General features: G+C 45.6%; 57 protein-coding genes (1 of these 57 cut by a window edge). 16 read left to right on the top strand and 41 right to left on the bottom strand.

Annotated features, from left to right (window positions below; genetic code table 11):
- Window positions 1-200: 200 nt before the first annotated feature.
- Window positions 201-506 (top strand): DUF6482 family protein, encoded by a 306-nt coding sequence (locus FKN08_RS19865; RefSeq protein WP_005397804.1) that lies wholly within the window; start codon window positions 201-203, stop codon window positions 504-506.
- Window positions 507-576: 70 nt separating this feature from the next.
- Here FKN08_RS19865 and FKN08_RS19860 read toward each other — a convergent pair whose 3' ends face one another.
- Complete coding sequence (locus tag FKN08_RS19860) at window positions 577-1,557, bottom strand: rhodanese-related sulfurtransferase (RefSeq protein WP_170892762.1); 981 nt, start codon at window positions 1,555-1,557, stop codon at window positions 577-579.
- A gap of 451 nt (window positions 1,558-2,008) precedes the next feature.
- Window positions 2,009-3,304, bottom strand: coding sequence for an alpha/beta fold hydrolase (locus FKN08_RS19855; protein WP_170892761.1), 1,296 nt, complete (start codon window positions 3,302-3,304; stop codon window positions 2,009-2,011).
- 210 nt (window positions 3,305-3,514) lie between these two features.
- Between FKN08_RS19855 and FKN08_RS19850 the strand changes: the two genes are divergently transcribed.
- Window positions 3,515-4,672, top strand: coding sequence for a D-alanyl-D-alanine carboxypeptidase family protein (locus tag FKN08_RS19850; RefSeq protein ID WP_170892760.1), 1,158 nt, complete (start codon window positions 3,515-3,517; stop codon window positions 4,670-4,672).
- Window positions 4,673-4,757: 85 nt separating this feature from the next.
- Here the strand turns inward: FKN08_RS19850 and FKN08_RS19845 are convergent, their stop codons facing one another.
- Complete coding sequence (locus tag FKN08_RS19845; protein WP_170892759.1) at window positions 4,758-7,415, bottom strand: alpha-amylase family glycosyl hydrolase; 2,658 nt, start codon at window positions 7,413-7,415, stop codon at window positions 4,758-4,760.
- A gap of 129 nt (window positions 7,416-7,544) precedes the next feature.
- Window positions 7,545-9,008, bottom strand: coding sequence for an AraC family transcriptional regulator (locus FKN08_RS19840; RefSeq protein ID WP_170892758.1), 1,464 nt, complete (start codon window positions 9,006-9,008; stop codon window positions 7,545-7,547).
- A gap of 167 nt (window positions 9,009-9,175) precedes the next feature.
- Between FKN08_RS19840 and nfsB the strand changes: the two genes are divergently transcribed.
- Complete coding sequence (gene nfsB / locus FKN08_RS19835) at window positions 9,176-9,829, top strand: oxygen-insensitive NAD(P)H nitroreductase (protein WP_170892757.1); 654 nt, start codon at window positions 9,176-9,178, stop codon at window positions 9,827-9,829.
- A gap of 69 nt (window positions 9,830-9,898) precedes the next feature.
- Window positions 9,899-10,189, top strand: a complete 291-nt coding sequence (locus FKN08_RS19830; RefSeq protein WP_005480132.1) for a putative quinol monooxygenase — start codon at window positions 9,899-9,901, stop codon at window positions 10,187-10,189.
- Here FKN08_RS19830 and FKN08_RS19825 read toward each other — a convergent pair.
- The gene (locus FKN08_RS19825; protein ID WP_020838235.1) at window positions 10,186-11,109 is read right to left on the bottom strand and encodes a LysR family transcriptional regulator; all 924 of its coding nucleotides are present in this window, start codon (window positions 11,107-11,109) and stop codon (window positions 10,186-10,188) included. The two genes, FKN08_RS19830 and FKN08_RS19825, sit on opposite strands and share 4 nt — an antisense overlap.
- A gap of 132 nt (window positions 11,110-11,241) precedes the next feature.
- Between FKN08_RS19825 and FKN08_RS19820 the strand changes: the two genes are divergently transcribed.
- Window positions 11,242-11,460 carry a VF530 family protein gene (locus FKN08_RS19820; protein ID WP_005374929.1) on the top strand — a complete coding sequence of 73 codons (219 nt, stop codon included), beginning with the start codon at window positions 11,242-11,244 and terminating at the stop codon, window positions 11,458-11,460.
- A gap of 490 nt (window positions 11,461-11,950) precedes the next feature.
- Here the strand turns inward: FKN08_RS19820 and FKN08_RS19815 are convergent, their stop codons facing one another.
- Window positions 11,951-12,403, bottom strand: coding sequence for a thioesterase family protein (locus FKN08_RS19815; RefSeq protein ID WP_005374933.1), 453 nt, complete (start codon window positions 12,401-12,403; stop codon window positions 11,951-11,953).
- A 210-nt stretch (window positions 12,404-12,613) separates the two neighbouring features.
- On the opposite strand from FKN08_RS19815, the gene FKN08_RS19810 reads away from it, so the two are divergent.
- Entirely contained in the window at window positions 12,614-13,378 is a 765-nt protein-coding gene (locus FKN08_RS19810) for a ferredoxin--NADP reductase (protein WP_006740782.1), read from the top strand.
- Between the two features lie 134 nt (window positions 13,379-13,512).
- On the opposite strand, the gene FKN08_RS19805 is transcribed toward FKN08_RS19810, so the two are convergent.
- From FKN08_RS19805 to FKN08_RS19760, 10 genes are all read right to left on the bottom strand, one after another.
- Window positions 13,513-14,184 (bottom strand): DUF2057 domain-containing protein, encoded by a 672-nt coding sequence (locus FKN08_RS19805; protein ID WP_048625417.1) that lies wholly within the window; start codon window positions 14,182-14,184, stop codon window positions 13,513-13,515.
- Window positions 14,185-14,400: 216 nt separating this feature from the next.
- Window positions 14,401-15,549, bottom strand: a complete 1,149-nt coding sequence (locus FKN08_RS19800) for an AI-2E family transporter (protein WP_005396613.1) — start codon at window positions 15,547-15,549, stop codon at window positions 14,401-14,403.
- Window positions 15,542-16,228 (bottom strand): potassium channel family protein, encoded by a 687-nt coding sequence (locus FKN08_RS19795; protein WP_005396612.1) that lies wholly within the window; start codon window positions 16,226-16,228, stop codon window positions 15,542-15,544. The genes FKN08_RS19800 and FKN08_RS19795 overlap by 8 nt, the downstream gene beginning before the upstream one ends.
- A gap of 16 nt (window positions 16,229-16,244) precedes the next feature.
- Window positions 16,245-17,135, bottom strand: a complete 891-nt coding sequence (locus FKN08_RS19790) for an HlyD family secretion protein (protein ID WP_006740779.1) — start codon at window positions 17,133-17,135, stop codon at window positions 16,245-16,247.
- 12 nt (window positions 17,136-17,147) lie between these two features.
- Window positions 17,148-17,351, bottom strand: coding sequence for a DUF1656 domain-containing protein (locus FKN08_RS19785; protein WP_005462724.1), 204 nt, complete (start codon window positions 17,349-17,351; stop codon window positions 17,148-17,150).
- Complete coding sequence (locus tag FKN08_RS19780; protein ID WP_170892756.1) at window positions 17,351-18,994, bottom strand: TolC family protein; 1,644 nt, start codon at window positions 18,992-18,994, stop codon at window positions 17,351-17,353. Before FKN08_RS19780 ends, FKN08_RS19785 begins: the two co-directional genes overlap by 1 nt.
- Window positions 18,995-19,004: 10 nt before the next feature.
- Window positions 19,005-21,179, bottom strand: coding sequence for an FUSC family protein (locus tag FKN08_RS19775; protein WP_170892755.1), 2,175 nt, complete (start codon window positions 21,177-21,179; stop codon window positions 19,005-19,007).
- A 388-nt stretch (window positions 21,180-21,567) separates the two neighbouring features.
- Window positions 21,568-22,437, bottom strand: coding sequence for a DMT family transporter (locus tag FKN08_RS19770; RefSeq protein ID WP_170892754.1), 870 nt, complete (start codon window positions 22,435-22,437; stop codon window positions 21,568-21,570).
- Between the two features lie 144 nt (window positions 22,438-22,581).
- A complete protein-coding gene (gene yidZ, locus FKN08_RS19765) occupies window positions 22,582-23,547 on the bottom strand; it encodes an HTH-type transcriptional regulator YidZ (protein WP_025523988.1) in 966 nt (321 codons plus the stop codon).
- Complete coding sequence (locus FKN08_RS19760; protein WP_170892753.1) at window positions 23,522-24,712, bottom strand: MFS transporter; 1,191 nt, start codon at window positions 24,710-24,712, stop codon at window positions 23,522-23,524. Before FKN08_RS19760 ends, yidZ begins: the two co-directional genes overlap by 26 nt.
- A 132-nt stretch (window positions 24,713-24,844) precedes the next feature.
- Between FKN08_RS19760 and FKN08_RS19755 the strand changes: the two genes are divergently transcribed.
- Together FKN08_RS19755 and FKN08_RS19750 are read left to right on the top strand one after the other, a co-directional pair.
- Complete coding sequence (locus tag FKN08_RS19755; RefSeq protein ID WP_029801980.1) at window positions 24,845-25,315, top strand: GNAT family N-acetyltransferase; 471 nt, start codon at window positions 24,845-24,847, stop codon at window positions 25,313-25,315.
- 25 nt (window positions 25,316-25,340) lie between these two features.
- On the top strand, window positions 25,341-25,796 hold the full coding sequence (locus tag FKN08_RS19750) for a GNAT family N-acetyltransferase (protein ID WP_029801981.1): 456 nt from the start codon (window positions 25,341-25,343) through the stop codon (window positions 25,794-25,796).
- 10 nt (window positions 25,797-25,806) lie between these two features.
- Here the strand turns inward: FKN08_RS19750 and FKN08_RS19745 are convergent, their stop codons facing one another.
- On the bottom strand, window positions 25,807-26,319 hold the full coding sequence (locus FKN08_RS19745) for a DUF2799 domain-containing protein (protein ID WP_053808269.1): 513 nt from the start codon (window positions 26,317-26,319) through the stop codon (window positions 25,807-25,809).
- A gap of 343 nt (window positions 26,320-26,662) precedes the next feature.
- Window positions 26,663-27,337: a fructose-6-phosphate aldolase gene (locus tag FKN08_RS19740; RefSeq protein ID WP_006741998.1), complete on the bottom strand. Its 675-nt coding sequence runs from the start codon at window positions 27,335-27,337 to the stop codon at window positions 26,663-26,665.
- A gap of 214 nt (window positions 27,338-27,551) precedes the next feature.
- Between FKN08_RS19740 and FKN08_RS19735 the strand changes: the two genes are divergently transcribed.
- Both FKN08_RS19735 and FKN08_RS19730 read left to right on the top strand, forming a co-directional pair.
- Complete coding sequence (locus FKN08_RS19735; protein WP_170892752.1) at window positions 27,552-28,481, top strand: glycyl-radical enzyme activating protein; 930 nt, start codon at window positions 27,552-27,554, stop codon at window positions 28,479-28,481.
- Window positions 28,482-28,483: 2 nt separating this feature from the next.
- Window positions 28,484-30,907, top strand: coding sequence for a formate C-acetyltransferase/glycerol dehydratase family glycyl radical enzyme (locus FKN08_RS19730; protein WP_170892751.1), 2,424 nt, complete (start codon window positions 28,484-28,486; stop codon window positions 30,905-30,907).
- A gap of 49 nt (window positions 30,908-30,956) precedes the next feature.
- Here the strand turns inward: FKN08_RS19730 and FKN08_RS19725 are convergent, their stop codons facing one another.
- From FKN08_RS19725 to FKN08_RS19710, 4 genes are all read right to left on the bottom strand, one after another.
- On the bottom strand, window positions 30,957-32,039 hold the full coding sequence (locus FKN08_RS19725) for a saccharopine dehydrogenase NADP-binding domain-containing protein (protein WP_170892750.1): 1,083 nt from the start codon (window positions 32,037-32,039) through the stop codon (window positions 30,957-30,959).
- A 24-nt stretch (window positions 32,040-32,063) separates the two neighbouring features.
- On the bottom strand, window positions 32,064-33,008 hold the full coding sequence (locus FKN08_RS19720) for an SDR family oxidoreductase (RefSeq protein ID WP_170892749.1): 945 nt from the start codon (window positions 33,006-33,008) through the stop codon (window positions 32,064-32,066).
- Window positions 33,009-33,259: 251 nt separating this feature from the next.
- Window positions 33,260-33,697, bottom strand: a complete 438-nt coding sequence (locus FKN08_RS19715) for a MerR family DNA-binding transcriptional regulator (RefSeq protein ID WP_170892748.1) — start codon at window positions 33,695-33,697, stop codon at window positions 33,260-33,262.
- A 98-nt stretch (window positions 33,698-33,795) separates the two neighbouring features.
- Window positions 33,796-34,341, bottom strand: coding sequence for a TetR/AcrR family transcriptional regulator (locus tag FKN08_RS19710; RefSeq protein WP_047009615.1), 546 nt, complete (start codon window positions 34,339-34,341; stop codon window positions 33,796-33,798).
- A gap of 98 nt (window positions 34,342-34,439) precedes the next feature.
- Here FKN08_RS19710 and FKN08_RS19705 point away from each other — a divergent pair, with 98 nt between their 5' ends.
- From FKN08_RS19705 to FKN08_RS19690, 4 genes are all read left to right on the top strand, one after another.
- Complete coding sequence (locus tag FKN08_RS19705; RefSeq protein WP_005462762.1) at window positions 34,440-34,913, top strand: HPP family protein; 474 nt, start codon at window positions 34,440-34,442, stop codon at window positions 34,911-34,913.
- Window positions 34,914-35,052: 139 nt separating this feature from the next.
- Window positions 35,053-35,268 carry a TIGR02450 family Trp-rich protein gene (locus FKN08_RS19700; protein ID WP_046875742.1) on the top strand — a complete coding sequence of 72 codons (216 nt, stop codon included), beginning with the start codon at window positions 35,053-35,055 and terminating at the stop codon, window positions 35,266-35,268.
- A gap of 118 nt (window positions 35,269-35,386) precedes the next feature.
- A complete protein-coding gene (locus FKN08_RS19695) occupies window positions 35,387-35,764 on the top strand; it encodes a PH domain-containing protein (protein WP_005396583.1) in 378 nt (125 codons plus the stop codon).
- Between the two features lie 10 nt (window positions 35,765-35,774).
- Window positions 35,775-35,993, top strand: coding sequence for a DUF6500 family protein (locus FKN08_RS19690; RefSeq protein ID WP_170892747.1), 219 nt, complete (start codon window positions 35,775-35,777; stop codon window positions 35,991-35,993).
- Here FKN08_RS19690 and FKN08_RS23855 read toward each other — a convergent pair.
- The 9 genes from FKN08_RS23855 to fliD all read right to left on the bottom strand — a co-directional run bounded on the left by FKN08_RS23855 (window position 35,990) and on the right by fliD (window position 42,598).
- Window positions 35,990-36,277, bottom strand: a complete 288-nt coding sequence (locus tag FKN08_RS23855) for a hypothetical protein (protein ID WP_031780567.1) — start codon at window positions 36,275-36,277, stop codon at window positions 35,990-35,992. The two genes, FKN08_RS19690 and FKN08_RS23855, sit on opposite strands and share 4 nt — an antisense overlap.
- 78 nt (window positions 36,278-36,355) lie before the next feature.
- Entirely contained in the window at window positions 36,356-37,348 is a 993-nt protein-coding gene (locus FKN08_RS19685; RefSeq protein ID WP_005396581.1) for a flagellar motor protein MotB, read from the bottom strand.
- On the bottom strand, window positions 37,348-38,205 hold the full coding sequence (motA, locus tag FKN08_RS19680) for a flagellar motor stator protein MotA (protein ID WP_005396580.1): 858 nt from the start codon (window positions 38,203-38,205) through the stop codon (window positions 37,348-37,350). The genes FKN08_RS19685 and motA overlap by 1 nt, the downstream gene beginning before the upstream one ends.
- 10 nt (window positions 38,206-38,215) lie before the next feature.
- Window positions 38,216-38,944: a FliA/WhiG family RNA polymerase sigma factor gene (locus FKN08_RS19675; RefSeq protein WP_005396579.1), complete on the bottom strand. Its 729-nt coding sequence runs from the start codon at window positions 38,942-38,944 to the stop codon at window positions 38,216-38,218.
- A gap of 12 nt (window positions 38,945-38,956) precedes the next feature.
- Entirely contained in the window at window positions 38,957-39,457 is a 501-nt protein-coding gene (locus FKN08_RS19670) for a flagellar basal body-associated FliL family protein (protein WP_170892746.1), read from the bottom strand.
- Between the two features lie 22 nt (window positions 39,458-39,479).
- Window positions 39,480-40,553: a flagellar hook-length control protein FliK gene (locus tag FKN08_RS19665; RefSeq protein ID WP_170892745.1), complete on the bottom strand. Its 1,074-nt coding sequence runs from the start codon at window positions 40,551-40,553 to the stop codon at window positions 39,480-39,482.
- Window positions 40,550-40,870, bottom strand: a complete 321-nt coding sequence (locus FKN08_RS19660; RefSeq protein WP_005398525.1) for a hypothetical protein — start codon at window positions 40,868-40,870, stop codon at window positions 40,550-40,552. Before FKN08_RS19660 ends, FKN08_RS19665 begins: the two co-directional genes overlap by 4 nt.
- Window positions 40,854-41,240: a flagellar export chaperone FliS gene (fliS, locus tag FKN08_RS19655; protein ID WP_005398523.1), complete on the bottom strand. Its 387-nt coding sequence runs from the start codon at window positions 41,238-41,240 to the stop codon at window positions 40,854-40,856. The genes FKN08_RS19660 and fliS overlap by 17 nt, the downstream gene beginning before the upstream one ends.
- 20 nt (window positions 41,241-41,260) lie before the next feature.
- On the bottom strand, window positions 41,261-42,598 hold the full coding sequence (gene fliD / locus FKN08_RS19650) for a flagellar filament capping protein FliD (RefSeq protein WP_006741986.1): 1,338 nt from the start codon (window positions 42,596-42,598) through the stop codon (window positions 41,261-41,263).
- A gap of 388 nt (window positions 42,599-42,986) precedes the next feature.
- Between fliD and FKN08_RS19645 the strand changes: the two genes are divergently transcribed.
- Window positions 42,987-43,274, top strand: a complete 288-nt coding sequence (locus FKN08_RS19645) for a hypothetical protein (RefSeq protein ID WP_134646112.1) — start codon at window positions 42,987-42,989, stop codon at window positions 43,272-43,274.
- A 282-nt stretch (window positions 43,275-43,556) separates the two neighbouring features.
- Here the strand turns inward: FKN08_RS19645 and FKN08_RS19640 are convergent, their stop codons facing one another.
- The 10 genes from FKN08_RS19640 to FKN08_RS19595 form a co-directional block, all read right to left on the bottom strand.
- On the bottom strand, window positions 43,557-44,879 hold the full coding sequence (locus tag FKN08_RS19640; RefSeq protein WP_170892744.1) for a 6-hydroxymethylpterin diphosphokinase MptE-like protein: 1,323 nt from the start codon (window positions 44,877-44,879) through the stop codon (window positions 43,557-43,559).
- A gap of 55 nt (window positions 44,880-44,934) precedes the next feature.
- On the bottom strand, window positions 44,935-45,780 hold the full coding sequence (gene lafA / locus FKN08_RS19635) for a lateral flagellin LafA (protein WP_047009609.1): 846 nt from the start codon (window positions 45,778-45,780) through the stop codon (window positions 44,935-44,937).
- A gap of 304 nt (window positions 45,781-46,084) precedes the next feature.
- Entirely contained in the window at window positions 46,085-46,855 is a 771-nt protein-coding gene (locus tag FKN08_RS19630) for an EAL domain-containing protein (RefSeq protein WP_046875750.1), read from the bottom strand.
- Window positions 46,856-46,874: 19 nt separating this feature from the next.
- Window positions 46,875-48,965, bottom strand: a complete 2,091-nt coding sequence (gene flhA, locus FKN08_RS19625; protein ID WP_006741984.1) for a flagellar biosynthesis protein FlhA — start codon at window positions 48,963-48,965, stop codon at window positions 46,875-46,877.
- Between the two features lie 31 nt (window positions 48,966-48,996).
- Window positions 48,997-50,124 (bottom strand): flagellar biosynthesis protein FlhB, encoded by a 1,128-nt coding sequence (flhB, locus tag FKN08_RS19620; protein WP_006741983.1) that lies wholly within the window; start codon window positions 50,122-50,124, stop codon window positions 48,997-48,999.
- Window positions 50,121-50,897, bottom strand: a complete 777-nt coding sequence (fliR, locus tag FKN08_RS19615) for a flagellar biosynthetic protein FliR (protein ID WP_006741982.1) — start codon at window positions 50,895-50,897, stop codon at window positions 50,121-50,123. Before fliR ends, flhB begins: the two co-directional genes overlap by 4 nt.
- Window positions 50,897-51,166 (bottom strand): flagellar biosynthesis protein FliQ, encoded by a 270-nt coding sequence (gene fliQ, locus FKN08_RS19610; protein ID WP_005375036.1) that lies wholly within the window; start codon window positions 51,164-51,166, stop codon window positions 50,897-50,899. The genes fliR and fliQ overlap by 1 nt, the downstream gene beginning before the upstream one ends.
- A gap of 13 nt (window positions 51,167-51,179) precedes the next feature.
- Entirely contained in the window at window positions 51,180-51,938 is a 759-nt protein-coding gene (gene fliP, locus FKN08_RS19605) for a flagellar type III secretion system pore protein FliP (protein ID WP_005398045.1), read from the bottom strand.
- Window positions 51,939-51,956: 18 nt separating this feature from the next.
- Window positions 51,957-52,328, bottom strand: coding sequence for a flagellar motor switch protein FliN (fliN, locus tag FKN08_RS19600; protein WP_170892743.1), 372 nt, complete (start codon window positions 52,326-52,328; stop codon window positions 51,957-51,959).
- Window positions 52,325-53,143 (bottom strand): flagellar motor switch protein FliM, encoded by an 819-nt coding sequence (locus tag FKN08_RS19595; RefSeq protein WP_005398043.1) that lies wholly within the window; start codon window positions 53,141-53,143, stop codon window positions 52,325-52,327. Before FKN08_RS19595 ends, fliN begins: the two co-directional genes overlap by 4 nt.
- 384 nt (window positions 53,144-53,527) lie before the next feature.
- On the opposite strand from FKN08_RS19595, the gene FKN08_RS19590 reads away from it, so the two are divergent.
- Window positions 53,528-54,264, top strand: the 5' portion of a protein-coding gene (locus FKN08_RS19590) for an OmpA family protein (RefSeq protein ID WP_170892742.1). It continues 283 nt past the right edge of the window; 737 of the gene's 1,020 nt are visible here — the first part of the coding sequence; the start codon lies at window positions 53,528-53,530; its stop codon lies beyond the right edge, outside the window.

Below are 54,264 nucleotides of genomic sequence, written 5' to 3'. Positions count from 1 at the left end.
GGAAAATGCCAAAGACGGAATAGTCCGCCCCTACAGAATACCGCTCAGAATGACAGATACCGCCTTAGTTGGCGGTATCTGCGTAGATATTAGAAAGTCAATGAGTCGGTTCGTAGACGCTTACAATGATCCGAAGAGATCTCACCTAATGATCGGTTTTGTTCATTAAAACGTAGAGGTTGCTCACAAGGAGGTGAGACATGTCGATACCACTGAGTAAGTTAGAAAAGTTCTTCTACGTAGATAAATTGATCATTCACTCGCTTGATCTCGCATTGTATCAAGCATCTGTCGTAGTTGATGGGAAAGCGCAATTCATCACTGATGACAACGGTATCTTTTTGAGGGCTCATTCCCTTATCGAGATGCAAAAGAAGTGCAAGAATATCAAAGCAAATAAGCAGGTTTTAGTACATAAAAGTGCTTATGATGAGATGGTGGGGCTACCCGAAGGCAAAAGAGACAATCAACTAGAGGTTTTGGTGAGGGATACAAAATTGTATTGAAAGAGTGTTGGTGCATAGTAAAAGCGAGCCACCTTACGGCAGCTCGCTTAAAATAGAATTAGAGTCGAGCTTAGTCTTGTTTACGCTGAGCTTCTTTTTGTGCGTACTTAGCGGCACGTCGAGCTTCTCTTTGCTTGGCACTTTCGCCACCAACATGCTGCTCGCCTCGCTGTTCTGAAAGAACAATTTGTTTTTCACGTTCGCGGAATCGAGCAATTTGCTCTTCTGAGTGCGTGCCGTGACATTTCGGGCAGCTCACGCCTTGCTCGAACAATTCTGACTGTTTGTCTTCTTCAGTGATCGGTAGACGACAAGCGTTACATAAATCGTAATCTGCTTTTTCTAGCTGGTGGTTTACTGCAACACGGCCATCGAAAACGTAGCAGTCACCTTCCCACATGCTCTCTTCTTGAGGAACTTCTTCAAGATATTTAAGAATGCCGCCTTCTAAGTGGTAGACCTCATCAAAGCCCTGTTCTTTCATGTAAGCAGTTGATTTCTCACAGCGGATACCACCGGTACAGAACATCGCCACTTTCTTATGCTTTTCCGGGTCCATGTTTTCTTTTACATAGTCTGGGAATTCACGAAAGGTTTCAGTATTTGGGTTTACAGCGCCTTTGAATGTGCCGATCTCGATTTCGTAATCATTACGTGTATCGACAACAAACACTTCAGGATCAGCAATAAGATCGTTCCACTCTTGAGGTTTCACGTAAGTACCCACTACGTGGCGAGGGTCTATGCCTTCAACACCTAATGTTACGATCTCTTTTTTCAATTTCACTTTGGTGCGATTGAATGGCTGGGTCTCAGAGTACGACTCTTTGTATACGGTGCCTGTCAAACGAGGCTCGTTGTTTAGCCACTCCAGTAGCGTATCAATACCTGCACGATCAGAGGCAACAGTGCCGTTGATGCCCTCACTTGCCAGCAGTAATGTTCCGCGAATATGGTGTTTTTCCATCAACGCAAGTAATGGCTCGCGTAGTTCTTGATAGTTATTCAGCTCAACAAACTTGTACAGCGCACAAACTACATACTGACTCATGAGGTTTCCTTTAAAAATACAGGTGGTCAACGACCTTAAAATTTTAGCGGCACGAAGTATACCTGACTAAATTAGTCGGAAATACGGACAAATTATGCGGATATTATGGCTAGGCGGGATGTAGCGGTGTTTTGATGCGGCAAAGCGTCACGCGGGTAAAATCGCTATGTGTTCAAATTATAAGCATAAATTGTAGAGAACAAGGTAAGTTGAACTCGACACTTTTGGTTTAAATTTGTACTGTGATTCCTTCTTCGGCTCTTCATTAAAGTTGTGCGCAAGAGCTACAAAATAATAATCGGATCAGTTGGCAAGGAAAGGACATGTCGCAGTTTTAGACATAAAGTGGTGAGGGACAAAGAGTGAAAGACTGATCGCCATTGTTCATAAACCGCTATAAAACGCCTTTTCACCAAATACTGAAAAGGCGCATTTCTAACGTCTGCCGTGCTTACTTCAACGTAGCTGCGGTCTGTTTACCCATGGCAATGAGTCTGTCGAGAATGCGCTCACCGTCGGCACGTAAACCGTTGTGCTCGTACTCGTTAGTGATCCACGCTTTTGAGTTTGGGATTAACGCGAGCGTTTCTCGGCTGATATCCATTTCCACAAACATATCATCAGCGTAAACGGCGCAACTGACAGGCACTTTGTTTTGAGCCAGTTGTGTTTGATCGTACAGCGCAGTCCAATCTTCTTTCGCGGCCAATATTTCAGCGGCATCTTTTAGTGGCTTGAGGTTGACGTATTGATCGAACATCCATGGGAAGACCATTTCCCCCGTAAAGTAAAATGGCTTGCCAGGTTCATAATTAAACTCTGGTCGGGTTTGGCGAACACGGTGTGCACTCCAATTTGACGCAAAACCTTGGCAATAAATCGATTCATGCAAAATGGCGTAAATCGGGTTGGTTTGGAAGTTTTGTTGCGCCAACATATCGTTCAAGAACTCATAGCGAAGTTGTTGTTTGCCGTTCACTTCAATCAACGCGCTTTCTAACCAATAGTAAGTTGGTAAGAAAGTATCACTCACACCAAAGTTGATGCCGATTTGTTGAAATTGTTCCACCGTGAAGCGTTGACCATTTGGTAGGTACTCTTCATTTTCCAGCAAGTGATTCGCAATGTTTTGGCAAAGTTGTTGCGCACTTGGAAATTGTTGGAAGAACGCTTGGTTTTTCTCCATGGTGCGTTTGAAGGTGGCTTCATAAACATCGTCGGCATGACGCGAGACTGATGGCACGCCACCCGTGATGTAGCTTTGCAGCAAGCTGTCTGGAAACAAAGACAAATAGGTGAGGGAGCAAAAACCACCAAAGCTTTGACCTAAGATCGCCCATTTTTCTACGCCAAATTGCTCACGAATGTATTCCGCGTCGCGCACGATGTTATCCGCTCGGAAGTGGCTCAAGTAGTCTGCTTGTTGCTCTGGCGTGAGGTGAGCAAGCGTCTGGTGATTAATTACGCTGCTGTTGCCCGTACCGCGCTGGTCGAGAAGCAACACTCGGTACTCTTGGAGCGCGCGTTTTACCCAGCCGTTATTGCCGTTTTGACGCGGAGAGGGAAAGCCTGGTCCGCCCTGAAAGTAAACCAACCAAGGTTTGGTCGATTCTTCATCGCCAACTAGGCAAACCGCACGAGCGAAGACTTCAATGGTGCCTTTACTCACGTCTTGGTAATCCAGAGGAACGGTAAAGCTGTGGGGAGTGTAATGCAATCCTGCGTCGATAAATGATTGAGCGTTCATTGTTATCTTTATTTCCTTATTGAGGGGTAGCGCTACTTTACTGCGAATGGCGTGAAGAACCAATGCTATTTCCAAATCGCTTCGTCAGTTCTATACCTTGGTCAAATCAATGTAAGTTCAAGAAAATGAAACGATTAGCGACTGGTGCAACTGGTTGAGTGAGCTATGCTCAATAGAGTTGCGACAAAGTAAGAGCATGGAGGAAGTCGGATGAAAGTGTCACTGGCTCGATGGACAATTGTGACTTGTTTAATAAGCGTACCTACTTTTGCCGTTGTTACGCCCAACCCACCTCAGTTACAGGCAAAAGGCTACGTATTAATGGACTTTCAATCCGGAGCCATTATTGCCGAGCATAACGGGCGAGCAGGCCTTGCTCCGGCGAGTTTAACCAAGTTGATGACCGCTTATGTAGTTGGACAAGAAATCAAAGCGGGGCGTTTGAAATGGGATGATGTTGTCACCGTGAGTGAAAACGCGTGGTCGGCCAAGTTTCCCGGTTCTTCTAAAATGTTCATCAAACCGAAAGATGAAATTAGCGTTGCGAACTTAATGCGCGGCGTGATCATCCAATCAGGAAATGACGCGTGCGTTGCACTGGCTGAGCATGTTGCAGGCAGTGAACGCGGCTTTGTCGCCTTGATGAATGGCTGGGCGGAGAAGTTAGGGCTGCAAGACACTTATTTTGTAAACTCCCATGGTCTCGATAGTGAAGGCATCCAAACCTCACCCACCGATATGGCAAAACTCATGCAGTCGATCATCAACGATGTTCCCGCTGTGTATGCGCTATATAGTGAGAAAGTCTTCAAGTGGAACGACATTACGCAGTACAACCGCAATAAATTACTGTGGGACAATTCCATTGATGTCGACGGGGGCAAAACCGGTTACACCAGCAATGCGGGATACAGTTTGGTGAGCTCCGCCAAAGAAGGGAAAATGCGATTGATTTCGGTAGTGATGGGCACGCCAAGTAAGCAGGCTCGAACGAGCCAATCCAAGAATTTGCTCAGTTATGGTTTTCGTTTTTATGACACCAAACAAGTTGCCAAACAAGGGCAGGTTGAGTCTAAAGTTCGCGTTTGGAAGGGAAATGCCAATCAAGTTGAGGCGATCTTCGCCAAAGATGCCTATCTCACTCTGCCTCGTTCTATGACGGCTGGGCTTGATAAGAGTGTGGTGTTAAATGAACCGTTGATTGCACCGATCGCGCAAGGGGATGAGATTGGTAAGGTCGTTTGGAAAAGCGATGACAGTACCGTGGCGAGTTATCCCCTGGTCAGCAGCCAAGCGGTAGAAGAGGGCTCGTGGTTCGGTCAGCTTTGGGACAGTTTGGTGCTGTGGGTGAAATCGTTCTTTAGCTAGAATAAAAACGAGCAGAAGTGTCTTTCTGCATTCTTTTGTTGATGACCCGCCCAGCTAAACGCTGGGCGGTGTTTTATTTAACGGTTTATTCCGACAAGGTGATGATTGGTAAATCGTCCCAAATCTTACTTTCATCCGATGCGCCACCGGAGAAGTTCCAAGGGCCTTTGTCTTGTTCTAGCGGACGGTAAGTTGCTGAAAGTCCGTCTAAGTCCCAAGTTGTGACATAGAATCGGATTCCATCGAGCGAATCTGGGCGGCCTAGTGCATCGCTAGCAAAGTCCATTGAAATGGTGTTGTTGGCTTTGTCTACTGTCACTGTTGGTGCTGGCGTTACGGCTTCTCCCCATGTCGTCGCATTTGCTCCTTTGGTGTTGTAAATCGAGCTTTGCCAGCCAAAAACAACCGCATTGCGACTCCAGGTTCCGCTTGGCATAGAAGCGTTGACCTTCGGTAGCTCAGACAAGTTGGTTGCGGCTTCTTCCGGTAAATCAATAAAGATGGTGAAACCAACGTGGTCAAAGCCGTTTGGCGGCAACCAAGTATCGGTGATGTTGTCCATGGTGAAGGTCAAACGTACGTTACTGCCAACGGTAAACACCTCTGCTTTGTTGATTGCGAGTTGGCTGTTGTCTTTGTCGAACGTTGGATCGGTTGGTAATGAGTAGTTACCGTTAGGACCGCCCATGCCGTCTTGTGCATCGCCCGCATCATCAATGGTGTCATCCGGCGAGCTTGACCAGCTTAGGTTCGAGACAAAATTCACGTCCTCGATGCCTGCTTTTTTCTCGGTGGAATAAATCGCGAAGCGGTGCTGTTGTTCGCCAATAGCAAAGTGACGAGTCGACAGCGTGACTCTAAACTGACCATCAGCGCCTACAGTAATGGTTTGCGCTGTTTCCAAGTTACCATCGATGACGAGGTTCAACTTCTCGTTGGCGTTCGCACTACCCGCGATAACAATATCACCAGTGATGGTTTGTCCTTCCCAATCCTGCGCTAGTTGGATGTTGAGGTCTGGCGTATCTACAGATTGATTGCTGCTTGTTTTTGAGTAAATCACTGCAGACTTGGCTGGTAGCTCAAGGGTTACGTGACCATTTTCATCTGCGATTAACTGTTCTGGAGCTTCTGCCCAGTTCGACATGATTTGTTGTTGGAAGACGGTGCCGCCAACTTGTTCTACATCGAGTTGGTTCATCAACATCGGCGAGTTGGATGTGTTCATCACAACCAAGACTTCGTCGTTATCCAACGTTCGGGTAAAGGCGAACACGCCCGCACCCGCTTTATCGCTGCCAATCACTTTTATTTCGCCACGTGTCATGACTTTGTTTTCAGTGCGTAGCTTGGCCAGTTCTTGAATAAACAAGTACATCTCACTGTTTTGGTCGAACGAGTCTACGTAGTTGCCATCTTCACGGTACCCTCCGGCGAACATCGCATCACGCGCCGCTGACATCGCCTGTTCTGTACCTTGGTAAATCACAGGAATACCCGGCACGCTCATCATGGTGATCAGTGCTTGTTTCATGTCATTCACGCTACCTTGCGACAGAAAACGCGGCATGTCGTGATTGTCAATGAAGTTCGGCATGATGTATGGATTTGGGAACATCTCCATCATTTTCTCAAGACGGAAACGTAAATAGTCGGTCGGTTGTCCTGATGCAAATACGCGCGTCATGGTCGCTTGCAATGGGAAGTTCAGTACCGAGGTTAGCTGTTTCGGCGAGCCACTTTCACCGATGTAAGTCAGCATCTTCTCTTCGCCTTCGGTGTGGTAAGGCGTAGATGTTTCGAATACTTCACCAAAAGTGAGGAAGTTGTCACGACCGGTATCAACCGCTTGCGTCATCACACCATCGTCGGCGTGTAGGAAATCGTTCCAGAAATCGTGTTCAACAAACTTCACCGTATCGATACGGAATCCGTCGACGCCGACTTCGCGAATCCATTTTCGGTAGCTCTCTTTTAGATAAGCGCGTACTTCAGGAGCGGACGTATTAAGGTCATCCAAATCAGAGAGCTGCCAGGTTTTTTCTTGTACCGGATCGTTGTGGTCGGTGATGGTTGGCGTCCTGTGGTAGCTGCCTGTGCCGTCTGTTTTACACTCGTTCATGTTGAGTGGGTACGGCAGTTCTTGTCCGGCGGGCAGTGCATTTTTAATCAAACGGAAGCCTTGGCAAGGTAGGCTTGGATCATAACTGTAAGGATCATCGTAGGTAAAGAAGTTGCCTAAATGGTTGGTCACGATGTCCTGAATTAAGAACATGTTACGCGCATGCACTTCGCGTGCTAACGCTTGGTAGCTTTCCATGTCACCAAAGTGTTCATCCACTTTTTGGAAATCGCGCGCCCAGTACCCGTGGTAGCCGCCGTAGTTTTGCTCTGCATCCCACCATTGGTTTGCAACTGGCGGAGTAATCCAGATCGATGTGGCACCGAGATCTTCGATGTAGCTTAACTTATCACTCACACCAACGAGGTCGCCGCCGCTGAATTTTTTATCCGACGTCGGATCGAATTCGTTTTGCCCTTGATCATTGAGAGCGTTGTCGCCGTCGTTAAAACGGTCGATCATCAGGAAGTAAATGATTTGATCTTGCCAATCAGGAGATGCCACGTGGCTGCCTGTATCGATTGGTGTGGTTTCGTCGCTTCCACAGCCAGAAAGAGCAAGAGTGATCGCTAAAGGAAGTATTTTTATTTTATTCATTGGGTTAGGTAGAGTTTCAAACACAGTTTTTGCCTCCGTTATGCAGCAATGCAGAAACGATAAAGCAAAGGTTTGAAATTGAGAGTGTCAATTTACGCCAAAAAAGACGTGAAATGATGTCACGAAGCGGCGACTTTGATCTGACCGACAGTTTTAATTGAGCGGTTGCACAATAGGATATTGTATCGGGTAATGATCTTTCGCGAGCTCGTTGTCGGATTCATCATAAAGGCGGAAACGGCACTGCTTTGCAGTTTGAGTGAGCGATAATTGCAGCACCCAACAAGCATAATGTAGCGAGTGTTGGGTCAAGCGCATTGCGTGAGGTGTGGGGTCATCATCGACGTAACAGTCAATCCTCGAAACGTTTTCAAGTCGGCATGCCAGTTCGATAAAGAGCGTGTATTGCACCCCAATATTAATAAGCTGCCGAGTCGGGACAATGTATTCCGTTGCGCCAATTAAAAGCCCCTTAGAAACCACATAGTCACGCTGGTGGTTATTCTCAATGTAACGTTCCCCATCGACTTCATAACAAAGGCGAAAGGTAAGGGGGTGCGCTACCGGAAGTTCGGTCGTTGCCCAGAGTTCGGTGCCATGACTTAAAAAACGCTCGAAGAAGGCGGGGTAGCGCCGCCATGCGCCATCACGGTCACGGCATTCTACCGAGACCACTTTTTCAAACGCAATATTGTCCACTTCCATCCAGATTTTGCCGACAGGTTGGTCGATGTGGTTATCGTCGAAGGTATTGGCTTTGGCGTAGTACAAGCGGATCGGTTGCTGATTTAGCTGAGTTCGGTTATCCAAACATTGTTGGCGATACTGCATGGGTGAAAACGGATACCAACGACGAAAAGTGCGGTGAAAGTTCGATGGTTCTTCGTAACCAAGTTGATAGGCGATTTGCTGCGTCGTGAGTTGGGTATCGGCAAGCAAAGTGAGTGCTTGCTTTCTTTTAGCGAAATCAACGCATTGAGAGTAGCTCATTTGCTTTTCTTGCAGTCGACGTTGCAGGGTGCGTTTGGAGACGCCCAGTTGCCTTGCCGCTTGCTCTAACTTGAGCGCGTAATTACTGTTTTTGATGAACAAGGCGTTCAAAACACTCAGCAATTCTGGTTGTTCAATTGGCTGGTGAGAAAGCAGCAAATAAACATGTTTCACCAAGTCAAACACGCTTGAACTCGTTTTAGAATCTCGCGTTTCCCCTAGAAAAATATCGGCCGCGAGTGGGTTGTTGGCGTGAACTTGTACCTGTATTGATTCGCTTAACTCAAGCATTTCCAACTGCATTTTGAGCAAGCCAAACACCGACTCCGCCCAATTTGGCATATCGGCCGTTCTGCATTCGACTTGCAGATGGATTTGGGCATCACCATGTTGAAATGTGACGTACAAACGGCGGTCGAATAATGAAACACTTTTACTCCACCAAAGCAGCCCTTCTTGGAGGTTAGGCGCTTCTTTCAACATCATGCATTGCAAGGCAACCAACTTCTCAATGTGCCAATATTCGCCGGCAATTCTCAGGTGATTGTGACCGAGCTTTTTGCACAGAAAGGATGTAATAACGTTATCTTGAGGCAGCATGAGTTGAGTTTGGTTGCGAGCAAACATGCATTATTGCTGAAAAGATGAAGAAGTTCAGTGAGAACGCTCAAAGCCTTTCTTATCGTTATATTTTCAAATTTATTTTGAAAATGTTTTTAATCGAAATCGGTTTTTCCCTTTATCTCATGAGGTTATGCTGTTACACAGCTTAAATTCATTAATTGGAGAACCTCATGGATATCGTACAAGCTGCAAAATCTCGTTACTCAACGAAAGTGTTTGACCCAACGCGCAAGCTATCTCAAGAAAAAATCGATGCAGTTAAAGAGCTGATTCGTTTTAGTCCATCGAGTGTGAACTCTCAACCTTGGCATTTCATTCTGGCAAGCACAGAAGAAGGCAAACAGCGCATCGCTAAAGCGGCGCAAGAGAACTACGCGTTTAACGCGGCGAAGATTCTCAACGCTTCTCACGTATTGGTATTTTGTGCGAAAACAGGCATTGATAACGACTACATTGAAGCGCTAATGGCGCAAGAAGAAAAAGATGGCCGATTCCCAACTGAAGAAGCGAAAGCGGCTGTGCGTGGTGGTCGTGGCTACTTTGTGAACATGCACCGTTTTGATCTGAAAGATGCAAACCATTGGATGGAGAAACAAGTTTACCTCAACGTGGGTACGTTGCTGTTGGGTGCTTCGACGTTAGAAATCGATGCAGTGCCAATTGAAGGGTTTGATCCAAAAGTGCTGGATGAAGAATTTGGCTTGCGTGAAAAAGGTTACACCAGTGTTGTGATCGTGCCGCTTGGCTACCACGCGGAAGATGACTTCAACGCGAAAACGCCAAAGTCTCGCTGGGACGCAGAAACCGTATTCACCGAGATCTAATTCGAGCTTACTTACAGGTGACGTAGAACCCTGTAATCAATATATAAATCGCAAAAGAGTGATAGAACGATGATCCACTTAGTTGCAGAAGTGAAAGCCTACCCGGACAGCAAGGATCAGGTGGTGAATTTGCTTGCTGGTTTACTAGAGCCAACTCGTCAAGAAGAAGGCTGTTGCCAATACGAGTTGTATCTCGACGAAAAAGTTGAAGGCCTATTTATGTTCCAAGAGATTTGGGCATCGCAAGAGGCCTTGGATAAGCATTTGCAAAGCCCGCACATGGCGACGTTTCTTGAAACATTGGAAGAGAACGACTGGGTTGAATATACCCAGATTCGTCCTCTTCGATTTATCGCCTAATGACAGAAGGTTGCCAGCACGTTGGCGCGTTGCTGGCAGCATTTTTGTTGGATAAAGTCGCGGAAAGTCCGAATCGTTGGCGTCAGTAAGCGACGATCGGCACACACCATGTAGAGTGGCACTGGGCCGCAATCCCACTCTGGTAACACTCGCACCAATCTTCCCTCGATTAAGTCTCGGCTGATGTCCATCAACGATTTATTCGCAATGCCTTTGCCTTTGATTGCTAACCGGTGTGGCAAGTCACTATCGTTGCTCATCAAGTTACCGCTGACCACGACTTGTTCTTTCTCGCCGTCACGTGTGAGCGTCCATTTGTTGTAGACCGAATCCGCGACCATATAGCACAAACAGTTGTGTTGCGTTAAATCGGCAGGAGAGGTGAGTTCTGGATGTGTAGCTACGTACTCTGGCGATGCACATAAGATCCGTTCGTTTGCCCCACACAAAGCCAACACGACCAGATTGGAGTCGGCCGGCTCGCCGTAGCGAATCGCAATATCGACAGGCTTGGTGTACATATCCGTCAAGCTATCGGACAGCTCTAGTTTGATGGAAACATTTGGGTAGAGATCGATGAACTCATCCACCCAATCGAGCAACATATTGCGACCAAAATCGGAGGGCGCAGTAATGTGCAGTTGACCAGATAACTCACCACGCGCACTTGAGATCTGATCCAACCCCTCTTGCAATGTTGCCAACGCTTGCGTGGTTTTGTCTAAAAACAGTTCGCCTTCTGAGGTTAAACGCAGGCTTCGGGTAGAACGCACAAACAGCGGGAAACCGATTTGCCCTTCAAGACGCTTAATCGATGCGCTAATGGCGGCAGGTGTCATGTCCATGCTGTTAGCTGCTTTTGAAAAGCTGCCTTGGCGCGCGGTTTCGACAAAAATATTGAGGTCGTTGAGGGCTTTCATAATGAAAAGGACTTTTAAGAAGTTTGGGCTACTATAGGGGAGAGTCGTAGGCCAATTCAAGGTTAAAACATTAGGTTGCACGGCGAGTTTGAGTTAGATTAGCGCGAAACTTCACTTTACCGGATCAATAGCATGAGCCAACAGCAGCCGAATAACCCACTTCACGGGTTGAGTTTAGAGAAAATCGTCACCCGACTAGTTGAACACTTTGGTTGGAATGGCATGTATGAGCGCGTTCGAGTGAACTGTTTTAAGAAAGATCCGTCGATCAAATCTTCGCTGAAGTTTTTGCGTAAAACGCAATGGGCAAGAGATAAGGTGGAAGCGCTATATATCGAGACGTTCTGCTGATCACTCTATGGTCTGCAGCAAGCGTTATGTAGATTCTTAGTCTCGCCTTGGCTCGCTAGAATGACGTCACTTTTCTTATCGTGTGGGCTTTAAGAGTGGCTCTGCTGTTACGTCTAAAGCGTGATTCAGAATCTACCCTCAGATTGTATTGAGTTTATTCATCGCTCTAGGGTCTGCAGCAAGCGGTATGTAGATTCTTCGTCGCGCTTTGGCTTGCTAGAATGACGCAGCTTTTCTTATCGCGTAGGCTGGAAGAGTAGCTCTGCTGTTATGTCTAAAGCGTGATTCAGAATCTACCTTCAGATTGTATTGAGTTTATTCATCGCTCTAGGGTCTGCAGCAAGCGGTAAGTAGATTCTTAGTCTCGCTATGGCTCGCTAGAATGACGCAGCTTTTCTTATCGTGTAGGCTGGAATAGTACCTCAGCATTATTCCCGATAGCGATGAAGAAGCGCTGTCGGGAACCTCGCCTTTAATCTCTCGTTTCTTGCTACTCTAAATGATGCGTGCTACCCACAGTTCCTTCCAAGTCTAAAATCGACTGGCGAACGTGGTCTGGAATCGCCGCTTTTACGTTGTTCTTAAAATCAAACATCACACCAGTAGCGGTGGCGATGGTCGCAATCTTACCCCACTTCTTACTCAGCACTTGGTATTCCATCGTGATGCGATCTTCTTGCATGTCGATCACGCGCGAGCCGACTAATAACGTGTCTGGGTAAGTGACAGGAAGCTTGTAGCGGCATTGCGTCTCGCTCAGTACTGGCCCAATTTGCGAGGTTTGCAGGTCGACTAGCAGATTAATTTTGTTGAAGTAATCTAAACGCGCCGTCTCAAAGTAGCGAAAATAGACAACGTTATTGACGTGTTGCAGAGCATCCATTTCACCCCATGCGACTTTGATCTCTGTGATAACGGGAAAGTCCTTTAACAGTGTGTCCATTTTTAGTGCTCCTTTTTCATCTGCATTGCCACAAATTGCGACGCGACTTATCACTTTGAGCATTTATTCTAGATGTAATCATTTAATATGTAATAAAATTGTTTTTAAAATGTGAAATGAAATGGCAATCTTATTATGTAAACTAGAAACTTTACATAATCGAGTTGAAGGCGTAAGTTTAACTAAGAGTAACCAAATAGGAGGTGTCTCATGACTGAGCTGAAAGGTTTCAATCTAGCCAAGGTGGAAAAACGCATTGACTGGACTGGCGAGCTGTTCAGTTTAAGGGTCTCAGGCGCGCCTCTTACCTTTAAAGCCGGCCAGTTCACCAAGCTTGCTTTGCTAGATGATGAGGGCAAGCCGATCAGCCGTGCTTACTCTGTGGTTAATGCACCAAGCGAACAGTTCGATTGGTTGGAGTTCCTAATAGTAGCGGACCCTCAAGGACAACTTTCCCCAAGGCTCCAAAAGCTTAAATCTGGTGATAGTATTTATGTTGGTGAGACCGCACATGGTGACTTAATCCACGACTCTATTCCTAAACAGGCTCATGATCTGTGGCTGCTATCTACAGGTACAGGTATTGGACCGTTTTTATCGCTACTGGATGATATAAACTTACCACCCCATAATGAGCGAATTGTGCTTGTTCATGCGGTTCGCTACGAAAAAGATCTGGTCTACAAATATCTGATTGAGCAACTACAGCAACGATATGAAGGCAGATTAAAGTACATCCCGATAGTCAGTAGGGAAGTGGTGGATGGCCAGTTACAAGGTCGAATTCCCGAACTCATCGAATCGGGTAGACTGTCCAACGCTGCTGATGTGCCATTCTCTGCTCAAAGTAGTTTTGTCATGATGTGTGGGAACCCGCAGATGATCAAAGATACCTTGCCAGTCTTACAAGATCTTGGGTTGGAAAAGTATCGTCCTAAAACAGGAGGCAATATCATCTATGAGCGTTACTGGTAGCGTTTGGTTAAATTGATATAACCATATTGAACACATGATGATCACCAATACCAAAGTCGTTCAAACGTCCTAGCTTGTTCGATCAAAAAAGCCACATGAAGTGGCTTTTTTAATATCGATAGAGTCAATCAGACTTATTGTTGATTAACGTACGCTTTAAAGCGAGCTTTGGTTTCTGCGTCTGCTTTTTGGTACCAGAAGTGCAGCATCTCTTCTGCTGTCGAATCTGATTTAACCGCAGTCGCTCTTGCTTGTTGCATATCTTCAGGAATCTTTGCTGGTAGTGTGACTGGTTGAGCAACGGCTGCACCAGCAACAGCGATAGCAGCAACGCCGCCTGTTTTGTTGTAGCTTTCCACTTCACGCACGTAATCACGACCGATTTGCATACCCGGTTTGATCAATTTGTCTTGCTCAACGGCGACGGTGTTGCCTGAATCATCAACCAGTTTCCAATCTAAGTCCTTGATCTTTTCTTCCGCATCGCGAAGGTTGCGGTATTCTGGCATTTGTAGCGTCAGCTCGGCATTGGCAGCGTCAAATCGTGTAACGATAACATCGCTTTCAACACTTAAACGGTCATTGCCTTGGTTAAAGTAAGGGGCGAAGCGAAATACGACTTGGTTAACGCCATCAGGTAACGTTAGTGTTCTTTCCGAGGCGAAAAAACCACCCGAAAGGTCTGCTTTTTCACCGTTAGCCGCTAATACTGAAACGTTGTCAGGAACACTCACGGTTACATCTGCGAATGCCATGCCACTCATTGCGAGAGCAAGCGCACAAGTTAAAGGCTTGATCAATTTCATTGTTTTTATCCTAAGCAAATTAGTGGTCATCGAGAGTGCATCGTTCATTGCCCGATTGCAACTCCCAAGTGTAAGAAGTATGAAAATTTAACAAGAACGTCATTTTTATCGCATTTATTACGGGGAAACTGTGATCCAAATAGAATCAAACCGCTGCAATAGAGCGGTTTGATATCATAAGTTATAGATTAAATTTCTTTCTAACTTATTGATTTATTATATGCCAGCACCGTGTCCAGGCTCTGATTGGTCATCAGAAGCGTCTTGTTGTTCTGCCATTTCTTCTTGCTGTTGTGCTTTCTCAATGCTCAACCACCAAACAAATAACTCATACCAAATCGCCAGGATAACAGCACCTAAGAACAGACCAACGATGCCGTAGAAAAGCATACCACCGATGGCACCGAGCAGAATCACAGGCATTGGTACGTCGACACCACGTCCCATTAACATTGGTTTGAACAGGTTTTCAGAAAGAGCTGCAACTACTACCCAGACAGTAAACATGGTGGCTGTCGTTGTATCTTGAGTCATGTACATAAAGCCGATCACTGGTAGTACGGCAAGCAGCGCTGGTAGCTGAGCGATACACAAGATCATCAGAATCAGAGTGAGCAAACCAGCTGCTGGAACGCCAAATACAAAGAAACCAGCACCGATCAATAGGGCTTGAATCGCCGCCACACCGACTACGCCAAGCAGTACGCTTTTAATGGTTGCGGCGATAAGCGTGGTCCAGCTTTTAGCGTTTTCACCAGCGGTACGAATAGCGATGGTTCTTAGCCCTGATGCTGCAGATTCAGAGTACGTCATAAAACCTGCTGCAATCGCAAGTGACAAGATTGAAAGCAGTAAACTGCCCAATACACCGCCAAGTGTGCCTAGCAAAGAAGTGAGCGCGGACTTTATCTGCGGCATAAAGGTTTGAATCGCTTGTTCAAGGTTAGTCGCGAATAGGGTCCACACCTCATAGAGCTTATCACCTACGACAGGCCAATCCGCAACGGAAGGTTTTGGACCTGGGATCTTCACTTGTCCGTTTTGCAATACTTCAAGCGCATGCGTTGCACCATCCACAATAGAACCTGACACCATAACAAGTGGTGTGACTAAGAGTGCAATACCAAGTAAAGCAATCGTCGTGGCTGCCAGCCCTCTACGACCGCCATATGCACGCTCCAGCTTTTTTGTAAGTGGCATTAAAGCGACGGCAATAATTGCACCCCAAATAACGGGAAGAATGAAGGGTTTGATGATGTCGTACGTAAACATCAGCAAGACGAAGATCAAGCCAATGCGTATTGCTGATTCCACCATATTACTGATGAAAAGCTTACTGTCGATTTTTACCGATTGTTTATCCATTTTTGTTTACCTGATGATCAATGTTAGAACTGACGAGACTTGAAACAACAATCGCCATATAGAAAACACCTGTAATGGCCTCTAAATACACCACGACTTGAGCCAATGGCGTTAGAGGGCTGATATCGCCATAACCAAGCGTGGTTAAGGTGACGAAACTAAAATACGCCGCATTAGAGAAATTCTGCCCCCAAGAAATGGCTTCCATCCCAGTGAATGAGGTTGGCGAGAACTCTAGAAGAATGAGATAGGCAATTGCCCACATCAGACCAAGCAGCAAGAAAAGCGCGACTGAGCCAATGACTTTGTTGCTATTGACGTGGCCAGTGAAAAGAATCTGCCTTGCGATGGATTTAAAAGTGCCGAAAAAGAACGCGAAGGTGAGGGCAAGCATCACTACATTCATCTCCCGGATGTTGAAAACGGTCTTGATCACAATCACAAGAACCCAAACGCCAAACAGGGTATAGAGGAAACGAGACCACATTTTGTCGAAGCGAAGGCTGGCAAAACAGACAATGAACGTGAGAACCGTGAACGCCTGCAGTATGTGTTCAATCGTACCTTCACCCACCACTTGTGCCATCGCACTCCCTAGCAACAAAATCACCAGCGCTAAAGTTAGATAGAAGAAGTTGTTTTCTTCATTAATGTTTTTGAGTTTTTTACCAATGACCATGGTTCTTCTCACTTAGTTACTGTTCATTTTCTGCCGATGAATCTTTCATCACCATGATGGACGCAGAAAGCCCGAATCGAAGATCAACATCTTCTGGAAGTTCTTGGATTGAGATTCGTACCGGAATACGTTGTGCTAAGCGAATCCACTGAAAAACAGGGTTCACGTTTGGAAGAAGGTTGTAGCCGACCGTGCCGTCTTTCGGCGCAATACCCCAACCGATAGAGTCAACCGTTGCGTCAATTGGCGTGTCTGGGTGAGACATCAAAGTGACACGTGCTTGGCTGCCAGGTTCGATTTGCGCGAGTTGGTTTTCACGGAAGAAACCAAACACCCAGAAACTGTTCTTGTCGATCAGCGCCAGCAGTGGCTGGTTTGCGACCGCTTGCGTACCGTTTCGGATATCGAGGTTAGACACAAAACCATCGACGGTCGCATAAACTTTGGTGAAGCTGAGGTTAAGGCGCGCTGACTTTAATTGCTCTTCTGCAGATTTGATTTGCAGTAGCGATTCTTCGTAAGCGATTTCACGACGAATCAGATCCTTGTGAGAAACCGCGCCGCGGTCTTTCGCGCGAATATCTTTAAGGCGGTCGTATTCGATTTTTTTACCGCGAGAGCTAACAATGGCGCGTTCTAGTGCCACTTCGGCTTGAGATAAAGCAACTTCGTAAGTCGCAGGGTCGATTTCAAACAGTAAATCGCCTGTTTTCACTTCTTGGTTGTCTTGCACCGCGACATTTACAATTGGGCCTGATACACGAGGAGCTACTTTGATGACGTTCGCGCGCACTTGGCCGTCGCGTGTCCAAGGGTTATTAAAATACTCTTCAAATTTTTGATAGCCGAGCCAAGCTGCGCCACCAAGAATGACAAGATTGAGTGCGATTACGAATAGTTTTTTCATCTTGTTTGGCACCTAAAATTGAATATAAAAGCTGTCGATGGCCACCACATAACCGACCATGATGGCAATAAACGTCAGAGACGGAAAAGCAATGAAGCGAGACAGACGTGTCTTGTTCAATATCATCACCGTTATCCACGTTGCCGTGACGGCGAGAAAGAGCACCAGTAACGTGGGAGAAAAGTAAATGTCTCCCCAAGAGAGTTCATGAGGCATTAGAGATCCTCCGTTTTGTTCTCATCACTGGTCTCATCCGGAGTTTCGAGGCGCAAAGGCGGCAATACGCGGTTTTCTTCATTTAAATAACCATCCCAGTCAGTTCGTTCTGTCATTTGCTTGGCAATAGATTCACTGAGGAAGGGTTTGCCTGTTTGGGTTTGCCAGCCTCCACCGAGGGCTTTATAGAGTGCAACAACTTGGTTCGCCACGTTCCCTTTGATCGTTGCGTAGCTGTCTTCCGCACGGGTCATTTTCTCTACCGAGTTGAGCAGACGTTCAAAAGAGATTTGGCCGTTTTCGTACTGCGTCATGGAGATATTGAATGCACGAATGGAAGAGTTGACCGATTGCAAACGTAAATCTTTTTGCTGCAAATACAGGTCATACGCTTCGATTGCATTGGTGACTTCATTAACGGCTTGCAGCACTTTTTTGTTGTAGTTCGTCAGCGTTTCTTGGAAGCGAGCATCTTCGAAACGAATGTTATTTTTCACGCGTCCGTATTGGAAAATATTCCAACTGAACGTTGGGCCAACCACCATGGTGAGCGAATCGCTAAAACTGAAACTGCTGCCATCGGGAACTGTACTGTCGATACCGATGGAACCGAATAGTGAAAAGCTTGGGTAAAGAGCGGTTTCCGCCACGCCAATTTGCGCACTCTGCGCGCGAGCTTGCATCTCAGAGACTTGTAAATCCGGACGGCGCATCACTAAGTTCGCATCCACTTGGGTATCCAACAGCGGTGGACGCGGCACAATGGAGCGCTCGTCGGTGCCCGATAACGCCGATTTTCTGCCTGTCGATTTGAACTGTTTTTCGTAGTCAGCAATTTGCTTATGCATTCCATCTGATTGCAGCAGCTCGTCTACTTCTTCCGGTAATGCACCTAGCAATAACGCCAACGCGGTACGTGATTGTTTCATCGCGACTTCGAGACTCGGTAATGCCGCTTTGGTAGTATAGAGTTGGTTTTTCGCCTGTTGAACGTCCAATTCTGTAACGTTGCCAGAGTCGAACTGAACCTGTGTAATGCGGACGACACGCTCTTGAATTTCGATGTTGCGACGAGACAGCAAAATGCGCTCTTGGAACGTGCGATAGTTAATGTAGTTACGCGCCACTTCTGCGGTGATGGTGACCATGATGTCGTGATACGACGCGATGGATGCGTAATAACCCGCTTCTGCTGATTCGATGCCACGAGCGTATTTGCCCCAAATATCCATTTCCCACGCAGCATCAAACGACAGAGCGGCGTTGTTTACACCCTGATCATTCACGTAGGCATGCGCTAGATTTCCTGACACGGTTTGAACTTGCGGGTATTGCAAGCCGGTCGAAATGCCGAGCAATGAACGTGCTTGTACTATTCGTAGCCCTGCGGCTTCTAAATCGAGGTTTTGTTTGCTCGCCAACTCAACCAGCTGATTGAGAGTTGAGTCATTAAATTGCTGCCACCATTGTTGTAGCTGTTGCTCGGATTGCTGCGTATCTTTGGCTGCTTTTTGCACCGACCAGTCACTTGGCATTGGCGCCTGCTTTGGATGAACATAGTCTGGTCCTACAGTGGTACACGCACTGAGCCCGAGCAGAGAAAGTATGGCGAGGCTTGGTTTAGTTAGTTTTGGAAGCATCATATCCCCACCTTTAAAAACGCTTCTGTTGTAAGTTCACCCAATCGATATCCTCGTAGGTTTGCTTGCAATGCTTGATTGCTTCGAACACGTTCCGTTTTAAATTCAGCAAGATATAAAAACCGGCTATCTCTGAATAAGCGTAGTCAGATAAATCTAACTCACTAAAAAAATCTTCCAGTTTATCTTCGAATGATTGGTAATCCTGACTGTATTGGTCGAATACGGAATCGAGTTCTTGTGTTGCTTGATGTCTGGCTAAAGCGCCCGCCATCAAAGGAATGATGGAATCGCGGTGTTGTTGGCGAAGTTGAGTAATCAGCGGATTGGTCAGCAACTTTTTCTCGGCGGCCATTAAGATATTGATGTGACTACTGAGTACATCACACGCTTTGCTAAACGCGCCAATCGCTTCTGGCGTGGTTTTGTCAAAGTGTTTGTGGTTGATTTTCGAACCCCACACCTTGAGCTTTTTCGATGAAACGTTGAGCGTCACCAAGTGCAAGGCCCGTTTGAGCGGCGTGATAATCGAGCTGGATTGCTTCTGATAGGAGTCAAACAGATCCCGAGTGTGCCTAAAATAGCGCTCTTTTATGGTCAAAAAGAGGTGTTCTGGTCGTGAGCTAAACGGGAAGTAGTGCGCGAAAATGATCATGAACACCACCATGTAGAACAGCAGCATGATCGTCATGAGGATCCCGAAGTGATAAAACATGTTGTTGTCTAAACCGAGAACAAACAAGCCCACCATGTAGAAAATCGTCACTGGCCCGTTAAACAGATAAAAGCCGATAAAGGTGTAGATAAAAATGAATAGGCCAAGCTCTAACCCGAGATCCAATTGCGGAAGAATGAAGACGTAAGAAGGCACCGCGAACAAGAAGCCGAAAGTGAACAGCACAAGCAACAAAATCGGGTGCACAGGTACGAACGACAGCAAAGACATAAACATGGTCGAGAAGACTACAAACGAGTAGCCGCCTGGTGGATTGAAATAAATCCAAATCAGTCCTGCCACCCAATAAGTGACAAAGGTTTTGACCGCGGTTTTAAAGTTTTCTGCGTCCCACCATAGAAACTTGCCTTTCGGTTTTGGCAGTGGCACGTCAAAGGAGACATTGTTCGTCACAGAGTCAATACAACTAATGCTCTCCGCCAAACGCGACAAGTTTTGATGCATGAGCCCCAAGAGGTGCCCCAGCATAAGCGCAGAGCCTTTCTCTAGGTGCGCTGCGTCTTCAAGTAACGCTTGGTTGTATTCGACTTTGAACTCTTGAGCACGAAAAGCGGGCTCTTTTTCGTCCCAGCCTTGTTGGCAGGTATCAAATAGAGCGTCAATTTCCGCAACGGCTTGATCAAAGTTGCTGATGCTTTCACGGTCTTGCTGGTGGCTAAAGTGGCTGTGCGCCGCAACGGTCAATTGTTGCGTTACCTGCTTGTTCAAATGAACCGCCAAGCGCCACTCTTTCATGTAGGCCGACACGTCGCTGCATTCCACACTGACTGTGGCAAAACGCTGTTCGAGCGCATTTTGGGCGGCAAACATCTGTTCGATAAGAGAATCCACGCTAGGTTGTGGCTCTTCAGCTTCTGGGTTTTCTTCTCCATCTTCTAGAGGAGAGACTTGCCCTGCCGATTTTTGCTCGAAATTTTGCAAGATAGCGGTGAACAGCGCGCGTTGTGCTTGGTTGAGTTGTTCGATGAGCTGTCTTAGGTTTTGTTCTGTTTTGGTCGGGAATAAGAAAGTCCCCACGAGTGTGTAAACCACCACCCCAAACACCGTCATATAAGCGCGGTCAACGCCATAAAGAAACGCACCTTCTGCGTCACCGCCATTGGACATCATCAGCGTCATCACACCGGTCAGCATGAGTAGCGTTGGATCTTTTTGATAGGCATTACGGAAGTAAAAAATGAAAGAGACCACAACCGACACGCTCAGCATGTACAGCAAGCGGTCTTGGGCAAACAATCCCACCAGTAACAAGCCAACGACGGCGCCAACCAACGTACCGAACACGCGTAAGGTACCTTTGGCGAGGGATTCACGACGACTGCCTGTGGATGCAATCAGCATCACTGTGGTTGCGGCCGTCGATGCTTGCGGCCAACCCATGGCAAACGGGATTAGATAAGCCAGAGTCAGGCTAAGCGATACTTTAATAGCGAATTTTATTTTGTCGTTCATAGTGTCAAAGTTTGCTCAGGCTTATCGTTATAAGTTGATGAATTTCTTATGTGAATAATCAGAATCTTGTTCTGAATAAATTCGGGGGGCGGAATATAGCGGGTGAAAAAGTGTGCTTTGTAAACCCTTTGTCAAAACACAAAGAGCGTATTTGGCTCGATCTCGCGCTAGCCCTTGGCGTTATTGACGAAACGCCTAAAACGAGCAAAATCGCGATCTGTGACGATTCTCACTTTTGAAACAAAAACGTCGTGTTTTGTGAGCCAATTCTCACCTTATATCCTTCGCCTGATACTAAAGCAGGCCACTCGTATCATCTGCAATGAGCTTTGCTGCTTTAAAAAGCATAGATGATGAATGGGTATTTGAGAGGGAAAGTTATTATTTTTTATCGGCTTGCCGATTGTTCGCTTGTTTTTTTGGATCGAGATAAAAAAACCAAAGCGATACCACCAAGAATGATGCCACTGGTTAAAAGTGTATGCAGCGAAAGAGACTCGTGGAGTACGACGGTACCTAACAGCAAAGCAATGGCCGGCACGGAAAGTTGGCTGACGGCGGCTTGAAGTAAAGAGAGCTTACGCATGACTTGATACCAAAGCGTATACCCAAGGCCAGATGCAATGGCGCCAGACGTGATAGAGAGCAAAATTCCGCTCAGAGAGAGATGGATTGAGGACAGCATCAATGGTGATAGGAGTATGCCAATTATAGATGCAGCGATAAACCCCCATGTGATGCCACTACTTGGAGAAGGCGCTTGTTTGCCGAGCGCAGTAAACGCAGCCCAACAAACGCCAGAAATCAACATGAGAAATGCAGAACTGATATCGGGGCGAGTGGCAGATGGCAACATTAACCAAACAAAGCCGACAATCGAAAGGCCGATACCGATGATTTCGAGAAACTGAAAGCGCTCACCTTGCCACCAATAGATGGCCAGTAATGTAAGTTGCACGGCACCAAACAAAAGCAAAGCTCCAGTTCCTGTCGCCAGTTGTAAGTACGCGAAAGAGAAAAGGGCAGCGTAACCAAATAACGCCACGCCAGCAAAAAAGCGAAAGCGAGAAGTTGGCCGATCGGTTTTCCACTGACCTCTCACGACAAGCAATGCGATTAAGGTAATCGCGCCAGATATCAATCGAACGAGAGTGAAGCTTCCTGCATCAATCAACCCTTCGGCCAATGCAAGTCGGCACAATAATGAATTGGCGGCGAACGCCAGCATCGTAATAGCAGTGAGTAAAAAGGTCGACATCCTTGGCCCTTAACGCAGAAATATGGATTGAGTGTAGCGTCAAACGACCTTTTTCATTAGTTGATAAAGTGATTAGTTATAGCTGTCAGAGCGAGAAAATCATCAAAAATCACCAGAGAAAACCTGACCTTAGCCTGAGTGTTACTATGGTAGGGATGGTTGTTCGTACAATGACTTGATGGTGTTTTTCAACCATAGCAATTTGGGATTGTACGCATTGCGTTTATGCCAAATCATGGTAAATGGAATCAGTAACTTGTCTTGTTGAGTTTGGTCTAACGGAATTGGCAAGCACACCAAATCGAGATGCAGCTTTTCTGTGTAGCTTTTGCAATAGTGCGGCGCGGTGGTGATCATGCCATGCGTCGGCTGCGCAGCCATAAAAAGGGATTGCTCAAAGTTGGACATCGTCAGCCCGATAGAGCGCTGTAGCCCTAGTTCCGTTAACACTTCATCCAACGCCCAAGTTTCACTTTTTTCCCAAACAATATTGATGTGTTGGTAGCTCAGAAAGGTCTCGAGATTCCACTCTTGCTGTAATGCCGGATGATCTTTATGTAAATACACCATCGGCAGGTCATAAAATAGAATCTCAAAATCCAAGAAATACGGCAGAAGATCCAACGACTCTTTCGATCTCGGGTGACTTTCTCGGCCGGTAAAACCGATATCCGCCTCGCCTCGAATGATGGCGTCGAGTGAATCGTAATCCCAGTTACTGGTTTTTACTTTCGCTTCAGGGTATCGCTGGTGGATAGCGACGATGAGTCTGTCCAGCACCGTGAGCACTAATGGCGACTCAATCGTGATATCAAAACGCACTCCTTTAGGCGTAATATCGCTGCGTTTTTCTGCAATCTGGCTGCCAATTTGCAGCCATTCTGCAAGATCTTGCTCCATGCTTTGCGCCAAGGGCGTTGGCGCAAGACCTTTAGGTGTTTTGACAAACAAAGGATCATCGAACCAATGACGAAGTTTGTTGAGCGACTTACTTACGGTAGAGGGCGTAACGTTCAGCTTTTTCGAGGCTTTCGAGACGCTTTGCTCTTGCAGCAATAATTGCAGAGTGAACAGTAAGTTTAAATCAAGTCGCGCTAGGGATTTCTTCATAATGGGTATCGTGAACAGGCTTTGGAATCAATAGTATTAGAGCAAGGCTGATTACGCTACCTAACACTAAGATAAACACCAACATATTCAGTGCACTAACGCCGATGAAACCCATAAACCAAATATAGAACGCTGAACTACAAACTTGAGCAATGCCCAGTAACGAGCTCGCCACGCCAGCTTGTTGAGAGAATGGGCTGAGCGCTTGGCTCATGGCCACGCCAAAGCCACAAGCGAAACCAGCGCAAATCAGCCCAAGTCCGAATACATAGTAAAGAGATTGTCCATCATGGAAATGGGCAGCACTGAGCACGATGCCTGCACAAGCGAGCAATACTTGAGAGGTGATCATTAAGGTTCGCTGCTTAAAAATCCCCAATGCCAATGGCGCCGAGAACGAAATCAACATACTGATCGTCGCAGTCCCTGCCATGATGGAAGAATAGCCGCCGCGATCAAAACCAAGCATGCTCATCACGACAATTGGTGAAGCGTTAACAAAGGTCAGAATGGTGGTCACTCCAAGTGCAGTAATGATCAGCCTACTGATAAAAAATCGCTCGAAGAAAGTCTCTTGATGGCTCTCTGGAGCTGTCTGTTCTTCACCTTGTTGGCTGGGTAGTGATTCCTTGAGAACAAAAATGGCCAATACACTGACGAGAATGCCCATTCCTGCCATCGTGGTAAACAAACTCGGCCAAGGAAATTTCAGCATAATCAAGTGACCAATCACGGGTGCGATCACTGGAATGATACAGGTGATGCCATTGAGCATCGACAATACTTTCGCGCGGCGTTCATCGTCTAGCGTGTCGCGTAAAATCGCGAACGCGACGACATAGCAAGATCCAGCCCCGATGCCTTGGCAAAAGCGAGCAATCAAGAAAGCGTTTGGTTGCTCAGCCATCCCGCCGAGAAAAGATGCGAGCACGAAGATCATCGCGCCGATGACGGCAATAGGCTTTCGTCCCACAGAGTCTGCAATTTTCCCCGCGAATAACATCGTGGTAGCCATGCCAGCTAAATAGATCGAAAACGCAATATGCAACTGTGATTCACTGGCGTTGAGATCTGACGCAATTTGAGGCAAACCAACAAGATACAAATCAATGGCAGTAGGGTAGAGTAAAACGAGTGCAAAACTACAAAGTAAAAAACGGGACATGGAAACCTCTCTATCGAATGGCGAGGATAATAGAGTGCTAAACGTTTGCCTGCGAGTGGGAAATACGACACTAGGTATTTCTATTTACGACATACCCTGTATGAATTGAGCATAAAAACAACAAGGAAGATTATGATTACTATTGAAAAGTATTCGCCTGAGCGACATGAACAAACTTGCGAACTTAGCGTGCTAGAAGAGCAATCGCAGTTTACGGTCGCGGATGTGGGTGAAATGCTTACACGTCTTGAACCCAAAGAGCTTCCGCATCTGATTTTGGCGGACGATGACGTGGTTGGCTTTTTTCTATTTGATGCTGCTTACAGCGAGAAATACGATTTTTGCCCGAAAAACAGCTTAGGCGTACGTGCTTTGTTGGTGGATCACCGTCATCAAGGCAAAGGCATCGCCAAGCAAGCCATTCAACAGTTTGCCGATTTCGCCAAACGTCATTATCCCGAGTTTCATGCGCTTTATCTCACCGTGAATTGCCGCAACATACCCGCTTATCAGTGCTATTTAAAATCAGGGTTTGAAGATACCAATGAGCTTTACCACGGCGGCCCCGTTGGACCGCAGCACATTATGAGACAGCCGCTTTAACTAGGAAAACACCAAGGATGGAAATATGAGAATTGAAATCGACGATTTAGAACGGCCGCAGGTGCTTGCGTTGTTGGAAGAGCATTTGCAGGACATGTACGCTACATCGCCACCAGAGAGCGTGCATGCGTTAGATGTAAGCAAGTTGAAGCTGCCTTCAATCACGTTTTGGACGGGGTGGGATGGTGAGCAGCTATTGGGATGTGTGGCAATGAGCCAACTAGAAGATGGTCACGCAGAGTTGAAATCGATGCGTACGACGCCGTCGGCGAGAAAACAGGGCGTGGCATCCCGCTTGCTCAATCACGTGATTGAGCAAGCGAAACATCAGGGGATACAACGTCTAAGTTTGGAAACTGGGTCGATGGCATTTTTTGAACCCGCGCATCGCCTATATGAAAAACATGGCTTCGCGTACTGCGAGCAGTTTGGTGACTATCAACCTGATCCAAACAGCCGCTTTATGACCCTAGCGTTGTAGCCCGTCGCGACTAAAAGTTAAAGTAGTAATTAGCTCCTGGCGAGATGAGTGATGCACGCTCACGCGCCAGTTGTTTTCTTCTCTCTCTAATACGCTTCGCGTTGTCTTTATCTAAGTTTGCATCCAATTGATGATCAAGGCGTGATATCTCCGCATCTAACGCGTTAATGCGTTGTTGACGCTGATATTCTTGATGGCCTAACTGATAGTTTTTAAGGAAAAGATCGTTAGAGCAAACGCCATAGTAGGTTTTTCCTTCTACACCCACCGTGTAACCATTGTCTGGCGAACAGTAAAGAATGGTGCCTTTATCAAAACCGTCTTGCCACTCAACGTGATTTGGCGTTACGCCTGCTTCGCGACAGTCTTTAATGTATTCGTACAAAATGTTTGGGTTGTTGCCTGATCGGCCATCTTGGTAGCCGACGCGATACCAGTCTGCGGTTTGGCATTGTTCTGGCGACATGCTGCTACAACCAGAAAGTAATGCAAATATGGCAAAGAGAAGCGCAATGCGTTTCATGAAGTGGATTCCTTGTTACTGCGTTAGGTTCGCTGATTATAAATGAACAGTGTTCATTTCCAATAGATAAAATTAATAATTACCGAGTTATTGATGCGTTTCGCTTGTGAGTTTGTCGGCTTGAAGCAAAAATTTTTTGCTTGTGGAACGAGCGTTGTTCGTCAGTAGTGATGTTACGAATAGAGTGCTTTGCGTGAAGGGAGAGGTGAGACTAGTGGGCTGGGAATCTCTTCGTAAGCCGCATCTACAAACAGTTGCCTGCGCGAATGTTACTTTTTCTCAGAGATTCCCATATCAAAAGCCCCTCGATCGAGGAGGAACGGGACTTTCGATAATTTTATGCTTAACTTTCAAATGAAAGTTTGTTGCCAAACGCGGATTTCCAGTCTTTATCAAATTGATCGACAGCCGGCTGAACTGCTGGATGAGAAAACATCTGCGCGGCCACATCGACAGGCAAGGTGATCGCTTCAATGCCCAACTTCATCACTTCCATCGCTTGTTGGGTATTTTTAAAACTCGCTGCCAAAATTTTTGCAGGCAGTTGGTTTTGATCCAGTAGCAATTGCAGGTCTGCGACCACTTCTACACCGTTTCCGTTCATCGCATCAATACGGTTCACATAAGGCGCAAGATAGTCAGCGCCGCACAATGCCGCAAGGAAACCTTGCTGAGCAGAGTAAATAGCAGTGGCGAGCACTTGAATTCCCTCTTTTTTCATTAACTTAATTGCCGCTAAGCCCGTTTCGGTTGCTGGCACTTTGACGACCATATCATAGGGTAATTCATGGATTTGGCGTGCTTCTTCCACCATGCCTTCTACAGTAGTACTCACCACTTGAGCATGGAAACGGGGTGTTCCCCCTAACGCTTCTTGCATGCCAGCTAAGGTTTGGTTCAAGCCTTGTTTTGATTTCGCCAAAATACTTGGATTTGTGGTTACCCCTTTCAGAGGTAGGCATTGGTTAAAGCGTTTTACTTCTGCCACGTCAGCAGTATCTAAATAGAGTTCGATCATGGGTTCTACCTTATACAAAATCTTCGTTTTGATGATGGGATCACTATAGATCTGACAATCCGCTGAGATCTTGATTTTGATCAATTGAAATTTCAATTGAAACTATAATAATTTCACAAAGCGAAAGTTAAGTGCCAATATTTCATTATCAAATGAAGCTTTCAGCAAAAGAAAAGCGTGAAAAGTAGAAGAGCAAACCAAGAGGCGGACAGCAATGTATTTCAATATTCAGAGGTTCTCGACCCACGATGGTGATGGTATTCGCACCATTCTGTTTCTGAAGGGATGCAGTCTGTCTTGTCCTTGGTGCCAAAACCCAGAAAGCCGCAGTGAAAAGCACTCTCTGCTGTTTGATGAGCGCAGTTGTATGGCGGACTGCCAGCTTTGTATATCGGCTTATAAACAAACCGTAAACGGCAATATGGCGAGCGATGGTATCCGACGCATTGACGATCAAATCATCATCAATCGAAAAGCTATGAGCGAAGCGCAGATCATTGCGCTGCGAAACGTATGTCCAACACAAGCGCTCAGCATATGTGGAGAAGAGGCGAAATCGGACGACCTGTTTGAAGTGTTGATGAAAGACAAGCCTTTCTACGATCAAAGCCAAGGTGGCGTGACATTTTCTGGTGGCGAGCCGCTGATGCAGCCAAGTCTTGTGGCAGAACTTGCCGAACGTTTGCATCAAAACCATGTGTCTACGGCGGTGGAGTCGTGCATGCATGTTCCGTGGAAAAACGTAGAAAAAGTCGCGCCGTATATTGATTGCTGGTTAGCGGATCTTAAACACACCGACGAAGAAAAGTTTCTCCGCTGGACGAAGGGATCGTTAAAACGCATCAAAGACAATTTTAGAAAATTGGCACCAATTGCCAAACGTATTGTTATTCGCGTGCCGGTTGTGCCGGGCTTCAATGACACCATTGATGAGCTCAAAGCGATCATTGACTTCGCTGCTTCTTTAGAAAGCTGTCAAGAACTCCACTTGTTGCCGTATCACACCCTCGGCATCAATAAATACCGTTTGCTCGATATGCCTTACGAGTGTTCTGACAAACCATTAAATAATCCAGAACTGCTAGAAAACGCAATGCAATACGCAAGCGAACATACTCAACTTAACGTGATTGTTAGAGGTTAACCATGGACCTACATACCCTTCCAGAGCGAATCAAAGCCCACAAATCGGCACTGGTCAACATCGTAACGCCGCCTATCTGTACCGAGCGCGCAGAGGCTTATACTCGAGCGTATCAGGCAAATGAAGACAAACCTGTGATTGTGCAACGAGCGTTGGCGTTACAAGAGCACTTACGCACTCGTACCATTTGGATTAAGCACGACGAGCTGATTGTCGGTAACCAAGCGAGCAAAGTACGCGCTGCGCCGATCTTCCCTGAATACACGGTGCGTTGGATTGAAGCGGAAATCGACGAACTGGCCGACCGACCTGGGGCTGGTTTTGCGGTAAGTGAAGAAGACAAACAAAGCATTCACGCCATTACGCCATACTGGCGCGGTAAAACGGTTCAAGATCGCTGCTATGGACTTTTTACCGACGAGCAACAAGAGATCCTAGCCAGCACTATCATTAAAGCCGAGGGCAACATGACTTCGGGCGACGCGCACCTTGCAGTGGATAACGAAAAAATCCTGAAGATCGGTATGAACGGTCTGTTGGATGAGGTTCGCCAGCATCGCGCTAATAACGACGTGTCGACGTATGAAGGGTTAAAGAAAGAGCAGTTTTATAAGTCCGTCGAAATTGTCTTGCTTGCGATTCAGGAGCACATGGTGAGTTACGCCGATCTCGCTCTGGAAATGGCACAAAACGAAACTCGACCAGAGAGGAAAGCAGAACTGGAGACAATCGCAGAAAACTGTCGTCATGTGGCTTTCCATGCGCCAACCAACTTCTGGCAAGCTCTGCAACTGAGCTATTTTGTGCAGTTGATGCTGCAAATAGAATCGAATGGCCACTCTGTTTCATTCGGTCGGATGGACCAGTTCCTAAACGACTACTACGTGCGTGATCTTGAAAGTGGCACGATGAACAAAGCGTTCGCCCTTGAGTTATTGCAAAGCTGTTGGTTGAAATTGCTTGAAGTAAACAAGATTCGCTCTGGTGCGCACTCAAAAGCGTCGGCAGGTTCTCCGTTGTATCAAAACGTCTGTATCGGTGGACAAAAGCTGAATGAGAATGGAGAACCTGAAGACGCCGTAAATCCGCTATCTTGGGCGATTTTAGAGTCTTGTGGTCAGCTACGTTCCACGCAACCGAACTTGAGTGTTCGCTATCATGAAGGTCTGAATCAAGAGTTCTTGATGGGCTGTATTGAAGTGATCAAATGCGGATTCGGTATGCCTGCATTCAACAACGATGAAATCGTCATTCCAGAATTCATCAAGCTAGGTGTCGAGAAAGAAGACGCTTACAACTACGCGTCTATTGGCTGTATTGAAACCGCTGTTCCAGGCAAGTGGGGTTACCGTTGCACGGGCATGAGCTTCATTAACTTTGCGCGTATTTTACTGGCTGCGCTTAACGAAGGTGTGGATGCAACGACGGGCAAAGCCTTCTTGCCGCATGATAAGTCATTAGCAAAAGGTAACTTCGAGAGCTTTGAGCAAGTCACCGCTTCTTGGGCGAAGCAAATTCGTTACTACACACGTAAATCGATTGAGATCGATACCGTAGTCGACAGTGTGCTTGAGCAGCAAGCGCAAGATATTTTCTGCTCATCGCTGGTGGATGACTGTTTGGCGCGTGGTAAAACAGTAAAAGAAGGCGGAGCGAAATACGATTGGGTATCTGGCCTGCAAGTGGGCATCGCCAATTTAGGTAACAGTTTGGCGGCGATCAAACATTTGGTGTTTGAAGAAGCACAAATCAGCCAAACGGAATTGGCAAAAGCATTAGAAGAAGACTTCGATGGTATTGAGAACGAACAACTTCGCCAACGCTTAATCAACTTCGCGCCAAAATACGGCAATGACGACGATTATGTCGACCAATTGCTGGCTGATGCTTATCAGGTTTACATTGATGAGTTGGCGCAGTTTGTCAATACACGTCATGGGCGCGGTCCAATTGGTGGCGGCTACTACGCGGGAACATCGAGCATCTCTGCTAACGTGCCATTTGGCGCATCCACGATGGCAACACCAGATGGTCGAAAAGCGAAAACGCCACTGGCAGAAGGCGCAAGTCCAGCATCGGGCTCTGACCGTTTGGGACCAACGGCGGTGTACAACTCAGTCGGTAAAATTCAAGCTAATAAAATCTTGGGTGGTGTGCTGCTTAACCAGAAGTTAAGCCCAGCGGCTGTCGCTTCAGAAGGAGATAAGCTCAAGCTATCGATGCTGATTCGTACCTTCTTTAATCACCACAAAGGTTGGCACGTACAGTACAACATCGTTTCTCGTGAAACCTTGCTGGCGGCGAAAAAGAACCCAGAACAATATCGTGACCTTGTCGTGCGAGTCGCGGGCTACTCAGCCTTCTTTACCGCGCTGTCACCAGACGCGCAGGATGACATCATCGCTCGTACCGAACACGAGTTGTGATGGCCTCAACCCCTGTTAATGCAGAAGGCACCGATTGGTGCCTTTTTGTTTACTCTTCAATGGTTATGTCACTAGAACCGGGAAGCTGCGACACAAAACTGGAGCCCATGAGCTTAGAGGGTGTGTATACACCGGCTTCAGGCTTTGTATGTAGCAGGTGTTCTACAATCGCCAGAGATCCCGTTACGGTTAAGCTGTAGCCATTGGCCGTTTGTACTCGTGCTGTTTTGCTTTGTCCGAGTTTGTTGCTTGCTTTACCCCACACATATGTGGGTAATTGGTTTCTTTGCTCCTCATTTGGGCCTTTTACGATTCTTTCAATACGGCTTTTTATGAGGTTTTGTACCCAGGTTATGCCGAGAAGGGGGCGAACCCAATTCGCTCGTTTAGCGTTTTTTATCATGTTCGGCGATCCGGGAATAAAAACATCAATATTCTCAATCCCCGTGGTGTAATAGGCGGTTGAAACATCTCCCCACGGAATGGTCATCGCAAGTTTTTCGCCGTCACCAAAATCAATGTTACGAACTTTATACGCTAGCGGAACGGTGGTGATTTTTCCGTTAAGTCGCACTTTTCCGCCTTGAGCCAAACCTTCGACAGACGTTTTCGCCGTGCCCGGAGAAAAACCAGAGCGAGAGTCAAAACCGAGAGACAAGTGTGTTGCATCTGGTAGCGCAGCTTTCAATGTGGCTGCAATGCAATCCGTTGGAATAACATCAAAACCAACACCGGAGCACAATACGACACCAGCTTCGTTTGCTTGTGATTGCAGCGTTTGTACAAACTCAAATACAGAGATCTCACCTGTAATATCGAGATAATGTGCGCCTGCTTCTAGGCACGCTTTCATCATCGGTTTTGCCGTCGAAGAAAAGGGGCCTGCGCAGTTTAATACCAGTGAGGACCCCGAAATATTTTGGACCGCGCTGCTTTTATCCTCAAGAGAAAAAGCAAGACTTTGCAGCCCTAGTTCAGCCGCTAGGCTTTGTACTTTCTCTAAACTTCTACCTGCAAGGATTGGGTGGTGACCCCGTTTTACGGCCTCTCTCGCAATCAGCTCGCCTGTATAACCATTGGCTCCGTATATGATCCAACGATCTGGGGATGATGCCGGTGTGTTATCTTTCATCAAAAAGCTCCTATCAATGCCTGCTTAAAGAGGTTTCTGGTCATTGGCTTTTTCTTGTTGAATTGTGGTCAAGCCTTGTTCGAATGTGGTGATTTGAAAATCTGGAAAACGAGTCTGAAACTTATCCGAAACAAAAAGGTTGTCAGATTCGTAGCGAGGCAAAAGCTCGGCTGCATCTCGAATGGTTTGATTAAATCGCCCAGCTAGCCACAATTGCCAGCGCTTGATGACTTTGTATTTCGGTTGAACGTTAAAAACCTTTGCTGCAACAGCGATAAACTCCCGATACGTCAGTCGACGATCATCGCAAGGCAAATGCCAAGTTTGTCCGTAAGCATCGGGCGTATTCCCAATTAGCGCCATCGCTCGGCTTGCGTCTGGCGTATAAATTAAGCTGCGTTTGGTGTCATCACGTAAAAACACTTTTGCGCTCTTTTGGTTAAGTAGATTATCGATAATGGCGGAATTAGTGATGCTTTGCGTTTTCCCCGGGCCGTAAAACTCCGGAGCGCGACAGATAACGGCTTCGATTTCTCCTTTATTCATCGATTCTAGCAGCATGTCAGTAATGACCGCACGAATTCGACCTTTTTCTCCATTGGGTTGAAATGGTGCATCTTCTTGTTGAGGCGTATCTGTTTGCGGGTACATGTAGGTATTATCAAAGTAAACAAGCTTTGCTTGATGAGTTTTACATGCGGCGATGACATTACGCATTATTGTTGGCCACTGTTCCACCCACAGTTGGGTATCCATTGGTAGCCCTGCAGTAAGGTAAACGATACTAGAACCTTTTACGGCATCTGATGTTTGTTTCGCGTCGAGCAAGTCCGCTTTTACCAGTTGATCCGTCTCGTTGACTCGATGCGGATTGCGGCTCACTAAACGGATGTCGCTCGTAAAGTCTCGTTTTAGGCTTAATGCTAGCTCACGGCCAATTTGCCCACTTGCACCCAATATCGTTTGCATTCACCAATCTCCTGCTGTGTTGCTTTGATATTCATCCTAAGATTAAAGTTAGGTTTAAGGTCAACCCGCATTTTGAAGATAAATCAGATTAATTTTTATTGAATATAGAAATAAGGAGATGGCAGACCTGAACTAAGGGCGAATGGTTTTGACAAACTCAATTTGGTGGCAGGTAGGGAACTTGCGAATCTTTAACTCAACATCAAGAGTAAAGCTTCGCTTGTTAACGTTGCTTTGCTTTGGTGACGGCTTTATTTTTTATTTGAAGGGTTTTCTTTGGTCAGAATCGTTTGACCAAGCTGAGACATGACGCGTTTTGCATTCATTGCACAGTCCATGTCATCTGGCTTAGCTTCAATCTCTTTAAGTACTTCTTTTAACTTGCTTTTACTCTGCGCAATTTTTCGCTCAAGCTCGTCGAGCTCTTGGACTTTTTGCTGCAAGGTTGTCAACAACTGATGATGATCCCAGTTAGAAAGGTCGGATGGCAGTAACGCACTTAGTTCATCCAAACTGAATCCAGCTTGCTGACCCGTTGTGATCATGTCCAGAATCATTAACGCTTCTTGCGGATACTCGCGGTACCCATTGGCTTTACGGGTCACGGTTTTTAGCAGTCCGATGCGCTCGTAAAATCGAATACGCGAGGGAGCAAGGCCCGTTTGTTGTGCCAGTTCGCCAATTTTCATATCAAGCGTGTCTCATTAGGTTGATAAAATAACCTTACCATTTCTGAACATTCTCGCCAGTTTGGTGCTTGGTCGTTTCGTTTCTTGATTTCTTACCGTTACAGCTTGTGCAAAATTTCCACGCATTTCTTTGTGACGTCGTCGTACTCTTTTGTCATGTAAGCGGTGGTGATGGCACCTTCTTTCATGATGCAGATGGCATCGAGTAATGATGTGTTGTCTGATTTGAGATAGCGTTGAATTAGCTCTCGAACCTGTTGTTTATGGTGGCGGCAATACGTTGCGATCTCGCCGCTGTCGTCACTGAATTCGGCGGACGTGTTGATGAAGAAACAGCCGCGAAACTCGCCCAATTTTTCCTCAGAACCATGAAACCAGCCGTTAAGCGCGGTAAACAACTGGTCGATCACGTCTGTGCTCGATTGTGCTGGTGATAGTTTCTCCTCTAGCCACGCCATGAAGATTTGGTGGCGTTGTTCTAGTGCGGCGAGGATGAGCGCTTCTTTGCTTTCAAAATGGCTGTACAGCGTGCGTTTAGCCACGCCAGATACTTTAAGGACTTCATTGATGCCAATGGAGTTGATGCCCTGTTTGTAAAACAGCGACAACGCGGTATCGATCAATAACTGTTTCTTTTTGTTCATAACTACGTCCTCAAAAAGTTCTACAAACACATATTGACAAAGGTAGACAGATTTGTCTATTTTAATTTGTAGACAATTCGGTCTACTTTGAGGTGTTTATGAATAATTTAATTTTATCTTTGGTCGCGGGGCTTGGTGCGACATTGGCTATTGGTGTGTTGTCTTACGCCGAGGTATCTCTTACTGAGGTTGTACTTCTCATGGCGCCATTTGGTGCTACTGCGGTGTTGGTGTTTGGGGTGCCTAGCAGCCCTCTAGCTCAACCAAAAAATGTGATCATTGGTCACTTCATTACGGCATCTATCGGTATTGCGTTTAGCCAATACGTTGAGATCACGCCAATCACCCTTGCGATTGCGACTGGGTTAGGTGTGTCAGCGATGCTGATTACGAAGACAACGCATCCACCTGCGGGCGCAAATCCTATCTTGATCATGGCATCTGGGCAGGGGTGGAGCTTTCTGTTCACGCCCGTATTGATTGGCGCGGTGGTGATTGTGCTGGTTGGTAAGGCGTTGCAGTTGCTACAGAGTCAGTACTTAAACCCTCGTTTGAACGGTCAAAAGACCTAATTGGGTTGCAAGTAAGGCCGCATTAGGGGATGACCTCTTTTGCGGCTTTTTCTTTTCGTGGATGCTTAAAAATAAAATCTGATTCTCTCTTGGTATTCAGTCGTATACATAAAGATGCTAGTTAAATTGGTATACCACTATGAATAAAATTCACCCCAAGAAGCTATTGCACAGCAAATGGACGGCGACGTCACCTAAAAATAAAGAGAAGCACTTTGTCGTAACTGAAATGGAACTGGATGAAGACGGCAATGTTGTGAAATGTGTCATTGAGGCGGTTATGAGTAAACGTGAGCAAGAGATGAACTGGCAAGAGCTGAAAGACCCAGAGCTATGGCGGCAGGGCTGGAAGTAATGCACTTTGTTGAATTTTTTCCTAGGTTTGAAATCGAAAGATGGTACTTAGCTGATAGGCAACGGTCTGTGTATCTGCTACGTTGAGTTTGTTCGCTATCAACTAAAAAGGAATGACTATGATCGATTTCGACAATTCATCAGTGTTTAAGCTTAAACCCATTGAGGTATCAAAAGTTAGGGAAGATTTTCACAAGTTTCTTATTGATGGCGAGTCGGTATTTGCGGGCTTTAAAACGGTTCGCGACCAAGTGGTGTTTACCAACAAGCGAGTGATTGCGGCGAATGTGCAAGGGATTACGGGCTCAAAAGTGGATTACACGTCGCTGCCTTATAGCAAGATCAATGCATTTTCTATCGAGACGTCTGGTACTTTTGACTTAGATTGTGAAATTGAGTTCTTCATGAGTGAGGTGGGAAGAGTACGCTTTGAAATTAAAGGTTCGTTTGATCTGATTTCTTTCAACCGTATGGTTAGTGAGTATGTACTAGCGTAAGGGAATAGAAATGAGAGCTTCATTGAGAGACAAAATAATAGAGGTCTGTGACAAAAAGATCGAAAGCAAAGGTGAGCAGGTTGGGCTCTCATTTTATGCGTTTTTCGCCAACAAAAATGATGATCCTGAACAGTTGATGGAGGCGGCTACGTGGTGGATTCAGACTCATCAGCTCGACCACTTCGAGAAAGCATTAAAAATCAAATCAATGGTGGAGTCTGGTATCTAAATTAAAAAAAAGAAATAAAGAAAGCAGACAAATGCCAACAACGTCGCGGATAAAACAGGGTAGATAATATAAGAGTCCTGTTTATTGGTTCTTTGAAAGCACAGAGAAACGAGTAAGACGTTGTAGACGACGAGCAGCATACTGATCATGGTCCCACTGTTAAGCGTTAAACTGGACAGCTGAGTTAAGAAAAACGCCAATAAAAGGTAGTCGAAGACAATTAACCATAAAAAGGCTTTCTTCAACAGATCGCGTTTTTTGTTTTCGGATGGTGTTATGTGCATATAGAACTCAACTAAAAAGTCACAGTAACAGAGGTTTCAGTTAGAAAGGTCACCATCAGGCGAGGTGACCTTTTGAGGTTATAATTCTTGAATATTTACTTCGTTGGTGGCCGTATCACCCGAGTAATTGATGACTTCTTGTCGAATGACTGGTTGGTTAAATTCGGCTTTATCTTTCGCTTTTTGCAGTTCACTTTCTTGGTGGTTACCAAAAAGAGTTTCGAGTACTTTGGCTGCTGGCGTCGTTAAAACGAACAGCTCGATACGGCGGTTTTCGCTTGAATCTGGTTCATCAGGGTTAAGCAGAGCTCTATCCGACATGCCTGTGACCTGCATGACGCGATCATCCGGCATGCCACCTTCAACCAGCGTATTTCTTGCGACATCAGCTCGAGATGCAGATAGCGCCCAGTTTGATTGACGACCAAAGCGTTTTTTAAATGGAATCGCATCCGTATGTCCGCTGATGATCAGTGGGTTGTTCACACGCTGAAATACAGGCGCAAGTGCAAGTAATAAGTCTTCGAAGAAAGGGGTCAGCTCTGCGCCACCACGACTGAACATATGCTGTTTGTAATCATCTTGAAGGACGATACGTAGGCCTTGTGGGGTCACGGTGACGTTGACATTTCCTTGTGCGTTAATCTGAGCGGTCATTCGTTCAATGACTTTCGCCAACGCTGCAAGTTGCTCCTGAGTATCGAAGTTACCAGGAATCAACGAGTCGATTTCTGGCCCATCGCCGTCACCTCGAAAGTATGAGCTTACCACGTGGTTGGAATTGTGTTTACTTGGCACAGAAGAGTCCTGTGCCAAGTCAATAGGAGAGATACTTTGTGAAGTATCAAATGGATTACCGTAACTCTTGTCGAATACGCTTGAGCTATGTAAGTGGGCGACAATTGCTTTACGCTCTTCTTTGTCTACCACCTGCATAACCCAAAGCACAAGAAACAGCGCCATTAGGGCGATCATGAAGTCAGCAAACGCGACTTTCCACGCGCCGCCATGAGGTTCATCATGGCTGTGTGCTTTGGCACGTTTGAACACTACATGCTCTTGTTTTTGCATTATCCCTCCTGTTCAGCTAACCACTTCTCCATTTGGTTGAATGTTGGTTTGATGTCTAGCTGAATATGTTTACGACCAGCGTCGATGGCGAGCAATGTCGGCTTCTTCGCTACGTAGGCAACCAAGGTTGCGCGTACGCATTCAAAAGCAGTCATATTACGTTTTACTCGCTGAGCCATGGCGTTACTTAGTGGGTCTAAACCACAGTAACAACCGAAAATACCAATGAATGTACCTACGAGAGCTGCTGCAACGTGATAACCAATCATAGCGATTGAGCCATCAATTGCCTGCATGGTGATAATGATGCCACCAACTGCTGCAAGAATACCGAAGCCAGGTAGTGCTTCTGCTGTACGCTGTAGTGAGCGTGAAGGCAAAAGCATTTCGTTTTGGATAGCTTCAATTTCTTGCTCTAGCAGTCCCTCTAATTCATGAGGCGACATTTGTCCCATTGCCATTAAACGTAAATTATCAGTAATGAAAGAAATTAGGCGATGATCCTCAGCAATCGTCGGGTAAGCGAGAAACATAGAGCTCTGTTCTGGCGACTCAATGTGAGAGTCGAGGAACTTATAACCACGGTTGCGCGCTGTCTCGAGCAAGTTATTGAGTAGCGCCATTAATTCCATGTAGTACTCATGTTCTTCTGTCGGGCCTTTGATGGTTGCAGGCACTTGGCGACGCATTTCTTTCAGTACGTGAGGTGGGTTACCGATGATCAAAGAACCAGCAGCAGCGCCAATGATGATAAGGAATTCGGCTGGTTGCCAGATAGCGCCTAAGTTACCGCCGGCCCACATGTATCCACCGAAGACGCACACCAGGATAGTGAGGACTCCAAAAAACTTTTGCATCTTGTGACTCCTAAGAGGACATTAATTGGTTGAGTTGTTTCAGCGCTTGTTTGTGAAGCTGACATATACGAGGTGGTGTCAGATCCAATACCAGAGCTATTTCGTGTAAGTTGAGTTCATGTTGATAGAACAGAGTAAGCAGCAATTGATCACGCTTCGGCAATTTGCCTAAAGCGCTATCTAAACTGCGACGAATATGCTCATGTTCCATGCCATCATATTGCCCGCCAATATAGCTATCACCACTGCTTTCCATCAGTTGGTCAAGGCTTTGCATCTCTCCCGCAAGGGCGGCATTTTGGCGGTTGTAATAGTCCTGCTCATTCGTCCCCAAGGCTTGGATGATTTCTGCATCCGTAGGCATCCGACCTAAAGAGCGTGTGAGATCTCGAGTCACGTCGTTGAGTTCGTGAGCCTGTTGGCGAGTTTTACGTGAGCGCCAATCTAACCGGCGTAATTCGTCTAAAATTGCACCTCGAACGCGACACACGGCAAAGGCAGGGAAATGAGGATCGTCAACATCGCCGTATCGGCGTCCAGCTTCAACTAGAGCGATAAGGCCAATTTGCTGCATATCTTCAATACTACAGTGAGAAGTGGCATGAACACGTAGCTGGTTAACGACGCGTTTCACCATAACTTGATGACGTTGCAGCAGTGCATTTTCGTCAATTGGGCGTGATGGCGTCGTCACTTCCTCTTCTGTGGTATAGGTGTCTTGTATATTCATGTCTAACATGGTTGTGCTCCGTTATTGCACAACATATTTAGTCAACAAAACATCGTCGATTTCGCGAACGATGTCTGTCTTAGCAAAAGCCAGTAAAAGCGTTTGTTTTACTTCGTTTTGCAGAATATCGATGGCACCCGCTTGCTGTAACTCATCAAATGTTTTGTCGCTAAACAATTTTAATAATGAGTTTTGTATCATTGGCATGTATTCATCAATGTCTTTGATGCGCTCAGGACGGCGTGTTTCAATCGCTAGTTCTAGCATGACAAAGTGAGTCTGCTTTTTACCTTTTACGGTTAAAACGACTTTGTCTAAAGGATGGAAGCTAGGACCTTTGCTTGTCGGTTCTTCTGTGACTAAAAATGACAATGGAGAATCATCGATCAAGGAACCAGAGTCAGGTGACTCTTGAGCGTGTTTGTTTAAGTACCAGATTCCGCCCATAATCGTGGCGGCCGAAACGAGGGCGCTGGTGATGATCATGGCGATAAACAGGGCGATCATTTGTTGTTTGGTCATAACCTTTTTCCTCGAGGATTAACTAGGCTTGAGTGTTCAGCCAGTGTTCTGAATAGTTTGTTGTTGTGGTTTGGAATGCACCAGATTCTCGTGCTGCGAAAATAGTGGCGTCTTCTTCATTTGTATGTTGGTCATTGCGACTCTGGCTTTGATCAGAGCCCACGTTGACATCGACATGGACGAAGTTCTGCTCTTGCAGTTCTGTGCGCAGACGCTCAGACACTTGCATTAAAGCTTCTCGTGTTGCGGCTGTATTGGCATTGATGTGCACGCTTAGTCGGTCGCCTTCAACACGTACAAGTAAATCCAGCTTACCTAAATCCGGTGGGTCGAGGCGGATTTTGGCTTCTTGTACATTTTGTTGCGCTTGAAGAGTCACACGGTCATGCAGAACTTGCATCATTTGCTCTCCCCATTTCCCAGCACTGGTGTCAACGCGCACAGCCGCCCACTCAGAGCCTTGAGTTTGAATATGACTCGTGGCAACGGCGGTGTTCGGGGCTTGTGGCGTTGGTGTTTGTCCTTGGAGTGGTGAGGCCGTTGGTTGCCCTTGAACTGGTTGACTCAATAGGGTCTGAAAGTCGGCATTGGAGATTGATAGACGCGAGTTCGATGACATCGGTTGGCTTTGTTGCACCTCTTGTTGCTTTGGAGAGGTGTTTAGCAAGGCGTTATTGGAGTCTTGTATTGTAGACTTAACATCGTTAGCTACCGATAAAGGCGGAGTTTTTCCGAACTGACCCGACTGCTTTTCTGCCATAGTGAGCATACTCTGGGTTAGAGCCTGAGCTTGCATAGCAAGATCAGGTGATTCTTTTGAACCCAGTGTACTTGTCAGGTGAGCATCTGCTTCAGAAGCAGAGTGTTCGTCAGTATCCAAACCACGAGCATGCGCTTTTTCTTCGCTGTCCAAAGCTGGAGCGGTAAGATGAAAACTCGGCACGGTTGAAGCTGAGGCGAAACCTTGGCCGTCATACTGGCTATGCTCAGACATAGGGTTATGAGAAAAACCGTGTACAGCTCTTGCTTGTTTTATGTTGCCTTCATGGCCAGATGATGAATTGCCGGATATTTGAGTTGAAGGAGATACGATCATTGAGTTAGCTCCATGGTCATCGCTAATTGATAGGCCATAGCGCGCTCTTGATGGTCATTGACCATATTCATCTCTTTTTCTAACTCGTTCTTCGACTTTTCTAATCTAGCGAATGCATCTGCATGAACGGTTTTGGCGCGTTGAATTTCAGGTGCAAGCTTAGGATCCTTCAAAAAAGGTTTGTGACTGATCAATAGCTCTCGCAACTGCAAGTCATAGCGCTTAAGCGCATGCCAATCTGCAGTTTTTGTAGCGAATTGGATGAGCTGAGATAAATGACGAAATCGCTCTGGCGACACTTTATGCTTGTTGTCCAAAATTCATCCAACCTTCACGAATGTTACCCATTACACGCTCGACATTAACCAAGCGATTCGCATCGTTCTGCACGCTGGCGTAATAAAGCTCAACTTGGCAGAAGTCATACAGCTGGCGTAAGTTTTCAGCAATTTCGCCACCATTCTCATCATCTAGAGCGCTTGTGAGCCCAATTAAGATGTTCATACATTTGTTGATTCCGTTACCTTTCTCCGCCAAGCGATTCGCAGCCAAATGGCCACGAATACGTTCAACTTCATCAAGTAAGCCATCGATCAACATAATGACTAATTGGTGTGGGTTTGCTGCTGCCGCTTGCGCGTTGAGGTCTACTTGCTGGTACGAGTCATAGCCAGAGTCCATAAGCATGAGTTTTTTCTCCTAAAGGCTTAGCCAAACATCGACATGGTTTGGTTCATTTGGGTCATTAACGCGTTCATTTGTGTGAACTGTTTGATGTAGCGTTTGTACGACATATCGTATTTACGCTCTAATGTAGATTGTTTATCTTCTATGCGATCCAAGTTAGCTTGAAGCGCATTTTTACGGGATTTGAATGCGCCTGATGAAAACTTCAGAAATGGATCAATCATCGCGTCCATTGAGTCAAGTAAGGCATCGTCGCCATTAAACATTGCTTCCAAGCCCACGCTGTTATTCTTTTGAACTTCGGCGAATTTTTCGTGGTCGACTTTCATTTTCCCATCACGATCCAAGCTCACACCGATTTCACTCAGACGCATACCACCGTGTTCCCCTCGAACCAAATTAGTTAATTGGCTCTCAATGGAGCGAAGTGTTGGATCACTTGCTAACACTCCACGTTTTTTGTCTTCACTACCTATTTGGGTGTGCTGGTTCATTGCGCCAATAAGAGTGTTATATGCGTCAACAAACTTATCCAATTGCTCTTTAGTTGCTTCGCTGTCAGAGCCTATATCAAGGCCAACAGGTGTTTCACCAGAAGCTTGAGCTTTGGTTAGAGTAATATCTACACCGTCGATTACACCTTCAAATGTATTGCTTGCGTTCGTCAGTTTGAGACCAGAGTCTTTAGCTCCCAACCACATTACAGCATCTTGCGGGGCGCTAATTTGGTTTAGATTTGTGAATGCATCTTCAAACCAGGCTTGGCCAGTACCAGACGCCGATACGTTGATTTGGTTAGCAACACCAGTTTCAGTGCTTGATAACATAAAGTGAGTTTGACCATTTGAGCGAACTAAGGTGGCGTTTACTCCAGGGTTATCGCTGTTGTTGTTGATTGCTTTTGCTAAGTCACTGACTGTTGCTGTGCCATCACCGTCTGAATCAACAGTCGATAGATCTAGCGTCATTGTTTCGCCATTGATCGTGAACTCGAGAGAGCCAGTTGTTGGGACTTCAGTTGTTGCTTCTAGATCAGCAGGCATCCCTGTAGAGACTTGATGAGACGTGGCAACTTGCTCAACAAAAATTTGGTAGTTGCCTGTGAGGGCCTTAGCATCTGCACTGGCTGTAAAGTAACCTTCCTGAGATAGGGTTGCACTGTTCTTAATGATGGTGTTTGTGCTGCTGTTCATTTCGTTTAACGAATTACGAAAGTCTCGTAATGCCGTTTCAACTTTACCTAGAGCGGAAAGTTGCGCTTGATATTTGCTGGCTTGTAGCTGATAGCGCTGTTGAAACGGTTGAACGTCAAAAGTGGCAAATTTAGTAGCCATTGTAATTGGATCTAATGAACTCATGAGGTTACTCCCTCTCTCATATATACGGCTTAAATAGCTTATCTGCTATGCCTTGGTTTAACAGTTCATCGCAAGATGTGTGCCGTATATAAATAGCTATATATAACAATGCTTTGCGATGTATTATTTCATAGAGAGGAAGCTGTGGTTCCACCTTTTGTGTTCCGCTTTCCTCTAGAAAACAAGTAGCGTTTTCCTATAAGACAAGGCGACTCAAGACTCGTAAATGTTTAATAGAATTTCTAAGTGGAGTTGAAAGGGAGGAAGGGACTCAGAACAGATATTTCGGTGTTTACTTCTAATGAATTAAGATAATTCTTACATCGTATTTATATGCTTCCTGTTATCTTTTCATCAAATTGGAGTATCGGAAAGAAAAACAACAATTATGAACGAATTTGCCTTACGACTAATGAAGTGTGCTCGCGAATATGAGCGCTTTATTCACGCTAAATTACTTAGCAAGCAGAGTCTTAATTCTGACGAGTTGGCAAGTATCCAAAAAGAGGCCATATCAAAATTTCCTGAGTTAAAACGCTATCAGTTAGATAATAGTCCTGAGCCAGTGGAACTAGAGTTATTTAACAAAGTGTTAAGGAATATTATGCTGAAAGTAGGTTTTAGATTGCCAGACTCTCATTGGGATAATAATAGTTCTATTTACATCAGGCGATAAAAAAGCCTCAATGATGAGGCTCTCTAGAGCTAATAGCGTTCACTCAACGCTTTTATGTTAGGCGCAATTTCATACCTTAGAATATCTGCAAGTGCAGTGAAGTCATGAACTTCTCGGGCGGTATTTATTCGCGAAAGTATTTCGAGAACAGACGTGCGCTCTGACTGAACGGTGAATAATTTTGTTAGGAGATTTAGACATCTTCCTAACATTAAGTCGCCTGTCAAGTGGTCACCGTATGAGTAAACCTCTGAAGTTTTAATAAAAGTGTCATAAACAGACTTAATCTCGGTTGCCATATAGTTCCTCCACATTGAAATATTCAGCACCAATAATTCTTGCACCAATACGGCTCCAATTGTAAAACTTGGTCTGTGGTGATGCTGCTATTAGGTTCTCAACACCGCTTCCAAACATGCGGTAGGCTGGTGAGGTTTTGATCATCTCACCATAACCATTCTCTACTCGTGCTGTCATCGTCGCGTTCGGGTCGTCTGGTCTGTTTTCGCGTCCTGAATGGATGATATCTCCAGGGAAACCAAAATCGCATCCGATTAGTGATACTTGGGTAGCACCTTGTAAAAGGGTGAAGTGGATTAGAGGATGGATTACCGAACCAAACGAGTAAGGGCGATATTTAACCGGTAGTTTGCTTGCAAATCTGTCGTATGTGAAGTCACCTAAGTGTAAGTAATACTTCTCGCCATGCCAGTTTTGGAAAATACGGCTAGGCATATGGCTACCAAACACCAAAATAGTATTTTTGGCGATCTCATATGGAATATGTTCGTCACCTAAATTCAAATCTACAGCAAATACGACATCTGGTTTGATGTTATTTTCAATTAAGCACTTGCATGCAGTTGATGCAGCAATAAGCTTGGGACGATTTGGTCGGTTATAGACTGCTTTTAACTCTTCAATATGATGCTGGAGTGATGGACCTGCACCAATACAAATAGCGTCGTCTACTTGATACATAAGATAATGATCAGAAGAGTTTAGGCGTTTTAACAGAGGTTCGTTTTCTTGCTCTCTTGTGAGCAGTTCTTCATCGCTATGTCTATAGCTAGCGTTTGCATAGCCGATCAAAACACGGTTTTCTAAGCGGAAATAAAGCCATTGATGAGTATGACGCGAAATGGCTCTGTCGGCATTGAGAATGATACAATCATCCCAAGTCAGGCTCGCGAGTTTTCTACCTATATCGCTTTGGTCTTCTGAGACGATGATCAACGAAACACGAGGATCGGATATCCATTGTTGTGGAACGAGAGAAAGCACCAATTTTGCTAACGGTAGGTTATAAAGATAAACACGAATTGATCGAGCATTTTTATCTTGTGTTAACAGGGATGGGACATTGCCCATACCGATGCCCCAAATATGATAATCGTCGCTAGACGTTAGGCTTCGGTACTGGAAGGCTTCTTCGACCGGGTCATAAGCACTGCTAAGTTGAACTCCGTTGACTTTTAGGGTCATCGCTGCTTTTTCAACTACTTCAAAGTGTAAGTCGCTAAAGTCTGCACTGTCTAAGGCTTTTGCTACGTCAGGCCAACGAGAGCGAATGATATCAATATGTTGAGAATAAACTGGTGTCATAATATTCAGATAGTAAAAAACCCCACCGGATGGGTGGGGTTATAAGCTTCAATGATTAGCGTAGTAGAGACATTGCCATGCCAGGAAGCTGGTTAGTCTTAGAAAGAACTGTTGTACCTGCTTGCATAAGCATTTGGTTCTTAGTCATGTTTGAAGACTCTGTAGCGAAGTCTGCATCAGTGATACGGCCTTTTGCTGCAGAAGTGTTTTCAGTCATGTTACCAAGGTTAGTCATTGTGTGCTCTAGACGGTTGATGTTAGCACCAAACTGAGCACGTGCTGTACCTAGATCTGCTAGCATACCGCCAGAGCTTGAAAGGTTTGCAAGAGCTGTAGAAGCTGCAGCAGCAGTGCTGATGCTTGTCAGGCCAGCAATTGCTGTCGAGATGTCGTTTAGCTCTGTTTTTGCATTTACAGCTAGTTTCTCTGCACCAGTCGCACCGATTTGGTAAGTAACGCTGCTTGCACCAAAACCGCCGCCTTCAGCTAGAAGTTTTTGACCACCAAATGAAGTGTTTTCCATGATGTTGCCTAGCTCAGATGCTAGCTGTTTGAACTCTGCATCCAAAGCTGCACGGTCTTCTTGACTGTTTGAGCCGTTCAAAGATTGTGTTGCTAGGTCGTTCATGCGGTATGTGATGTTTGTCATCTCATCCATTGCGCCTTCCGCAGTTTGCATCATAGAGATGCCGTCCTGTGCGTTACGCATCGCTACATTCATACCACGAGTCTGAGCTTCCAGACGAGTTGCAATTTGTAGACCCGCAGCGTCGTCTGCTGCTGAGTTGATGCGGTAACCCGTGCTTAGACGCTCCATCGCAGTGTTTAGAAGACCGCTTGTGTTGTTCAGAGTGTTTTGAGTTACAAGCGATGCGTAGTTAGTGTGCATTGATAAAGCCATCTTAGTCTCCTTAGTTAGTCACTATATCTTTCAGGCCTCGGGATATTCCCTAGTCACTAACTAGAGGCGGTCGGTCAGCTTTAATGATTAATTTGAAAATTAAAAAATTCCTAAAAAAGATCAAAATTGATGATTTTTAGTGACTTGTATTCCATGAAAATACAGATATAACATCAAATAACCTGAATAAGCCTGACTTAATCAGGGAAGCAGTCATCTATCAATATTGTCGTTCTTCGTTATAAATAAAAAAACAGCGCGAATAATTCGCGCTGTTTTATAAAGATTAATAGCTAGGATTCTGTCATTCCTCACCAAAAGATTGAAAAGAGAGGGAGGTCGGGATGTCACTGAAATAACCAAAGTAATAATTGGCCCCTAACAAGCGATAGCGGTTTAGCTCTGTTTGGCTCGCTACCCGCCCGGCTACCCAAGGGTATTTGTGCTTTCTTAAGAACTTAGCAATCGGTAGGAAAGCATGTCTTTCTTCTTTATCCTCTAATGTGACCGATAGTTTGATCATATCGGGGCTAAAGTCAGCGACTCGTTCGAAGTTCACTTGTGATGTCGCGACTTCAAACCAAAGTGAGTAGGCGTTTTCTCTTAACTTCTCTATCAGCGCTGAGACTTTATCATAGGCGCATAGCGTTTTGTCTGCTTGAAGAGAAGGAATCACATGTTGAAAAGCGGAAGAGTGAAACTGAATCATCTGTTCGAGAAAGTATATGCCTGGTTCCCATAGTAATGCGTCAATTCTTATCGGCACGACGACGTTACTGATTAAGTCGGGGTGAAAGGCTTCTAGCTGAAACTGTGTTTGTCGCAATGCGAGATAAAGACTGAACAAATCTAGGCAGTACTGCATTTGTTCAGAGAGTTCGAATTGATAGACGCTTTGTTCGCCACGCGTGCCAAATCTCAACGTCAGGTGTTGGAATTCTACCTCTCCTGATTGAGTCTCGCGAATGGCTTGGCACGCGTGTTGAATGTCATTGTGCTTTAAAGCATCAAATACTAATTGATCGTCATCCGTGACGATATGTTGTACTGCGAGACCAACCAAATGTTCGTACATCGCATGTGTTGAAATAAGATTAACCAAGGTTTCCTACCACATTGATTTGTTTGTTTTCTGGAATTTCGTTGTAAGACAATACTGCCAGTCCTTGCGTAAATGTGCGTGCGTAACGAGCCAGAAGTGGACGTAACTGAGGCATAACGAGAAGAATCGGAGGTAATCCCTGTTGTTTGAGCTGTTGTCTTATCAGTGGCAAGTTTTGTTGGAACTGACCAAGAATATTCGGCTCAATTGGGAAGCTGTCTAACATTACTGTACCAGAAGATTGTGCTTGTTGTAGCGAAGTCAGTAGCATTTGTTCTAGTTCATCAGAGAGAGCATAGACATTTAATTCGTTTTTCTGTCCCGCAATCAGGTTTACGAGCGTGCGTTTTAGTGCGCAACGCACATCAGATGCCAGTAAAATCGGGTCTTTAGTGTTTTCTGCGGATTCCAACATCGTGTTAGCAATCGTGCGAATATCTTTTAGTGGTACTTGGTCTAGTAACAACTGGCGATATACTTTGAGTTGCTGCGCAGGGTTAAGTGCCGCGGCTAGGGCTTCGGCTAACTTCGGTGCTTGCTGTGTCAAACGTTGCGTCATGGCTTCAACATCGTCGTGCGTAAACAACTCAGCAAGGTTTGTTTTCATTATCTTACTAATATGAGTCGCGATGACCGTGCCATCATCGACCACTTGATAACCCATGTTCAGCGCTTTCGCTTTGTCTTGATGTTCAATCCACACTGCTGGTAATTGGTAAGCAGGATCACTGCCCAAAATACCATCTACTTCACCGTACGTTTCGCCGACTGCAATCGCCATCAAACGTTCTGGCTCGATAAAGCCCTGTTCGATCACTTCGCCATTGAGAGAAATTGTATACTGATTCGGCTTAAGGCTTAGGTTGTCTCGAATACGCACCTCTGGTAATAAAAAGCCGACTTGTTCAGATAGGTTACGGCGCACACCGCGAATACGCTGTGATAAAGGTGCACCTTGTTCTTTGTTGACTAGGTGAACGAGACGGTAACCCAGGGAAAGCGACAACGTTTGAACATGAGGAATATCTTCCCACGTAAGCGGTGTATCGTCCTCTTGCATGGCTTGTGAAAGTGCTTCGACCTCCTCGATTTGGGAGTCTTGCACGGGCTTTTTCGTTTGACGCCAACCCGCGAAAGCTAAAGCACCCGCGAAAGCAAAAAAGGCCAAATGTGGCATGCCTGGTACCATGCCTATCACAGCCATGATGCCTGCGACGGTAAACAGTGTCGCCGGGGTTGCCAGCAATTGTTTTTGCATGGTTTCCGACATGCCATTATCGCTATCATTAATTCGCGTAACGATAATCGCTGCAGCCGTTGCCAATAGAAGTGACGGAATTTGAGCTACTAAGCCATCACCGATTGTAAGTAGTGCGTATGTTTTAAAGGCGTCAGATGCTGCGAGTCCATGCTCAAAGACGCCGATGCTGATACCACCAATGATGTTGATAAACAGAATAAGCAAACCAGCGATAGCATCGCCTCGCACAAACTTTGAGGCACCGTCCATCGAGCCATGGAAATCGGCTTCGTTAGCGACTTCTTTACGACGCAATCGAGCGGTTTCCTGATCGATAAGACCGGCATTTAAGTCGGCATCAATCGCCATCTGTTTGCCCGGTAAGGCATCCAAAGTAAAGCGCGCTGACACCTCAGAGATACGTTCGCCACCTTTGGTAATTACGACGAAGTTGATGATCATCAAGATAACAAACACCACCATACCAACGACGTAGTTACCGCCAATAACGACTTCACCGAACGCTTGGATGACTTTACCTGCCGCATCCCCCCCATTATGTCCTTCTAGGAGTACGATTCGTGTGGAAGCGACGTTCAGTGTAAGACGCAATAATGTCGCGACTAACAAAATTGTTGGAAAAACTGAGAAGTCTAATGGTCGCTTTGCGGTAGTGCTGACCAGCAATACTAGGATTGCCAAGACGATATTGAAGGTAAACAACGCATCCAATAGCAGGGGAGGCAAAGGTAAAATCACCATTGCCAAAATCATTAGCAAGACAATTGGAATGCCAATGTAGCCTTTGGTTGATGTTTGAAGTTGTTTTAACCGGTTAAGCATACTTTCGTGTCCTTGGATAAACGCGGGTTAATCAGTGCTGCAAATGCTTTGGAATCGAAAAATGAGGCAAAGGAGTTGGCTCTTTTCCTTCACCTTTACGGAAGGCTTTCAATTGCAAAACGTAAGTAAGAATATGTGCCACGGCAATGTACAGTTGGCTTGGGATTGCTTGTTCAATCGCCGTGGTGTGATAGATCGAACGAGTCAACGGTGGTGAGTTGATGATCTCCACCTTGTTTTCTCGGGCGATTCGTTGAATGTGCATGGCAGTTTCGTCTACGCCTTTTGCAACCACAAATGGAGCATCAGAAAGTGAAGGTTCGTACTTCAGAGCGACAGCGTAGTGAGTTGGGTTAGTGATGATCACGTCAGCCGTTGGTACCATCTTATCGATTTTACGGCGTGCAAACTGCTGTTGAATTTGACGGATTCGCTGCTTTACTTCTGGGCGGCCCTCGTTGTTCTTGAATTCCTCCTTCAGCTCTTGTTTGGTCATACGCAGCTCTTTTAGGTGCTCCCAACGTTGGTAGGGAATGTCTACAACACCAAATAACAACAACGCAAACCCCATCAACAGTAAGCCTTCAAAGAGAATAGACATTACTAGAGAAAAACCTTGGCTGAGCGGAAGGTTTTGCATGCCAAGTAATGGCTGTAGGTGGTTGTCTAAATAGCCATATAAGATGCCGAAGATAACGGCTACTTTGAACGTGGACTTTAAGAGTTCAACCACTGAGCGTGTCGAAAAAATGCGCTTTATCCCACTTAAAGGATTAATTTTGCTCAGCTTTGGCATAACGTTCGCCGGACGGAACATCCAACCGCCTAGTACAAGGCTGCTACCACAGGTCACGATAATAATGACGGTAAACAACGGTAATAACATGTCGATGATTACCGCTAAACTTTGTCCCAATTGCTCGACAAGCTGTTTAGGGTTTTCTAGGTCGGCTCGCGTCAGCATCATGTTGTAGCGAAAAATACCTGACATACTTTCCCAAATGCTATTGAGCTGAGAGTAAAAGTAGAGCGCCACCGCTAGAAATATCACCGCAGTAGTAAACTCTTTAGCACGAGGAATTTGTCCTTCCTGACGTGCTTTTTTTACTTTCTGCGGCGAGGCTTTTTCAGTTTTGTCCTGAGACGATTGATCGCTCATGCGCCCCCCAACATAAAGTTACTCAAGTGTCTGATGGTGTCGTGCACAAGTGCGGTGTAGCGACCCGGCACACCAGATACTGAAATTAATACGCTGAACAGGCCAAGAAGCATCGTCATTGGAAAACCTAATGCATACACGTTGAGTGAGGGGGCGGCGCGATTCATCACACCAAAACTGATGTTGGCTAAGAGCATTGAAACAATAGCAGGCAACGCTAGTGCTAAAGCAGAGGCAAACATCCAGCCGAAAATATTTACAACGCCTTGCAGAGAAAGCGATGTGATGCCAGAACCGACCGGCCACACGACAAAACTTTGAATCACGATATCAATGACGAGCAAGTGTCCTTCTAGCGCGAGAAATAACAAGGTTGAAAATATAAGAAATATGCGGCCCAAAATGGCGACAGAAAGTCCGTTGATAGGATCATTCATCATTGCCATACCCAATCCCATTTGCAGAGAAACGACCTGACCAAGCATGGTGAAAACGTTAAAGAGCATGTGCAAAATTAGCCCAAACATCACGCCCCAAATCGCTTGCTCAAAAGCAAGGAATAGAGACGTCATGGAGAATAATTCGACTTGTGGCATTGGTGGCATCAATGGTGCGGTAATCACGACGATCGAAAGTGCCAGTAAGGTACGGATCCAAACGGGAATGATTGCATCACCAAAGAAGGGCATCGAAATAAATACAGCTCCCACACGAAAAAACGGCCACCAGAGTTGACCGAGTATCGCTGAGAGCTCTGCAAATGTGATGGCCATTAGCCAATCATCCCCGGTATGTTGTGGAATAAGAAATCAAACAGTTCCATGATTTTTCGGAGCATCCAATGACCCGCAAAAATCACCATCAATAGCGTAACGAGCAAACGTGGTAAAAAGCTGAGTGTTTGCTCGTTGATTTGTGTGGCGGCCTGGAAAACGGCGATACACAAACCGACAATTAAGCCAGGAACAACCAGTACCGCAACCATCAGAATGATCAGCCATACTGCATCGGAAAATAACGTTACGGTTAGTTCAGGGGTCATAGCATGCTCCTATTTAACCGAAACTGGCAGATAACGTGCCAACCGTCATTGCCCAGCCATCCACGAGTACAAACACCACCAGTTTAAAAGGGAGTGAAACAATCAAAGGTGATAGCATCATCATACCCATTGCCATGAGCACACTGGCGACAACCAAGTCGATAACCAAGAAGGGGATGAAGAGCATAAAGCCAATTTGAAAGGCGGTTTTTAGTTCACTGATGACAAACGCAGGCAAGACAACCGCAAAAGAAATATCCTCAACGTTTTGGTCGAGTGGTTCATTGGCAATACGCAGCATTTGCTCAAGAGAGCTTTGATGAGTTTGTGCCAGCATGAACTCTCTCACTGGTTTCTCTGCTACAGAGAATGCTTGTATTAGCGTGATTTCACCATTGTCATACGGTTGAAATGCATTTTCATGAATATCGCTCCAAACAGGTCGCATGATCAGCAAGGTCAATGCCAAAGCAATCCCAACCAATACGCGGTTAGGAGGACTTTGTTGAAGACCAAGGGCTTGGCGCAAAATCGCGAGGACGACGATAATCCGAGTAAAGCTCGTTGCCATCAGAATGAATGCTGGAAGAAAACTGAGCGCCGTCATCAACAACAGAATTTGCAATTTAACGCTGTATTCTTGCTGTGTGTCGCCATCAGAAACGGACAGGATAGTTAAGCCGTTGTCAGCCGCCATGGTTGGGAAAGCAAACAAAAGTGACACCAGTACCAAAAGAGGTAACCAACGGTGCCAAGCGCTCAGATTTTTCATTGTGATGCCTACCTAAGATTATTGACCAACGCCACTCAATGCAGAGTCATGTACATCGATCAGACGAAGTCCGTACTTATCATTAACGACGACGACTTCAGCGTGACCCATTAGAGAGCCGTTTACCTTTACGTCTAAAGGCTCACCATTGAGCTTTTCAAGTTCGATAACCGTGCCTTCTCCGGCTTTCATTAAGTCCCCAAGTGGGATTTCTTTGCTTGCAACTTCCAGCGTGACAGTGACGGGAATACTTTTGAAAAAGCTAAGATCACGTTCCGCAGTTGTTGGTTCTTGTTGGAGCGTACTTTCAGCTTCAAAGTCTTCTAATTGAAAGTCGTCAAAGTTCAATTCTTCTGCGTCGAATGCATTCGTTTCTGGCGCTTCGCTCATCGCTGCGGTTCCTTATCAGGGTTAAAGATCAAAACAAGTTGGCCGTCTTGCTCAGCAATACGACCTGTAAATAAAGATTGGTTACCAATGCTGACTGGAACCGTATTAAGAAGCTCAATTGGTAAAATATCGTTAGGTTGTAAGCCTACAACGTCGCTCAACGGCATCTTCTTTTTACTTAAAACAACATTCAGTCGAACAGGCGTTGCCTCTAAAGAGCGACAGAATGGTTGGTACAAATCCGTATCGGGCTGCAGTTCAAGCTGCTCGATCAGTGTTTGAATAAGGTGGCTATCTAGTTTGAGATGAATTGAGCCTTGGTGATCGTCAAACGCGATGTTTAATTGCACGTTAATTCCAATCCCTCGGGGCGCTTCGTACTCACCCATTTCCCACATCTCACCTGGTGCAAGCCAACCAATAATGATACGACTGATTCGCTCTTGTAAGCGGAGGTCACTTGCTGTCAGTGTTGTTGCTGAACGCTCAGTGCTGGCGCCATAGAACCGATCCGCCAGTTTTATTAACGTGTGAGCATCTCCATGAACAAATACCATGCCGCCCTCTTGGTGTTGATAGGTTGACGTTTGGTCTTTATCCATTTTTATCGGTGTAAAGCGATGCAAGTCTACAGAGGTTAAGCTAGCTTCCACTTTACTCGTACTGAGCCAATTTTGTAATTCAATCGTAAGGCTGGAACAAGACTCTGAAATCAAGCCTTCAAGCTTTTCACGAATGATATGAATAGGTTTGCCTAATAATTCTACATCAAGTAGTTGAATATCAGAAATAGGCTCGCTAACTCTATTTTCCATTTATATTTTACCGTGCGTTAACAATCGAAACTGTTTTAACTTAATGGCGTGTAGTCTACACAGAAATTTTAATGATCTTTTAGTTTCAAACTCTAAGATTGTGACTTTAGTTCACATGTTGCCTTGAGCATATAGTCTTAATCTTTTAATAAAATTTAAAAAGGGTTAGTTTCCTTTATAAATTGCTTAATAAGAAAATATAAAAATATTAAGCGTTTTTAGTTGTTATTAACTTTTTAAAACCATCTTCATGGTGTAACGGCTAATTTAGATAATTAAAATATAAGACATTGTTTTTAAAGCTTAAATCTTGATTTCAAAGATTTGGCCATGCTCTTGTGAGTATTTTGTAACCAGTTTCAATATTCAGAATAGGTAATTAACATGATTAGCTATGCCAGTTATCACGGCTTAGTGGCATATTTAATTAAATTGATAAGGTCATGGAATTGTAAGATATACATGAACCCTAACGGTTTAATAAATTGTAAAATATTTATTTTTGTCAGTTTGCTAGTGTCTAAGGTGACATATTCAGGTGAGGTTGTGACCATCCCCATGGACCTTTCAAAGTGGACATATAAAGGAAACAACTTTGAATGCAACTTATTGCACTCAAGCACGCCGTATGGGAAGTTTTATTTCCGTTCGGAACCTAACAATAAAACTTATTTTATTTCCGATATACATTATGAAAATAATAAATGGAAAACGATTGCTCTAATAAGTCAAAGTGCTCCTTGGTCTAGTGAGCTTTATAGAAAAGAGTTTGCCACCCTTGATTTTACTAAGCCATCCCAACGATTTGTCTTCAGCAAAGGTGCTGATGAACTCATGGATTTAATTGCTACTGGTAATTGGGTGACGTTGTCACTAAAGGGAAGTAATGCTTCCTCTTTGTCGGAGATTGTGATTCCGACTATTCAAATTCAAAACGCGCTCAAGTCATTTAATGCCTGTCGAGCGCGTTTGCCTAAGCTTTCGTTTTCAGAGGCACGAAATCTTGTTCTGTCTTTTGACTTTGGTCAGAAGGCGCTCAGTCGTAAGCAGCAAGAAACGCTCGCAGAGCTAAATAGCTATGTATCTGTTGATGATCGTGTGACCAAGATTCTAATTGATGG

The sequence above is a fragment of the Vibrio sp. 1-2 (7-a) genome (assembly GCF_013048515.1).
Lineage (GTDB): Bacteria > Pseudomonadota > Gammaproteobacteria > Enterobacterales > Vibrionaceae > Vibrio > Vibrio diabolicus.
Note: the sequence above shows the minus strand (reverse complement) of the source record. Positions and strands in the feature narration are given on the sequence as shown.

What these genes read in the sequence shown, in the direction of transcription:
- yidZ (WP_025523988.1), bottom strand. Translation starts at nt 23,547, where the DNA reads ATGAAGAAATCCCTAGCGCGACTTGATTTAAACTTACTGTTCACTCTG.
- FKN08_RS19675 (WP_005396579.1), bottom strand. Translation starts at nt 38,944, where the DNA reads ATGTTAGACATGAATATACAAGACACCTATACCACAGAAGAGGAAGTG.
- FKN08_RS19630 (WP_046875750.1), bottom strand. Translation starts at nt 46,855, where the DNA reads ATGTACGAACATTTGGTTGGTCTCGCAGTACAACATATCGTCACGGAT.
- FKN08_RS19770 (WP_170892754.1), bottom strand. Translation starts at nt 22,437, where the DNA reads ATGTCGACCTTTTTACTCACTGCTATTACGATGCTGGCGTTCGCCGCC.
- FKN08_RS19685 (WP_005396581.1), bottom strand. Translation starts at nt 37,348, where the DNA reads ATGCAAAAACAAGAGCATGTAGTGTTCAAACGTGCCAAAGCACACAGC.
- fliS (WP_005398523.1), bottom strand. Translation starts at nt 41,240, where the DNA reads ATGCTTATGGACTCTGGCTATGACTCGTACCAGCAAGTAGACCTCAAC.
- FKN08_RS19795 (WP_005396612.1), bottom strand. Translation starts at nt 16,228, where the DNA reads ATGGTCATTGGTAAAAAACTCAAAAACATTAATGAAGAAAACAACTTC.
- FKN08_RS19730 (WP_170892751.1), top strand. Translation starts at nt 28,484, where the DNA reads ATGGACCTACATACCCTTCCAGAGCGAATCAAAGCCCACAAATCGGCA.
- FKN08_RS19705 (WP_005462762.1), top strand. Translation starts at nt 34,440, where the DNA reads ATGAATAATTTAATTTTATCTTTGGTCGCGGGGCTTGGTGCGACATTG.
- FKN08_RS19860 (WP_170892762.1), bottom strand. Translation starts at nt 1,557, where the DNA reads ATGAGTCAGTATGTAGTTTGTGCGCTGTACAAGTTTGTTGAGCTGAAT.
- FKN08_RS19710 (WP_047009615.1), bottom strand. Translation starts at nt 34,341, where the DNA reads ATGAACAAAAAGAAACAGTTATTGATCGATACCGCGTTGTCGCTGTTT.
- FKN08_RS19715 (WP_170892748.1), bottom strand. Translation starts at nt 33,697, where the DNA reads ATGAAAATTGGCGAACTGGCACAACAAACGGGCCTTGCTCCCTCGCGT.
- FKN08_RS19695 (WP_005396583.1), top strand. Translation starts at nt 35,387, where the DNA reads ATGATCGATTTCGACAATTCATCAGTGTTTAAGCTTAAACCCATTGAG.
- fliQ (WP_005375036.1), bottom strand. Translation starts at nt 51,166, where the DNA reads ATGACCCCTGAACTAACCGTAACGTTATTTTCCGATGCAGTATGGCTG.
- FKN08_RS19665 (WP_170892745.1), bottom strand. Translation starts at nt 40,553, where the DNA reads ATGATCGTATCTCCTTCAACTCAAATATCCGGCAATTCATCATCTGGC.
- fliN (WP_170892743.1), bottom strand. Translation starts at nt 52,328, where the DNA reads ATGAGCGAAGCGCCAGAAACGAATGCATTCGACGCAGAAGAATTGAAC.
- FKN08_RS19820 (WP_005374929.1), top strand. Translation starts at nt 11,242, where the DNA reads ATGAGCCAACAGCAGCCGAATAACCCACTTCACGGGTTGAGTTTAGAG.
- FKN08_RS19595 (WP_005398043.1), bottom strand. Translation starts at nt 53,143, where the DNA reads ATGGAAAATAGAGTTAGCGAGCCTATTTCTGATATTCAACTACTTGAT.
- FKN08_RS19840 (WP_170892758.1), bottom strand. Translation starts at nt 9,008, where the DNA reads ATGTTTGCTCGCAACCAAACTCAACTCATGCTGCCTCAAGATAACGTT.
- FKN08_RS19670 (WP_170892746.1), bottom strand. Translation starts at nt 39,457, where the DNA reads ATGACCAAACAACAAATGATCGCCCTGTTTATCGCCATGATCATCACC.
- FKN08_RS19755 (WP_029801980.1), top strand. Translation starts at nt 24,845, where the DNA reads ATGATTACTATTGAAAAGTATTCGCCTGAGCGACATGAACAAACTTGC.
- FKN08_RS19815 (WP_005374933.1), bottom strand. Translation starts at nt 12,403, where the DNA reads ATGGACACACTGTTAAAGGACTTTCCCGTTATCACAGAGATCAAAGTC.
- FKN08_RS19645 (WP_134646112.1), top strand. Translation starts at nt 42,987, where the DNA reads ATGAACGAATTTGCCTTACGACTAATGAAGTGTGCTCGCGAATATGAG.
- FKN08_RS19750 (WP_029801981.1), top strand. Translation starts at nt 25,341, where the DNA reads ATGAGAATTGAAATCGACGATTTAGAACGGCCGCAGGTGCTTGCGTTG.
- FKN08_RS19640 (WP_170892744.1), bottom strand. Translation starts at nt 44,879, where the DNA reads ATGACACCAGTTTATTCTCAACATATTGATATCATTCGCTCTCGTTGG.
- FKN08_RS23855 (WP_031780567.1), bottom strand. Translation starts at nt 36,277, where the DNA reads ATGCACATAACACCATCCGAAAACAAAAAACGCGATCTGTTGAAGAAA.
- FKN08_RS19830 (WP_005480132.1), top strand. Translation starts at nt 9,899, where the DNA reads ATGATCCACTTAGTTGCAGAAGTGAAAGCCTACCCGGACAGCAAGGAT.
- flhA (WP_006741984.1), bottom strand. Translation starts at nt 48,965, where the DNA reads ATGCTTAACCGGTTAAAACAACTTCAAACATCAACCAAAGGCTACATT.
- fliD (WP_006741986.1), bottom strand. Translation starts at nt 42,598, where the DNA reads ATGAGTTCATTAGATCCAATTACAATGGCTACTAAATTTGCCACTTTT.
- FKN08_RS19690 (WP_170892747.1), top strand. Translation starts at nt 35,775, where the DNA reads ATGAGAGCTTCATTGAGAGACAAAATAATAGAGGTCTGTGACAAAAAG.
- lafA (WP_047009609.1), bottom strand. Translation starts at nt 45,780, where the DNA reads ATGGCTTTATCAATGCACACTAACTACGCATCGCTTGTAACTCAAAAC.
- FKN08_RS19855 (WP_170892761.1), bottom strand. Translation starts at nt 3,304, where the DNA reads ATGAACGCTCAATCATTTATCGACGCAGGATTGCATTACACTCCCCAC.
- FKN08_RS19825 (WP_020838235.1), bottom strand. Translation starts at nt 11,109, where the DNA reads ATGAAAGCCCTCAACGACCTCAATATTTTTGTCGAAACCGCGCGCCAA.
- FKN08_RS19805 (WP_048625417.1), bottom strand. Translation starts at nt 14,184, where the DNA reads ATGAAATTGATCAAGCCTTTAACTTGTGCGCTTGCTCTCGCAATGAGT.
- motA (WP_005396580.1), bottom strand. Translation starts at nt 38,205, where the DNA reads ATGCAAAAGTTTTTTGGAGTCCTCACTATCCTGGTGTGCGTCTTCGGT.
- nfsB (WP_170892757.1), top strand. Translation starts at nt 9,176, where the DNA reads ATGGATATCGTACAAGCTGCAAAATCTCGTTACTCAACGAAAGTGTTT.
- fliR (WP_006741982.1), bottom strand. Translation starts at nt 50,897, where the DNA reads ATGGCCATCACATTTGCAGAGCTCTCAGCGATACTCGGTCAACTCTGG.
- FKN08_RS19735 (WP_170892752.1), top strand. Translation starts at nt 27,552, where the DNA reads ATGTATTTCAATATTCAGAGGTTCTCGACCCACGATGGTGATGGTATT.
- FKN08_RS19790 (WP_006740779.1), bottom strand. Translation starts at nt 17,135, where the DNA reads ATGAAAAAACTATTCGTAATCGCACTCAATCTTGTCATTCTTGGTGGC.
- FKN08_RS19850 (WP_170892760.1), top strand. Translation starts at nt 3,515, where the DNA reads ATGAAAGTGTCACTGGCTCGATGGACAATTGTGACTTGTTTAATAAGC.
- FKN08_RS19865 (WP_005397804.1), top strand. Translation starts at nt 201, where the DNA reads ATGTCGATACCACTGAGTAAGTTAGAAAAGTTCTTCTACGTAGATAAA.
- FKN08_RS19725 (WP_170892750.1), bottom strand. Translation starts at nt 32,039, where the DNA reads ATGAAAGATAACACACCGGCATCATCCCCAGATCGTTGGATCATATAC.
- fliP (WP_005398045.1), bottom strand. Translation starts at nt 51,938, where the DNA reads ATGAAAAATCTGAGCGCTTGGCACCGTTGGTTACCTCTTTTGGTACTG.
- flhB (WP_006741983.1), bottom strand. Translation starts at nt 50,124, where the DNA reads ATGAGCGATCAATCGTCTCAGGACAAAACTGAAAAAGCCTCGCCGCAG.
- FKN08_RS19745 (WP_053808269.1), bottom strand. Translation starts at nt 26,319, where the DNA reads ATGAAACGCATTGCGCTTCTCTTTGCCATATTTGCATTACTTTCTGGT.
- FKN08_RS19775 (WP_170892755.1), bottom strand. Translation starts at nt 21,179, where the DNA reads ATGAACGACAAAATAAAATTCGCTATTAAAGTATCGCTTAGCCTGACT.
- FKN08_RS19785 (WP_005462724.1), bottom strand. Translation starts at nt 17,351, where the DNA reads ATGCCTCATGAACTCTCTTGGGGAGACATTTACTTTTCTCCCACGTTA.
- FKN08_RS19740 (WP_006741998.1), bottom strand. Translation starts at nt 27,337, where the DNA reads ATGATCGAACTCTATTTAGATACTGCTGACGTGGCAGAAGTAAAACGC.
- FKN08_RS19700 (WP_046875742.1), top strand. Translation starts at nt 35,053, where the DNA reads ATGAATAAAATTCACCCCAAGAAGCTATTGCACAGCAAATGGACGGCG.
- FKN08_RS19800 (WP_005396613.1), bottom strand. Translation starts at nt 15,549, where the DNA reads ATGGATAAACAATCGGTAAAAATCGACAGTAAGCTTTTCATCAGTAAT.
- FKN08_RS19760 (WP_170892753.1), bottom strand. Translation starts at nt 24,712, where the DNA reads ATGTCCCGTTTTTTACTTTGTAGTTTTGCACTCGTTTTACTCTACCCT.
- FKN08_RS19780 (WP_170892756.1), bottom strand. Translation starts at nt 18,994, where the DNA reads ATGATGCTTCCAAAACTAACTAAACCAAGCCTCGCCATACTTTCTCTG.
- FKN08_RS19810 (WP_006740782.1), top strand. Translation starts at nt 12,614, where the DNA reads ATGACTGAGCTGAAAGGTTTCAATCTAGCCAAGGTGGAAAAACGCATT.
- FKN08_RS19720 (WP_170892749.1), bottom strand. Translation starts at nt 33,008, where the DNA reads ATGCAAACGATATTGGGTGCAAGTGGGCAAATTGGCCGTGAGCTAGCA.